General features: G+C 56.0%; 52 protein-coding genes (1 of these 52 running past the window's edge). 19 read left to right on the top strand and 33 right to left on the bottom strand.

The features are described from left to right. From ACOI7D_RS25185 to dnaA, 6 genes are all read right to left on the bottom strand, one after another. Nucleotides 1–916, bottom strand: the 5' portion of a protein-coding gene (locus ACOI7D_RS25185) for a hypothetical protein (RefSeq protein ID WP_281166502.1). 167 nt of this gene lie to the left of the window's left edge; 916 of the gene's 1,083 nt are visible here — the first part of the coding sequence; the start codon lies at nucleotides 914–916; the stop codon falls past the left edge of the window. 150 nt (nucleotides 917–1,066) lie between these two features. Continuing rightward, nucleotides 1,067–1,879: a sugar-phosphatase gene (gene yidA, locus ACOI7D_RS25180; RefSeq protein ID WP_023291455.1), complete on the bottom strand. Its 813-nt coding sequence runs from the start codon at nucleotides 1,877–1,879 to the stop codon at nucleotides 1,067–1,069. A 201-nt stretch (nucleotides 1,880–2,080) separates the two neighbouring features. Then, on the bottom strand, nucleotides 2,081–4,495 hold the full coding sequence (gyrB, locus tag ACOI7D_RS25175) for a DNA topoisomerase (ATP-hydrolyzing) subunit B (RefSeq protein ID WP_004202281.1): 2,415 nt from the start codon (nucleotides 4,493–4,495) through the stop codon (nucleotides 2,081–2,083). A gap of 28 nt (nucleotides 4,496–4,523) precedes the next feature. Then, complete coding sequence (recF, locus tag ACOI7D_RS25170) at nucleotides 4,524–5,597, bottom strand: DNA replication/repair protein RecF (protein WP_032454434.1); 1,074 nt, start codon at nucleotides 5,595–5,597, stop codon at nucleotides 4,524–4,526. A gap of 147 nt (nucleotides 5,598–5,744) precedes the next feature. Further along, entirely contained in the window at nucleotides 5,745–6,845 is a 1,101-nt protein-coding gene (gene dnaN / locus ACOI7D_RS25165) for a DNA polymerase III subunit beta (protein WP_004145090.1), read from the bottom strand. A 4-nt stretch (nucleotides 6,846–6,849) separates the two neighbouring features. Continuing rightward, nucleotides 6,850–8,253 carry a chromosomal replication initiator protein DnaA gene (gene dnaA / locus ACOI7D_RS25160; protein ID WP_017899658.1) on the bottom strand — a complete coding sequence of 468 codons (1,404 nt, stop codon included), beginning with the start codon at nucleotides 8,251–8,253 and terminating at the stop codon, nucleotides 6,850–6,852. 621 nt (nucleotides 8,254–8,874) lie between these two features. Between dnaA and rpmH the strand changes: the two genes are divergently transcribed. From rpmH to ACOI7D_RS25110, 10 genes are all read left to right on the top strand, one after another. Beyond that, nucleotides 8,875–9,015 (top strand): 50S ribosomal protein L34, encoded by a 141-nt coding sequence (rpmH, locus tag ACOI7D_RS25155; RefSeq protein WP_000831330.1) that lies wholly within the window; start codon nucleotides 8,875–8,877, stop codon nucleotides 9,013–9,015. Nucleotides 9,016–9,030: 15 nt separating this feature from the next. Beyond that, a complete protein-coding gene (gene rnpA, locus ACOI7D_RS25150) occupies nucleotides 9,031–9,390 on the top strand; it encodes a ribonuclease P protein component (protein ID WP_004151535.1) in 360 nt (119 codons plus the stop codon). Continuing rightward, a complete protein-coding gene (gene yidD, locus ACOI7D_RS25145; RefSeq protein WP_004151536.1) occupies nucleotides 9,354–9,611 on the top strand; it encodes a membrane protein insertion efficiency factor YidD in 258 nt (85 codons plus the stop codon). Before rnpA ends, yidD begins: the two co-directional genes overlap by 37 nt. 2 nt (nucleotides 9,612–9,613) lie before the next feature. Beyond that, on the top strand, nucleotides 9,614–11,260 hold the full coding sequence (gene yidC, locus ACOI7D_RS25140) for a membrane protein insertase YidC (RefSeq protein ID WP_023291460.1): 1,647 nt from the start codon (nucleotides 9,614–9,616) through the stop codon (nucleotides 11,258–11,260). A gap of 122 nt (nucleotides 11,261–11,382) precedes the next feature. Further along, nucleotides 11,383–12,747 (top strand): tRNA uridine-5-carboxymethylaminomethyl(34) synthesis GTPase MnmE, encoded by a 1,365-nt coding sequence (gene mnmE, locus ACOI7D_RS25135; protein WP_109546791.1) that lies wholly within the window; start codon nucleotides 11,383–11,385, stop codon nucleotides 12,745–12,747. A 118-nt stretch (nucleotides 12,748–12,865) separates the two neighbouring features. Beyond that, a complete protein-coding gene (locus tag ACOI7D_RS25130) occupies nucleotides 12,866–13,285 on the top strand; it encodes a GNAT family N-acetyltransferase (RefSeq protein ID WP_023291462.1) in 420 nt (139 codons plus the stop codon). Nucleotides 13,286–13,384: 99 nt separating this feature from the next. Continuing rightward, a complete protein-coding gene (locus tag ACOI7D_RS25125) occupies nucleotides 13,385–14,569 on the top strand; it encodes an MFS transporter (protein WP_050534289.1) in 1,185 nt (394 codons plus the stop codon). Continuing rightward, a complete protein-coding gene (gene yidZ / locus ACOI7D_RS25120) occupies nucleotides 14,538–15,497 on the top strand; it encodes an HTH-type transcriptional regulator YidZ (protein ID WP_004202291.1) in 960 nt (319 codons plus the stop codon). The genes ACOI7D_RS25125 and yidZ overlap by 32 nt, the downstream gene beginning before the upstream one ends. 310 nt (nucleotides 15,498–15,807) lie before the next feature. Beyond that, nucleotides 15,808–16,383 (top strand): 4'-phosphopantetheinyl transferase family protein, encoded by a 576-nt coding sequence (locus ACOI7D_RS25115; RefSeq protein WP_072140520.1) that lies wholly within the window; start codon nucleotides 15,808–15,810, stop codon nucleotides 16,381–16,383. Between the two features lie 36 nt (nucleotides 16,384–16,419). Beyond that, complete coding sequence (locus ACOI7D_RS25110; protein WP_023291465.1) at nucleotides 16,420–16,986, top strand: NADPH-dependent FMN reductase; 567 nt, start codon at nucleotides 16,420–16,422, stop codon at nucleotides 16,984–16,986. A 45-nt stretch (nucleotides 16,987–17,031) separates the two neighbouring features. Here ACOI7D_RS25110 and ACOI7D_RS25105 read toward each other — a convergent pair whose 3' ends face one another. Next, nucleotides 17,032–18,369, bottom strand: coding sequence for an NCS2 family permease (locus ACOI7D_RS25105; protein ID WP_023291466.1), 1,338 nt, complete (start codon nucleotides 18,367–18,369; stop codon nucleotides 17,032–17,034). A gap of 169 nt (nucleotides 18,370–18,538) precedes the next feature. On the opposite strand from ACOI7D_RS25105, the gene yieH reads away from it, so the two are divergent. Continuing rightward, a complete protein-coding gene (gene yieH / locus ACOI7D_RS25100) occupies nucleotides 18,539–19,204 on the top strand; it encodes a 6-phosphogluconate phosphatase (RefSeq protein WP_023291467.1) in 666 nt (221 codons plus the stop codon). A gap of 163 nt (nucleotides 19,205–19,367) precedes the next feature. On the opposite strand, the gene ACOI7D_RS25095 is transcribed toward yieH, so the two are convergent. From ACOI7D_RS25095 to asnC, 22 genes are all read right to left on the bottom strand, one after another. Beyond that, nucleotides 19,368–20,534, bottom strand: a complete 1,167-nt coding sequence (locus ACOI7D_RS25095) for an esterase (RefSeq protein ID WP_109546790.1) — start codon at nucleotides 20,532–20,534, stop codon at nucleotides 19,368–19,370. Nucleotides 20,535–20,572: 38 nt separating this feature from the next. Further along, on the bottom strand, nucleotides 20,573–22,204 hold the full coding sequence (locus tag ACOI7D_RS25090) for a carbohydrate porin (RefSeq protein WP_109546789.1): 1,632 nt from the start codon (nucleotides 22,202–22,204) through the stop codon (nucleotides 20,573–20,575). Nucleotides 22,205–22,680: 476 nt separating this feature from the next. Beyond that, nucleotides 22,681–23,406, bottom strand: coding sequence for a phosphate signaling complex protein PhoU (gene phoU, locus ACOI7D_RS25085; protein WP_004145007.1), 726 nt, complete (start codon nucleotides 23,404–23,406; stop codon nucleotides 22,681–22,683). A 50-nt stretch (nucleotides 23,407–23,456) separates the two neighbouring features. Beyond that, nucleotides 23,457–24,230 (bottom strand): phosphate ABC transporter ATP-binding protein PstB, encoded by a 774-nt coding sequence (gene pstB, locus ACOI7D_RS25080; protein WP_004145006.1) that lies wholly within the window; start codon nucleotides 24,228–24,230, stop codon nucleotides 23,457–23,459. A 45-nt stretch (nucleotides 24,231–24,275) separates the two neighbouring features. Further along, nucleotides 24,276–25,166 (bottom strand): phosphate ABC transporter permease PstA, encoded by an 891-nt coding sequence (pstA, locus tag ACOI7D_RS25075; RefSeq protein WP_023291470.1) that lies wholly within the window; start codon nucleotides 25,164–25,166, stop codon nucleotides 24,276–24,278. Continuing rightward, nucleotides 25,166–26,125 (bottom strand): phosphate ABC transporter permease PstC, encoded by a 960-nt coding sequence (pstC, locus tag ACOI7D_RS25070; protein ID WP_004145004.1) that lies wholly within the window; start codon nucleotides 26,123–26,125, stop codon nucleotides 25,166–25,168. Before pstC ends, pstA begins: the two co-directional genes overlap by 1 nt. 127 nt (nucleotides 26,126–26,252) lie before the next feature. Next, on the bottom strand, nucleotides 26,253–27,293 hold the full coding sequence (pstS, locus tag ACOI7D_RS25065) for a phosphate ABC transporter substrate-binding protein PstS (RefSeq protein WP_023291471.1): 1,041 nt from the start codon (nucleotides 27,291–27,293) through the stop codon (nucleotides 26,253–26,255). 339 nt (nucleotides 27,294–27,632) lie between these two features. Then, nucleotides 27,633–29,462 (bottom strand): glutamine--fructose-6-phosphate transaminase (isomerizing), encoded by a 1,830-nt coding sequence (gene glmS, locus ACOI7D_RS25060; protein WP_023291472.1) that lies wholly within the window; start codon nucleotides 29,460–29,462, stop codon nucleotides 27,633–27,635. A gap of 186 nt (nucleotides 29,463–29,648) precedes the next feature. Further along, on the bottom strand, nucleotides 29,649–31,019 hold the full coding sequence (gene glmU, locus ACOI7D_RS25055; protein ID WP_109546788.1) for a bifunctional UDP-N-acetylglucosamine diphosphorylase/glucosamine-1-phosphate N-acetyltransferase GlmU: 1,371 nt from the start codon (nucleotides 31,017–31,019) through the stop codon (nucleotides 29,649–29,651). Nucleotides 31,020–31,715: 696 nt separating this feature from the next. Further along, a complete protein-coding gene (locus ACOI7D_RS25050; protein ID WP_004107274.1) occupies nucleotides 31,716–32,135 on the bottom strand; it encodes a F0F1 ATP synthase subunit epsilon in 420 nt (139 codons plus the stop codon). A gap of 20 nt (nucleotides 32,136–32,155) precedes the next feature. Continuing rightward, nucleotides 32,156–33,538, bottom strand: coding sequence for a F0F1 ATP synthase subunit beta (gene atpD, locus ACOI7D_RS25045; RefSeq protein ID WP_023291474.1), 1,383 nt, complete (start codon nucleotides 33,536–33,538; stop codon nucleotides 32,156–32,158). Between the two features lie 26 nt (nucleotides 33,539–33,564). Further along, the gene (gene atpG / locus ACOI7D_RS25040) at nucleotides 33,565–34,428 is read right to left on the bottom strand and encodes a F0F1 ATP synthase subunit gamma (protein ID WP_004144996.1); all 864 of its coding nucleotides are present in this window, start codon (nucleotides 34,426–34,428) and stop codon (nucleotides 33,565–33,567) included. Between the two features lie 50 nt (nucleotides 34,429–34,478). Further along, nucleotides 34,479–36,020, bottom strand: coding sequence for a F0F1 ATP synthase subunit alpha (gene atpA / locus ACOI7D_RS25035; protein ID WP_004144995.1), 1,542 nt, complete (start codon nucleotides 36,018–36,020; stop codon nucleotides 34,479–34,481). Between the two features lie 12 nt (nucleotides 36,021–36,032). Continuing rightward, on the bottom strand, nucleotides 36,033–36,566 hold the full coding sequence (gene atpH / locus ACOI7D_RS25030; RefSeq protein WP_004202307.1) for a F0F1 ATP synthase subunit delta: 534 nt from the start codon (nucleotides 36,564–36,566) through the stop codon (nucleotides 36,033–36,035). A 14-nt stretch (nucleotides 36,567–36,580) separates the two neighbouring features. Beyond that, on the bottom strand, nucleotides 36,581–37,051 hold the full coding sequence (atpF, locus tag ACOI7D_RS25025; RefSeq protein WP_004107293.1) for a F0F1 ATP synthase subunit B: 471 nt from the start codon (nucleotides 37,049–37,051) through the stop codon (nucleotides 36,581–36,583). A gap of 50 nt (nucleotides 37,052–37,101) precedes the next feature. Next, nucleotides 37,102–37,341, bottom strand: a complete 240-nt coding sequence (gene atpE, locus ACOI7D_RS25020) for a F0F1 ATP synthase subunit C (protein WP_000429386.1) — start codon at nucleotides 37,339–37,341, stop codon at nucleotides 37,102–37,104. Between the two features lie 48 nt (nucleotides 37,342–37,389). Next, nucleotides 37,390–38,205: a F0F1 ATP synthase subunit A gene (gene atpB / locus ACOI7D_RS25015; protein WP_023291475.1), complete on the bottom strand. Its 816-nt coding sequence runs from the start codon at nucleotides 38,203–38,205 to the stop codon at nucleotides 37,390–37,392. An 8-nt stretch (nucleotides 38,206–38,213) separates the two neighbouring features. Then, nucleotides 38,214–38,594, bottom strand: coding sequence for a F0F1 ATP synthase subunit I (atpI, locus tag ACOI7D_RS25010; protein WP_004202310.1), 381 nt, complete (start codon nucleotides 38,592–38,594; stop codon nucleotides 38,214–38,216). Nucleotides 38,595–39,210: 616 nt separating this feature from the next. Continuing rightward, entirely contained in the window at nucleotides 39,211–39,834 is a 624-nt protein-coding gene (rsmG, locus tag ACOI7D_RS25005) for a 16S rRNA (guanine(527)-N(7))-methyltransferase RsmG (RefSeq protein ID WP_044525110.1), read from the bottom strand. A 115-nt stretch (nucleotides 39,835–39,949) separates the two neighbouring features. After that, the gene (mnmG, locus tag ACOI7D_RS25000) at nucleotides 39,950–41,839 is read right to left on the bottom strand and encodes a tRNA uridine-5-carboxymethylaminomethyl(34) synthesis enzyme MnmG (RefSeq protein WP_044525111.1); all 1,890 of its coding nucleotides are present in this window, start codon (nucleotides 41,837–41,839) and stop codon (nucleotides 39,950–39,952) included. 381 nt (nucleotides 41,840–42,220) lie between these two features. Beyond that, entirely contained in the window at nucleotides 42,221–42,661 is a 441-nt protein-coding gene (gene mioC, locus ACOI7D_RS24995) for an FMN-binding protein MioC (RefSeq protein ID WP_109546786.1), read from the bottom strand. A gap of 99 nt (nucleotides 42,662–42,760) precedes the next feature. Continuing rightward, the gene (gene asnC, locus ACOI7D_RS24990) at nucleotides 42,761–43,219 is read right to left on the bottom strand and encodes a transcriptional regulator AsnC (protein WP_002882510.1); all 459 of its coding nucleotides are present in this window, start codon (nucleotides 43,217–43,219) and stop codon (nucleotides 42,761–42,763) included. A 151-nt stretch (nucleotides 43,220–43,370) separates the two neighbouring features. Here asnC and asnA point away from each other — a divergent pair, with 151 nt between their 5' ends. Continuing rightward, entirely contained in the window at nucleotides 43,371–44,363 is a 993-nt protein-coding gene (gene asnA, locus ACOI7D_RS24985) for an aspartate--ammonia ligase (RefSeq protein WP_023291478.1), read from the top strand. A gap of 3 nt (nucleotides 44,364–44,366) precedes the next feature. On the opposite strand, the gene viaA is transcribed toward asnA, so the two are convergent. Continuing rightward, nucleotides 44,367–45,815, bottom strand: coding sequence for an ATPase RavA stimulator ViaA (viaA, locus tag ACOI7D_RS24980; protein ID WP_109546785.1), 1,449 nt, complete (start codon nucleotides 45,813–45,815; stop codon nucleotides 44,367–44,369). Beyond that, entirely contained in the window at nucleotides 45,812–47,311 is a 1,500-nt protein-coding gene (gene ravA / locus ACOI7D_RS24975; RefSeq protein WP_060590682.1) for an ATPase RavA, read from the bottom strand. The genes viaA and ravA overlap by 4 nt, the downstream gene beginning before the upstream one ends. 217 nt (nucleotides 47,312–47,528) lie before the next feature. Between ravA and kup the strand changes: the two genes are divergently transcribed. The 7 genes from kup (at nucleotide 47,529) to rbsR (ending at nucleotide 55,436) form a co-directional block, all read left to right on the top strand. Next, on the top strand, nucleotides 47,529–49,397 hold the full coding sequence (gene kup, locus ACOI7D_RS24970) for a low affinity potassium transporter Kup (RefSeq protein ID WP_004202319.1): 1,869 nt from the start codon (nucleotides 47,529–47,531) through the stop codon (nucleotides 49,395–49,397). Between the two features lie 185 nt (nucleotides 49,398–49,582). Continuing rightward, the gene (rbsD, locus tag ACOI7D_RS24965; protein ID WP_004202320.1) at nucleotides 49,583–50,002 is read left to right on the top strand and encodes a D-ribose pyranase; all 420 of its coding nucleotides are present in this window, start codon (nucleotides 49,583–49,585) and stop codon (nucleotides 50,000–50,002) included. A 10-nt stretch (nucleotides 50,003–50,012) separates the two neighbouring features. Further along, nucleotides 50,013–51,518: a ribose ABC transporter ATP-binding protein RbsA gene (gene rbsA, locus ACOI7D_RS24960; protein WP_023291483.1), complete on the top strand. Its 1,506-nt coding sequence runs from the start codon at nucleotides 50,013–50,015 to the stop codon at nucleotides 51,516–51,518. Between the two features lie 5 nt (nucleotides 51,519–51,523). Further along, on the top strand, nucleotides 51,524–52,489 hold the full coding sequence (rbsC, locus tag ACOI7D_RS24955) for a ribose ABC transporter permease (protein ID WP_004202322.1): 966 nt from the start codon (nucleotides 51,524–51,526) through the stop codon (nucleotides 52,487–52,489). A 27-nt stretch (nucleotides 52,490–52,516) separates the two neighbouring features. Further along, nucleotides 52,517–53,407, top strand: coding sequence for a ribose ABC transporter substrate-binding protein RbsB (rbsB, locus tag ACOI7D_RS24950; protein ID WP_004202323.1), 891 nt, complete (start codon nucleotides 52,517–52,519; stop codon nucleotides 53,405–53,407). Between the two features lie 103 nt (nucleotides 53,408–53,510). Further along, nucleotides 53,511–54,440 carry a ribokinase gene (rbsK, locus tag ACOI7D_RS24945; RefSeq protein ID WP_023291484.1) on the top strand — a complete coding sequence of 310 codons (930 nt, stop codon included), beginning with the start codon at nucleotides 53,511–53,513 and terminating at the stop codon, nucleotides 54,438–54,440. 3 nt (nucleotides 54,441–54,443) lie between these two features. Next, a complete protein-coding gene (gene rbsR / locus ACOI7D_RS24940; protein WP_109546784.1) occupies nucleotides 54,444–55,436 on the top strand; it encodes a ribose operon transcriptional repressor RbsR in 993 nt (330 codons plus the stop codon). On the opposite strand, the gene mdtD is transcribed toward rbsR, so the two are convergent. Then, nucleotides 55,433–56,830, bottom strand: coding sequence for a multidrug transporter subunit MdtD (gene mdtD, locus ACOI7D_RS24935; protein ID WP_023291486.1), 1,398 nt, complete (start codon nucleotides 56,828–56,830; stop codon nucleotides 55,433–55,435). The genes rbsR and mdtD overlap by 4 nt on opposite strands. Nucleotides 56,831–56,842: 12 nt before the next feature. Beyond that, on the bottom strand, nucleotides 56,843–57,544 hold the full coding sequence (locus ACOI7D_RS24930; protein WP_023291487.1) for a FadR/GntR family transcriptional regulator: 702 nt from the start codon (nucleotides 57,542–57,544) through the stop codon (nucleotides 56,843–56,845). Between the last annotated feature and the right edge of the window lie 127 nt (nucleotides 57,545–57,671).

The raw sequence follows: 57,671 nt of genomic DNA, 5'->3' as shown, positions 1-57,671 counted from the left end.
CCAGGTTGACCATGTTTTGCAGCATCGGCGACGGCATCGAGAGATCGTTAAGGCTACCCTTAAACTCTTGCTGCACGTCCTGATACATGCTGCCGACCCATAGATTCAGCTTTCCGGCCGGGAGATGTAGCGCATCGACCGATGGCGTATTGAAACGATAGCCTACGCGCGGCGAAAAGGTAAACGCATCGATGCTGCCGTCGAGGATATCAAAGCGCGTCTGGGTGTAGTTAGCGTCCAGTACGGTAAACCAGTTGCCGATGCCGCCCACCAGCGTGGTGCCCATCCCATAGGTGGTGCCTTTAAAATCGAGGCGAAAGTCGAGGTCCTGCATCCCCGGCATCGGCACCACTTTGCCGTTCGGCCCCTTCAGCCCGACGGCAATCTGCGAAATGGAGTGCCCCTCGGTGTGTCCGACGAGACCATAAACATTCATAAACGGCAGCAGCCAGGCATCCAGCTTGAGCGTCTCGGTTTTGCTGCTTTCCCGCGTATTACCGACGCCAATCTGGAAGGCGTTGTCCAGCGAGACCGGCCCATTTCCGAAAATGTGCTTCACGGCGCGTTTGCAAACAGGATCCTTACCGCAATCGATATTGCGGCCGTCCAGCGACAGGCCGGTGAAGCTAATGCTGTCGACATTAATATTCTGCCGCATATCCATATAGTTAATGCTGACGCCAAACGGCAGCGGCAGGACGTAGCCACGCTTTCTGGCCTCGTCGCCTAGCAAAGGGAGTAGCGAGGACGATGCTGTCGCCGCAGGCTGGCGACTTTCTGGCGCCGGCAGATCCGCGGGCTCGGCGCCGTGATAGGCATACGCTGGTTCGAGCGGCGTCGTTGGTTCCGCGGCCGCGCAAATCTGAACAGAGGCGAATGGCAGCGTAACCAACATCAAATAATGGCGTTTATTCATGAAAAATCTGATGTTAGTTCTGAATTGCAAAAAAAGAGGGCGGGTAGCTTATAGAATCCCCTGTGCGGAATAAGGGATTTAAATGCGGATTAACATCTGTTCATGAAAAAAGAGAAGACAGGCCCGACGAACGCCGGACCTGAAGGAAGCTTACGCTAAAACGTATTTTTCAATAGCGAAGGCGACGCCATCATCGAGGTTCGATTTGGTAATGAAGTTCGCCGCTTCTTTGACCGCCGGAATGGCGTTATCCATCGCCACGCCGACGCCGGCAAATTCAATCATCGCGATATCATTTTCCTGATCCCCTATCGCCATAATCTCTTCCGGTTTGATACCCAGCGCATCGGCCAGCGACTTCACGCCGGTGCCTTTATTGACGCGTTTATCCAGTATTTCGAGGAAGTAAGGCGCGCTTTTCAGCACGGTGTACTTTTCTTTCACTTCCGCCGGGATACGGGCGATGGCCTTGTCGAGGATCGCCGGCTCATCGATCATCATTACCTTCAGCAGCTGGATCTCAGGGTCCATCTTTTCCGCTTCGCAGAACACCAGCGGGATGGTCGCCACATAGGATTCATGCACGGTGTAGTAGCTGATATCGCGATTCGCGGTATACAGCGTATTGCGATCGAGCGCGTGGAAGTGGGAGCCGACTTCGCGGGAGAGCTGTTCGAGGAAGCGATAGTCGTCATAGCTCAGCGCGGTTTGTGCGACGGTGCTGCCGTCCCCGGCTTTCTGCACCAGCGCGCCATTGTAGGTGATGCAGTAATCACCCGGCTGCTCCATATGCAGCTCTTTCAGATAGCTGTGGACACCCGCGTAAGGGCGGCCGGTGGTCAGCACCACGTTCACCCCTTTTTCACGGGCGGCGGCAATGGCGTTTTTAACGGCGGGAGAGATAGTGTGATCGGGCAGCAGCAGCGTGCCGTCCATATCAATTGCAATCAGTTTAATAGCCATAGGATCCCCGGGTAAGATGAGTCTTCCCTCATGCTAACGCGATTCCGCTCAAAAAACAGTAAAAGTGTCGGCCAGAAAGGGGGATGGAACCGCAGCAGAGGATTCCCCTTTTACTGGCAAAGAAAAGCCCGGTCGCGCTATGCGACCGGGCTCAGACATTCCGTTACCCCGGTCAAACTCGCGCCGGGGGGAACACACGGCTTAGATATCGATATTCGCCGCTTTCAGGGCGTTCTCTTCGATAAACGCGCGACGCGGTTCAACGGCATCACCCATCAGGGTAGTGAACAGCTGGTCGGCGGCAATCGCGTCCTTGACGGTCACGCGCAGCATACGGCGGCTGTCCGGATCCATGGTGGTTTCCCACAGCTGATCCGGGTTCATCTCGCCCAGACCTTTATAGCGCTGGATAGAGAGGCCGCGACGGGACTCTTTCACCAGCCAGTCCAGAGCCTGCTCAAAGCTGGCTACCGGCTGACGGCGTTCGCCGCGCTCGATGTAAGCATCTTCTTCCATCAGGCCGCGCAGTTTCTCGCCCAGGGTACAGATACGGCGATATTCCGGCCCCATAATGAACTCATTATCCAGCGGATAGTCGGTATCCACGCCATGGGTACGAACGCGAATAACCGGTTCAAAATGCTGCAGCTCTTTGTTCTCATGGAGATCAAATTTCCACTGGCTGCCGTGCTGCTCTTTCTCATTCAGCTCGGAGACCAGAGTGTTCACCCAGCGGGTCACCTTCTGTTCGTCCGCCAGATCGGCCTCGGTCAGGGTCGGCTGATAGATAAGCTCTTTCAGCAGCGCTTTCGGGAAGCGGCGCTCCATGCGGCCAATCATTTTCTGAGTGGCGTTAAACTCAGCAACCAGTTTTTCCAGCGGTTCGCCCGCCAGCGCTGGCGCATTGGCGTTGGTATGCAGGGTGGCGCCGTCGAGGGCGATGGCAATCTGATACTGATCCATCGCTTCGTCGTCTTTAATATACTGTTCCTGCTTGCCTTTCTTCACTTTGTACAGCGGCGGCTGAGCAATATAGACATGGCCGCGCTCGACGATCTCCGGCATCTGACGATAGAAGAAGGTCAACAGCAGGGTACGAATGTGCGAGCCGTCGACGTCCGCATCGGTCATGATGATGATGCTGTGATAGCGCAGTTTGTCCGGGTTGTACTCATCGCGGCCGATGCCGCAGCCCAGAGCGGTGATCAGCGTGGCCACTTCCTGGGAAGAGAGCATCTTGTCGAAGCGGGCTTTCTCAACGTTGAGGATTTTGCCCTTCAGCGGCAGGATCGCCTGATTCTTGCGGTTACGCCCCTGCTTCGCAGAGCCGCCCGCGGAGTCCCCTTCCACCAGGTACAGTTCGGAGAGCGCCGGGTCGCGTTCCTGGCAGTCCGCCAGTTTGCCCGGCAGGCCAGCCAGATCCAGCGCGCCTTTACGGCGGGTCATCTCACGGGCACGACGCGCGGCTTCGCGCGCGCGCGCGGCGTCAATAATTTTGCCGACCACGATTTTCGCATCGGACGGATTTTCCAGCAGGTATTCGCTCAGCAGTTCGTTCATCTGCTGCTCAACCGCCGATTTCACCTCGGAGGAGACCAGCTTGTCTTTGGTCTGCGAGGAGAACTTCGGATCCGGCACTTTCACCGATACCACGGCAATCAGGCCTTCACGGGCGTCGTCGCCGGTGGCGCTGACTTTCGCTTTTTTGCTGTAGCCCTCTTTGTCCATGTAGGCGTTGAGGGTACGGGTCATCGCCGCGCGGAAGCCGGCAAGGTGAGTCCCCCCGTCACGCTGCGGAATGTTGTTGGTAAAGCAGTAAATGTTTTCCTGGAAGCCGTCGTTCCACTGCAGGGCCACTTCCACGCCGATACCGTCTTTTTCAGTAGAGAAATAGAAGATATTCGGGTGGATCGGCGTTTTGTTCTTGTTGAGATACTCAACGAACGCCTTGATGCCGCCTTCGTAGTGGAAATGATCTTCTTTGCCGTCGCGCTTATCGCGCAGGCGGATAGAGACTCCGGAGTTCAGGAACGACAGTTCGCGCAGGCGTTTCGCCAGGATATCGTATTCAAACTCGGTGACGTTGGTGAAGGTTTCCAGGCTCGGCCAGAAACGCACCATGGTGCCGGTTTTGTCGGTCTCGCCGGTCACGGCCAGCGGCGCCTGCGGCACACCGTGCTCATACATCTGCTTGTGCACTTTGTTATCACGCTGGATAACCAGCTCCAGCTTCTGCGACAGGGCGTTAACCACCGAGACGCCCACGCCGTGCAGACCGCCGGAGACTTTATAGGAGTTATCATCGAATTTACCGCCAGCGTGCAGGACGGTCATGATAACTTCCGCTGCGGAGACGCCCTCTTCCGGGTGAATGCCGGTCGGGATGCCGCGGCCGTCATCCTGGACGGAGACGGAGTTATCGCTGTGGATGGTCACCACGATATCTTTGCAGTAACCCGCGAGCGCTTCGTCGATAGCGTTATCCACAACCTCGAATACCATGTGGTGCAGACCGGTGCCGTCATCCGTGTCGCCGATATACATACCCGGGCGCTTACGCACCGCATCCAGCCCTTTCAGGACTTTGATACTGGAGGAGTCATAAGAATTCGACATCAACGTTTCTCGCTCATTTAATCTTGGGTTAATCCGTTATTTTACCTTTTTCCACGCGGAACATCTTCGAATTTTTGTCCGACATGTCCATAACGTGCTCAGCGCTGATGGCGCTGACGAAAACCTGCGACTGCGTCGCTTTCAGGCGACTGGATAACAGACCGCGGCGGGCATCATCGAGTTCCGAGGCAAAATCATCTATCAGGTACAGGCAGCGCCGCCCGCTGACGCGGGTGAGGAACTCGCCCTGCGCCAGACGCAGGGCGCACATCAGCAGCTTAAGCTGCCCGCGCGACAAGGTATCTTCCACCGGCGCCCCGTCGGCGCGAATACGGAAATCCGCTTTATGCGGGCCGTGGGCGGTATAGGTTAACATTCTGTCACGCTCGAAATTCCGCTCCAGCACTTCAGCGTAGTCGGTCTCTTTTTCCCAGCCGCGCTGGAAGGAGAAAGAGAGCGAGAATTCCGGTAAAAATTGCTGACAGGTATCCGCCATGTCTTCGACGATAGCGGCGCTGTATTCGGCACGCCAGCGGCTGATCTGCTCCGCCAGGGGGATTAATTCCAGATCCCATGGGCGCAGCTGGGCATAACGGCTGACCTGACGCAGCGCGGCGTTGCGCTGCTTGACCAGGCGCTTCAGGTTGCTCCAGGCGGTGAAGAATCCGGCTTCGTTATGAAAGCATCCCCAGTCAAGAAATGCTCTTCTGTATTTGGGGCCGCCGTTGAGTAAAGTAAACCCCTCCGGTGTAATCAGCTGCATCGGCATCAGGTGCGCCAGCTCCGCCACTTTGTGGCCGTCGGTGCCGTCGATACGCACCTTGCTGTCGCCCTGTTTGTCTTTGGTCAGGCCGATGGCGGTTTCCCGCTCTTCGCCCTGCAGACGGCCATGCAGAACAAAGGCCTCCTGCTCGTGGCGGATCACCCGGCCAATTTGCAAACTGCGAAACGCCCGGCCATGGCCAAGCGTGTAGATGGCTTCCAGCACGCTGGTTTTGCCGCTGCCGTTCGCGCCAACCAGGAAGTTAAAGCCGGGAGATAAAGCGAGATCCGCATGTTCAATATTGCGGAAGTCTTTGATTAGCAGTCGGGATAGCGACATATCAGCTCATCATCATTCAAGGGGCGTGGGTGTCGCAGCCAGTTCGTCTACCGCCAGCGCGCAGAAAGCGGAGCGTACACGAAGTACGTGAGCATTTCGAGCTCTGCCGGAAGACGAAATGGCAAGTAAACCAGCCCCTTTACGATTCTACAGCCGCATTGGCATAACGACATAGGCTGCGGATTGAGAAGCCGCATCCTCAATCTGCACGCTCGACACCGAATCCGTCAGCAGAATGCGCACATTCTCGCACTTCAGCGCGTTCAGCACATCCAGCACGTAGCTAACGTTGAAGCCAATCTCCATCTCCGTGCCGGCGTAGGTCACGTCCAGAATCTCTTCCGCTTCTTCCTGCTCCGGGTTATTGGCGGTGATTTTCAGCTGATTTTCGCTAACGTACAGCCGCACGCCGCGGAATTTCTCATTGGAGAGAATCGCCGCGCGGGCAAAAGCCTGCTTCAGAATATCGCAGCCCGCTTCGAGGTGTTTATCCGGATTTTTCGGCAATACGCGGCGATAATCCGGGAAACGGCCATCAACCAGCTTCGAAGTGAAGATAAAATCGCCGACATGGGCGCGGATATTATTGCTGCCGATCTGCACGCGCAGCGGCGTATCACCGCCGTCGAGCATCCGCATCAGCTCAATCACCCCTTTACGCGGCACGATCACCGAATGGTTCGGCAGCGACGCTTCCAGCGGCATCGAACAGACCGCCAGACGGTGGCCGTCGGTTGCGACGGTGCGCAGTTCGCTGCCTTCGGTTTCGAACAGCATACCGTTTAAGTAGTAACGAACATCCTGGTGCGCCATCGAGAACTGGGTCGCTTCGATCAGACGCTTCATGGTCGCCTGCGGCAGGGTAAATTCCACCTCGCTCTGCCAGTCGTCAAGATTCGGGAAGTCGGCAGCGGGCAGGGTCGACAGCGAGAAGCGGCTGCGGCCGGAACGCACCAGCATGCGATCGCCTTCCAGCTGCACCGCGATCTCCGCGCCTTCCGGCAGGCCGCGGCAGATATCAAAGAATTTACGCGCCGGAACGGTGGTGGCGCCCGCTTCGTGCGGCTGAACCAGCGCCACGCGCGCCACCATCTCCATTTCAAGATCGGTACCGGTCAGCGACAGCGCGCCGTCCGCGACCTGAAGCAGCAGGTTACCGAGAATGGGCAGCGTCGGACGACCACCTAACGGACCGCTCACCTGTTGCAGCGGTTTTAATAAATGTTCACGTTCTACGGTAAATTTCATAGCGTCACGAGGATAATGTTCTGATTAAATTGGAAAAATCTTCTTTAATGTCGTGGCTTTCTTCACGCAGCTGCTCAATCTTGCGGCAGGCGTGCAGCACGGTGGTATGGTCGCGGCCGCCAAACGCATCGCCGATTTCCGGCAGGCTGTGGTTGGTCAGCTCTTTGGCCAGCGCCATCGCCATCTGGCGAGGACGCGCCACCGAACGGGAGCGGCGTTTGGACAGCAGGTCCGCTACCTTAATCTTGTAGTACTCCGCCACCGTCTTTTGAATATTGTCGATGGTGACCAGTTTTTCCTGCAGCGCCAGCAGATCGCGCAGCGCTTCGCGCACGAAATCGATAGTGATCGCCCGGCCGGTGAAATTGGCGTTGGCGATAACGCGGTTCAGCGCCCCCTCCAGTTCACGCACGTTTGAGCGCAGGCGCTTGGCAATAAAGAACGCCACTTCGCCCGGCAGGCGGATGTCGTTCTCATCGGCTTTTTTCATCAGGATCGCGACGCGGGTTTCCAGCTCCGGCGGCTCGATCGCCACCGTCAGCCCCCAGCCGAAGCGGGATTTCAGACGATCTTCAACGCCGTTGATCTCTTTGGGATAACGATCCGAAGTCAAAATGATCTGCTGATTACCTTCCAGCAAGGCATTGAAGGTGTGGAAAAACTCTTCCTGGGATCGCTCTTTATTAGCGAAGAACTGAATGTCATCGATCAGCAGGGCGTCAACGGATCGGTAGTAGCGCTTAAACTCTTCGATGGCGTTGTTCTGCAGCGCTTTAACCATGTCCTGAACGAAACGCTCCGAGTGCATATAGACCACTTTGGCGTTCGGTTTACGCGCCACGATACCGTTCCCCACCGCGTGCAGCAGGTGGGTTTTACCCAGGCCCGTTCCGCCGTAGAGGAACAGGGGGTTATAGGCGCCGCCCGGGTTATCCGCCACCTGACGCGCCGCCGCGCGGGCCAGCTGGTTAGATTTACCTTCGACGAAGTTATCAAACGTGTGTTTCACGTTAACGTTAGAACGGTAGGTCGGCTCCGCCGGCGCCGGGACATTATCCCAGCCAGGGCGCACGATCGTCGGCGCCACGCGCGCGGTCTGCACCTGCGCCGCCGGGATAGTCGCTGCGGCCGGGCTTACCGCCCCTTTCTGCAGCGAGCTGGCGGGCTTAGCTCCCACCTCAAAACGCAGCTGCGGGGCGTCCGCACCGCAAAAATCATTGAGGAGTCCATTGATATTATTGAGGTATTTGTCCCTTACCCAGTCGAGCACAAAACGGTTTGGCGCATACAGTGCCAGCGTGTTATCGCTCAGTTCCGCCTGCAATGGGCGGATCCACATGCTGAATTCTGTGGCTGGTAACTCATCCTGCAATCGGGCAAGACACTGCTGCCAAAGCGAAAGTGACACGGCGGACTCCACTCGAACATAAAATCGATATCAAAGAAAAACTGAAACAATCGTGATTGTTGGCACACGTCGACAAGACCCTGCATTAGCCGAAAAGCCCCTGCACAAAAGGGGTGACGTGCGAACCGCTATCTGCGGTTATTTCCCGCTGCGGATCCGGGGATCGCGATCGGGACCGGGGATCATAGCCTAAACTGAGAAAGAGATCTTGTGTTTCTCAACAGATTCTTCCCGATTTATCCACAGGAAGGATCGAAACCGGGTAAGTGTAATCGATCCTGGGAAGAGTGAAGCACGATTTCCGCCGCATATTGGAAAAATTAATGAGCTATGCCGCTTTTGGGCGGAAACGATCTAACAAAGATCCTTCAGGATCCTTGCGCTTTACTGGCCAGGCCGTATAATCCCCCACCCGGCGCGTAATGCCCGTTTTCGTCACGCGTCTCAGCTTATTTTTTGTGCGACGAGGTGCGAGAAATAAGGAAAGAGAATTGACTCCGGAGTGTACAATTATTACAATCCGGCCTCTTTAATCACCCACGCTGAGGCGTAAGTCGTTCGAAGTTCGTTCGGGTCTACGCAAAAGTCAGTGAATTTATTCAAGTTTAGGTAGAAATCGCCATGAAACGCACTTTTCAACCGTCTGTACTGAAGCGCAACCGTTCTCACGGCTTCCGTGCTCGTATGGCTACTAAAAATGGTCGTCAGGTTCTGGCACGTCGTCGTGCTAAAGGCCGCGCTCGTCTGACCGTTTCCAAGTAATAAAGCTAACCCTGCGTGGTTAAGCTCGCATTTCCCAGGGAGTTACGCTTGTTAACTCCCAGTCATTTCACTTTCGTCTTCCAGCAGCCACAACGGGCTGGCACGCCGCAAATCACCATCCTCGGCCGCCTGAATTCGCTGGGGCATCCCCGCATCGGTCTCACCGTCGCCAAGAAAAACGTGAAACGCGCACATGAACGCAATCGGATTAAACGTCTGACGCGTGAAAGTTTTCGTTTGCGTCAACATGAACTCCCGCCAATGGATTTCGTGGTGGTGGCGAAAAGAGGGGTTGCCGACCTCGATAACCGTGCTCTCTCGGAAGCGTTGGAAAAATTATGGCGCCGCCATTGTCGCCTGGCTCGCGGGTCCTGATCGGCCTGATTCGAGTTTATCAGCGCCTGATTAGTCCGCTACTCGGGCCGCATTGCCGTTTCACCCCAACCTGTTCTCAATACGGAATTGAGGCCTTACGCAGGTTTGGAGTGATAAAAGGCAGTTGGTTGACGATGAAACGCGTATTAAAATGCCACCCTTTACACCCTGGTGGTGACGATCCCGTCCCGCCTGGACCATTTGATACCAGAGAACACTAACGATGGATTCGCAACGCAATCTTCTTATCATCGCTTTGTTGTTCGTGTCTTTCATGATCTGGCAAGCCTGGGAGCAGGACAAAAATCCGCAACCCCAGCAGCAGACCACGCAGACTACGACCACAGCAGCGGGTAGCGCCGCCGACCAGGGCGTACCGGCCAGTGGCCAGGGGAAACTGATTACGGTTAAAACTGATGTGCTTGATCTGACCATCAACACCCGCGGTGGTGATGTTGAGCAAGCGCTGCTTCCGGCTTACCCGAAAGCGCTGAAATCGACTGAACCGTTCCAGTTACTGGAAACTACGCCACAGTTTATCTACCAGGCGCAGAGCGGCTTAACCGGTCGTGACGGCCCGGATAACCCGGCTAACGGCCCGCGTCCGCTGTATAACGCTGATAAAGATGCGTATGTACTGGCTGATGGCCAGAACGAAATCGTTATTCCGCTGACCTATACCGACAAAGCCGGCAACGTCTTCACCAAGACCTTCACCCTGAAACGCGGTGATTATGCGGTGAACGTGGGTTATAGCGTGCAGAACGCCAGCGAGAAACCGCTGGAAGTCTCGACCTTCGGTCAGCTGAAGCAGACCGCCGCGCTGCCGTCCAGTCGCGATACGCAGACCGGCGGCCTGTCCACGATGCATACTTTCCGTGGCGCAGCGTTCTCCACCGCGGATTCGAAATACGAAAAATACAAATTCGATACCATCCTGGACAATGAAAACCTGAACGTCAGCACCAAAAACGGTTGGGTTGCCATGCTGCAGCAGTACTTCACCACCGCGTGGGTGCCGCAGAATAACGGGACGAATAACTTCTACACCGCCAACCTCGGCAACGGCATTGTCGCTATCGGCTATAAATCTCAGCCGGTACTGGTGCAGCCTGGTCAAACCGACAAACTGCAGAGCACGCTGTGGGTCGGCCCGGCGATTCAGGACAAAATGGCTGCCGTCGCGCCGCACCTGGATCTGACCGTCGACTACGGCTGGCTGTGGTTCATCTCCCAACCGCTGTTCAAGCTGCTGAAATTCATCCACGGCTTCCTCGGCAACTGGGGCTTCTCGATTATCGTCATCACCTTTATCGTTCGTGGCATCATGTACCCGCTGACCAAAGCGCAGTACACCTCCATGGCGAAGATGCGTATGCTGCAGCCGAAAATTCAGGCCATGCGCGAGCGTCTGGGCGACGATAAACAACGTCAAAGCCAGGAGATGATGGCGCTGTATAAAGCGGAAAAAGTGAACCCGCTGGGCGGCTGCTTCCCGCTGATTATCCAGATGCCGATCTTCCTTGCGCTGTACTACATGCTGAGCGCCTCGGTAGAACTGCGTCATGCGCCGTTTATCCTGTGGATCCACGATCTGTCTGCGCAAGACCCGTACTACATCCTGCCGATCATCATGGGCGCGACGATGTTCTTCATCCAGAAGATGTCGCCGACCACCGTGACCGACCCGATGCAGCAGAAGATCATGACCTTTATGCCGGTCATCTTCACGGTGTTCTTCCTGTGGTTCCCGTCTGGCCTGGTGGTGTACTACATCGTCAGCAACCTGGTGACCATTATCCAGCAGCAGCTGATTTACCGTGGTCTGGAGAAGCGTGGCCTGCATAGCCGCGAGAAGAAGAAATCCTGATACTCTTCATTCTTCAAGCCAACGCATCTGCGACCTGGATAATTTAGAGTAGTTACGGTAACGTTAATGCCAGAGAAGGCGGTCAATGGACCGCCTTTTTTACATCTACATAGAGAGTCACCATGAGCCATAACGACACTATCGTCGCCCAGGCAACCCCACCGGGACGCGGGGGTGTGGGCATCCTGCGTATCTCCGGCCTCAAAGCGCGCGACGTCGCGCAGGCGGTACTCGGCAAGCTGCCGAAGCCGCGCTATGCCGACTACCTGCCGTTCAACGACGTTGACGGTACGCCGCTGGATCAGGGGATTGCGCTGTGGTTCCCCGGGCCGAACTCCTTTACCGGGGAAGATGTGCTTGAGCTGCAGGGCCACGGCGGCCCGGTCATTCTCGACCTGCTGCTCAAACGTATTCTGACCCTGCCGGACCTGCGCATCGCCAGACCGGGCGAATTCTCCGAGCGCGCGTTCCTTAACGACAAGCTCGACCTGGCGCAGGCAGAGGCCATCGCCGATCTTATCGACGCCAGCTCAGAACAGGCGGCGCGCTCGGCGCTGAACTCGCTGCAGGGGGCGTTCTCCGCGCGGGTGAACCACCTTGTGGAAGCGCTCACTCACCTGCGCATCTACGTGGAAGCGGCGATTGATTTTCCGGATGAAGAAATTGATTTCCTCTCCGACGGCAAAATTGAAGCCCAGCTGAACGAGGTGATGGTCGACCTCGACGCCGTCCGCGCCGAAGCCCGTCAGGGCAGTCTGCTGCGCGAAGGGATGAAAGTGGTGATCGCCGGGCGGCCAAATGCCGGTAAATCAAGCCTGCTGAACGCCCTGGCGGGCCGCGAAGCGGCGATCGTCACCGACATTGCGGGCACCACCCGCGATGTGCTGCGCGAGCATATCCATATCGACGGCATGCCCCTGCATATCATTGATACCGCGGGACTGCGCGACGCCAATGACGAAGTGGAGCGTATCGGCATCGAGCGCGCCTGGCAGGAGATTGCGCAGGCTGACCGGGTGCTGTTTATGGTCGATGGCACCACCACCAGCGCCGTTGACCCGGCGGAGATCTGGCCAGATTTTATCGAGCGTCTGCCCGCTAAACTGCCGATTACCGTGGTGCGCAATAAAGCCGATGTTACCGGCGAAGCGCTGGGTATCAGCGAAGTAAATGGCCACTCACTGATCCGCCTGTCGGCACGCACCGGCGAAGGCGTCGAGGTGCTGCGTAATCACCTCAAGCAGAGCATGGGCTTCGATACCAATATGGAAGGCGGCTTCCTCGCCCGCCGTCGCCATCTGCAGGCGCTGGAAGAGGCGGCGAACCATCTGCAGCAGGGCAAAGCCCAGCTGCTGGGCGCCTGGGCCGGCGAGCTGCTGGCGGAAGAGCTGCGTCTCGCGCAGCAGGCGCTGAGCGAGATCACCGGGGAGTTCACCTCCGACGACCTGCTGGGCCGCATCTTCTCCAGCTTCTGTATCGGCAAATAACGTTTAGTCCGTAAACGTTCACTCACCCGCATTAGCGCCGCGTTAATGCGGGTTTTTTCTTGCCCTTTGCGGCGCAACGTTCTCTACTTTTATCTCCCCCTAACCACGAGACTAAAGCATGACCGTTGAATATACCGTGATCGAGAAGGTGCCCTCCGCCGAAGCGTTTTGCCACCTGCGGGTGGTAGCGGGCATGTCGCCGCGCCCCGTAGAAGGCGCCAGAGCCGGGCTGCCGCAAAGCTGTTATGGCGTACATATCCTCTGGCAGGAGACGCCGATCGCCATGGGGCGCATCGTCGGCGACGGCGCGATTAATTTCGACATTGTCGACGTCGCCGTCGATCCGGCTCACCAGGGGAAGGGCCTTGGCCGGCTGGTGATGGAGAAACTGGTCGCCTGGCTGGATGCGAACGCCTTTGACGGCGCCTACGTTACGCTGGTGGCGGATGTTCCGGAGCTGTACGCGAAGTTTGGCTTCGAAAGCGTTCGGCCGGAAAGCGAAGGGATGGCCCGCGTCTGGCGACGCCGGGGCCGCTAGTTCGCGTTTCCTGCCAGGAAAATAGCGTTGTCCAAATGGCAACTCGTCTTGCGGAGCGTATCTCACTATGCTGAACGCCATTCACATCGCGAGGATCTCATGACACGCTTTCTTCTCTGCAGCTTTGCCCTGGTTCTGCTCTATCCCTCCGGCATCGATATGTATCTCGTCGGCCTGCCGCGTATTGCTCAGGATCTGGGAGCCAGCGAGGCGCAATTACATATCGCCTTCTCGGTCTATCTGGCCGGAATGGCCTCCGCGATGCTGTTTGCTGGCCGTATCGCCGACCGCTCGGGGCGCAAGCCTGTCGCCATTGTGGGCGCGGCGATCTTTGTTATCGCCTCCCTGCTCTGCGCGCAGGCGCACACCAGCAGCCACTTCCTTACCGGACGCTTTATCCAGGGGATCGGCGCCGGCTGCTGCTACGTGGTGGCTTTCGCTATTCTACGCGATACGCTGGACGACCGTCGGCGGGCCAAAGTGCTGTCGTTGCTCAACGGCATTACCTGCATCATCCCCGTTCTGGCGCCGGTGCTCGGCCACCTGATCATGCTGAAATTCCCGTGGCAGAGTCTGTTCTACACCATGATCGGCATGGGGGTAACGGTGGGTTTACTGGCGGTATTTATCCTGCGCGAGACGCGTCCGACGGCGCCTCCGCAGACGGCTATGCCGCAGCATGGCGCGGACGAATCGCTGTTGAATCGCTTTTTCCTCAGCCGCATTCTCATCACCACCCTCAGCGTAACGGCGATCCTCACCTACGTGAACGTCTCGCCGGTACTGATGATGGAGGAGATGGGGTTCGATCGCGGCACCTATTCCATGACGATGGCGCTGATGGCGATGGTCAGCATGGCGGTCTCCTTCTCGACGCCGTTCGCCCTGTCGCTGTTTAAACCGCGCACCCTGATGATAACCTCGCAGCTGCTGTTTCTGGCGGCTGGCGTGGCGCTGAGCATCGCCACCCACCAGGCCGTCACCCTGGTCGGGCTGGGCATGATTTGCGCCGGCTTCTCCGTCGGCTTCGGCGTCGCGATGAGCCAGGCCCTGGGGCCATTCACGCTGCGCGCCGGTGTCGCCAGCTCGGTCCTCGGCATCGCGCAGGTGTGCGGTTCGTCGCTGTGGATATGGCTCGCCGCTATCATCGGACTCAGCGCAATGAATATGCTGATCGGGATACTCATTGCCTGTAGCATAGTGAGTCTTGTTCTGCTACTGGTCGCCACCCCGCCGCGGGTTGCGCAACACGATGAAGAAGCCGCTTTCGAGTCTCGATCTTAATTTACTCCTCTGCCTGCAGCTCCTGACCCAGGAGCTCAGCGTTACCCGTACGGCGAAGCGGATGAACGTTTCGCCCTCGGCGGTGAGCAAGTCGCTGGCCAAACTGCGCGCCTGGTTTGACGATCCGCTGTTTGTCAAAACGCCGCTGGGCCTGGCGCCCACGCCGCTGGTCAGCAGCATGGAGCAGGATCTGGCGGACTGGATGCAGATGGGCAACCAGATCCTCGATAAACCGCACCACACCATGCCGAGCGGCCTCAAGTTCGAGCTGGCGGCGGAAACGCCGCTGCTGATGATCCTGTTTAACACCCTCTCCCAGCGCATCTATCAGCGCTATCCGCAGGCATTGATTCGTTTGCGCAACTGGGACTACGACTCCCTGGACGCCATCATTCGCGGCGAGGTGGATATCGGCTTCTGCGGGCGCGAAAGCCATCCGCAGTCGCGAGAGCTGCTAAGCCTGCTGCCGTGGTATATCGATTTTGATGTGCTGTTCACCGACCTGCCGCAGGTCTGGCTGCGCGCCGATCATCCGGCGCTCAGGGAGGAGTGGGATCTGGCGGCATTCTTACGCTATCCGCATATCACCATCTGCTGGGAACAACGCGATACCTGGGCGCTGGACGACGTGCTGCAGGAGCTGGGGCATAAACGTAACGTGGCGCTGACCGTGCCGGGGTTTGAGCAATCCCTCTTTATGGCGGCCCAGCCGCAGCACACCATGCTGGCCACCGCGCCGCGCTACTGCCAGCACTATAATCAGCAGCACCAGCTACCGCTGGTCTCCCGACCGCTGCCGCTGGAGCCGCAGCATCTGGAAAAGCTTCGCGTCCCCTTCACCTTGCTATGGCATAAACGCAACAGCTACAACCCGAAGCTTGTCTGGCTTAGAGATACGTTGAAAGCGCTCTATTCCGGTACGCTGTAAGCTTTGTTTCGTGTCCGTAGCACCTTATTTGCGCAATAATTTGTAAAATCCAAACAAATTCCCTTTTCAAGGGGGGATTTCGGCATTAAAACCTGTTAATACCAGGCGATAATAGCGCCCGCAGTTTTCATTCAGACCATTACTCACGGAGCGACGTATGGCAACGCATTTTGCACGAGGGATACTCAGTACCGGGGAGCCGCTATCGACACGTTTGTCAGCGGCCTGTCATCAATCCGCACGTCGGCTCCCTGAATACCGGCAAGCCCGCTTTCGCGCTTCGCGGTCGCTGCTCGCCGAACTGCTGTTTATGCTTTACGGCATCGGCGAGCTGCCTGAAATCGTTAACGAAGCCAATGGCCGACCGGTTTTTAGCGATCGTCACCTTCCCCGCTTCTCTATCTCTTATACTGGCAATATCGTTGGCGTAGCGCTGACCACCGAAGGGGATTGTGGCCTCGATATGGAGCTTCAGCGCACTGTCCGCAGCCACGACGCCGACCGGCAAAATTTCAGTAACAATGAGAATCTGTGGGTTAACATTCAGCATGACCCGGACGAAGCGCGCAGCCAACTGGTGGCGCTGCGCCGCAGCGTGCTGAAGCTGACCGGTGAGACATCAACGCAGCTGCAGCTGCTGCCTGGCTCCGGCCGCCTGCGTACCGCCGGCAGCCTGCCGATCGAAGCCGTCTGTGACGCCGAATCGCTGCTGGTGTGGTCGATTGCCGCTACCCCGAATATCGGCCCGCTGAAGGTCTGGGAGTATGATGCTAAGGGAGGCGACTGGCACAGCCTGGCGGACGCTCAGCGCCGCGCACGCGAACCCTCAGCCCGCCTGATGCGCTTTACCAGTCTGCCCACGGAAAAAACCTTATCCCTCAATTGACCGGTCTTGCCGGCATCATGATCCAAAGGAGCAATCATGTCAGATACCTTGAAAGTGGTTACGTTACTCGGCAGCCTGCGTAAAGGGTCGTTTAATGGAATGGTCGCGCGTACCCTGCCCGGCATCGCGCCGGCGGGCATGCACATCTCCGCGCTGCCGTCGATCGGCGATATTCCGCTGTACGATGCTGATATTCAGGAGGAAGAGGGATTCCCGCAGAGCGTGCAGGAGATTGCGCAGCAGATCCGCGAGGCGGATGGCGTGGTGATTGTCACCCCCGAGTATAACTATTCCGTGCCTGGCGGCCTGAAAAACGCCATCGACTGGCTTTCACGCCTGCCCGAGCAGCCGCTGTCCGGCAAGCCGGTGCTGATTCAAACCAGCTCAATGGGCGCCATCGGCGGCGCGCGCTGCCAGTATCATCTGCGGCAGATTCTGGTGTTCCTCGATGCGATGGTGATGAATAAACCGGAATTTATGGGCGGCGTGATCCAGAACAAAGTGGATCCGCAGTCGGGTGAAGTGGTCGATCAGAGCACCCTCGACCATCTGCGCGGCCAGCTGACTGCCTTTGGCGACTATATTCAGCGGGTTAAAGCATAAAAAAAGCCCGGCAGCGATGCCGGGCTTTTTCATCATACGTGCGGATTAATGTGCATCGATAAAGACAATCTTCAGCACGAACAGCAGCGAGACGATAATGACGCAAGGGCTGAGGTCGCGCAGACGGCCGGTGCCAATTTTCATCACGCAGTAGGAGATAAAGCCCAGGGCAATGCCTTCGGTGATCGAGAAGCTAAACGGCATCATCACCGCGGTGATAAACGCCGGTACCGCTTCCGTCAGGTCATCCCACTTCACGCGCGCCAGGCTTGAGGTCATCAGCACGCCGACGTAAATCAGCGCGCCAGCGGCCGCATAGGCCGGAACCATCCCCGCCAGCGGAGAGAGGAAGATAACCAGCAGGAACAGGATACCGACGACCACGGCGGTCAGGCCGGTGCGCCCGCCCACGGAAACGCCGGAGGAGGATTCGATATACGCTGTTACCGACGAGGTGCCGATGAAGGAGCCTGCCACCGACGAGACGCTATCGACAAACAGCGCCTGCTTCATGCGCGGGAATTTACCGTTGGCGTCCGCCAGACCCGCTTTATCCGTCACGCCGATCAGCGTCCCGGAGGAGTCAAACAGGTTGACCAGCATAAAGGAGAAGATCACCCCGGCCAGGCCCAGATTCAGGGAGCCCGCCAGATCGACATGACCGATCACCGAAGTCACGCTCGGCGGCGCCGAGACGATTCCGGTGTAGTGTACATCACCCAGCATCCAGCCCAGCAGGGTGGTCACCACGATAGAGACCAGAACCGCGGCATGAATGTTGCGCGACGCCAGAATCGCGATGATAAAGAAACCCAGCACGCCCAGCAGCACGCTGTGGGAGGTCAGATGACCAATGCTGACCAGCGTTTCCGGGTTTGCGACGATAACCCCGGCGTTCTTCAGGCCCATCATACCGATAAACAGACCGATACCGCTGGTGATGCCCACGCGCAGGCTCAGCGGAATATTGGCGATCATCCAGTAGCGTACGCGGAAGATCGTCAGCAGCAGCAGGCCGACGGCGCCCCAGAAAATCGCGCCCATCCCGACCTGCCACGGCAGACCCATCGCCTGCACCACCACAAAGGCGAAAAAGGCATTCAGGCCCATCGCTGGCGCCAGGGCGACCGGCAGGTTCGCGAACAGCCCCATCAGGATACTGCCGAAAGCGGCAATCAGACAGGTGGTCACAAACACGGCGCTGGTATCCATGCCCGCTACGCCAAGAATTTGTGGGTTAACAAAAACGATATACACCATCGTCAGGAACGTGGTGAAACCGGCGATGGCTTCCGTGCGCACCGTGGTGCCGTGCTCGCGCAGTTTAAATACGCGCTCCAGCAGACCCTGGCCAGAAGACTGGCTGGTTTGTTGTTGACTCATTATCGGTTTCCGAACGTAAGGAGGGAAAATTCGACGCTATCCTATACCAAATTACAGCACCAGGCGCGGTTGTATGGTAATTTTTTTCATTTATTTTGCTTATACGGCAACGATTGCGTCGCGGCATTGGACATGACGAAAACGTTAAACTTGTTAATATGGAATGGCTATGACTCAACCAGAAGCAGTATTTTTTGACTGTGACGGCACGCTGGTCGACAGCGAGGTGATTTGCTCCCGCGCCTACGTGCACATGTTCCAGGAATTTGGCATTACGCTGGAGCTGGCAGAGATTTTTAAGCGCTTCAAAGGCGTAAAACTGTACGAAATAATCGACACCATCAACGCCGAGCATGGCGTTAACCTGCAAAAGGCCACTCTGGAGCCGATTTACCGTGCGGAAGTCGCCCGCCTGTTTGATAGCGAACTGGAGGTGATTGCCGGAGCCCAGGCGCTGCTGGATGCGGTAAGCGTCCCGATGTGCGTGGTTTCCAATGGCCCGGTCAGTAAGATGCAACACTCTCTCGGCCGCACCGGCCTGCTGCACCATTTCGCTGACCGGTTGTACAGCGGCTACGATATTCAGCGCTGGAAACCCGATCCGGCGCTGATGTTCCATGCCGCAAAGGCGATGAGCGTTAACGTTGAGAACTGTATTCTGGTTGATGATTCCAGGGCAGGTGCACAATCGGGAATAGCCGCCGGCATGGAGGTGTTCTACTTCTGCGCCGATCCGCACAACCCGCCCATCGATCATCCCAACGTGACGACCTTTACCGATCTGGCTGCGCTGCCGGCATTGTGGAAAGCGCGCGGTTGGGATATCACTCGCTAGCCCCCGGCGTCGCCCAACCGGGCGACGGTTGGCAGGTAGCGCTATGATCTAGCCCAGAACAGGACGGCTGGCGACCGGCTATCTCTTCATCATCTTCGGACACAATTACTTTCATCTTGTCTTTCTTCACTCGCGGAAAGCGGGGGCTAAACGCCCCCACCGGCTATTTAAACAGTTTTTGCACAAGCTCCGCGTAGGCCGGGCGCCAGACGTCCATTTCATGGTTCAGGCCGGGATAGGCGTGATAGTCAAAGTTGATCTTCTGTTTTTCCAGCTCGCTTTTCAGACCCGCGATATCTTTGCCGGTCACGGAATCTTTTTCCCCGACGACCACGGTAAAGTTACGCAGCTGTTGATTGATCGCCTCAGGATGTTTCAGTTGCGCTGCCACACCGGCATTCGGCACCGTGGTGGTCGTGACGCCGCTAAACGTGGCGAGCCAGCCAAAGCTTTCCAGATGATTCATCCCGGAAACCAGCGCCTGATACCCGCCCTGAGAGAGGCCAGCCAGCGCCCGACCGTCGGCATCTTTACGCACGTTAAACCGGGCATCGATCAGCGGAATGATGTCCTGCATCAGCTCCTTATCCGCCGCCTGCGCATTCAGCGGATAGAAGGTTTTGCGTCGCTCCTGCGGCGGGAAGTTTTCCGCGATGGCTTCCGGGGTATCGGTTTCGGTATCCGGGACCACCACCAGCATAGGCTTGATCTTGCCCTCCGCCAGCAGGTTATCCATGATTTGCGGAATACGCCCCTGATCGATGGCCGACAGCCCGCTGTCGCCAAAGCCATGATAGAAATAGAGCACCGGCAGCGGCTCGCCGCTGCCGCTATAGTCCGGCGGCGTCCAGACATAGAGCCGCCGTTCCGCATTCAGCGCCTTCGAGTGATAGGTAAGGGTGCGCAGATCGCCGTGCGCGACCGGGCGATCGTCAAGAATACTGCCGGGAACCAGAATCAGGCTGGTGTTCACCTGACGCTGCGGCTTCTGATAGCGGCTGCCGGTATCCACCGAGCGGAAGCCGTCCACATCAAAATAGTATTCATAGAGATTGGGTTTCATTGGCTCGCTTTTCCATGTCCAGACCCCGTGGTCCGCTTTGGTCATGTCGTGCGAGACAAAGGTGTCCGGCGTGGCGCCTGTCACCACCGAAACCCGCCGGGCATCAGGGGCAAACAGGCGGTAAGTGATACTCTTATCCGCGTTAACCTGAGTGATAAAGTGGCTCACCGGCAGGGAGGGCTCGGGCACCGCTGGCAACGGTGCCGCCTGAATGGTGAACGCCGCGCCCGCCAGCGCGAGGGCGAAATAAATGGCATGTCGTTTCATCGTTATTCCTCTTACGTTGTGTCCGTTCTGTTATCGTCTCACCACCAGATTTCCGCCTGCGCCCCTACGGCAAACTGATCGTTTTTACCGTCTTCAAAAATGTGGGTGGTGTTATTCGCGGCCTTATCCAGGTCGATATCCTTCGCTTTAATATAGGTGGCATAGAAGCGAATTTCCGGGCGCGAGGTCAGCATACTGGTATTAACTTTGAAGGTATGGAACAGCGTGGTCTTATAGCCGGACTCGTTATATTTCTTGCCGGTCACATCTTTGTTTTGCTGCCTGAAGTACCCCAGTTCGACGCCGGTCTGGTTATATTTATTCCAGATATAGGCCGGCCGCAGGACCGTTCGGATGGATTCAAAATCGGAGTGGGCCCCGGTCTCGTAGCTGTAAACGTCGTTGCCAAAGGAGTAAACGATGGCATTCGCCATAATAATGTCATCGCGTAAATAGGTTTCCCCTTGCGAGGTTAAGCGCAAGGCAGTGCCATTGGTATGGTCGCCATAATAGCGGCCGTTAAAGGTGGTATAGGGGCTGGATCCGGCATAGCGCGAGAAGCTGCTGGCAATGGAGTTATTCGCCAGCAACAAAGAAAATTCGTTAAAGCCGCCGTGAGCAAATTTTTGCGTTAACGAGGTGCCGGCCATCCAGGCATCTTTCCATGGATAATAGCCTTCATTGCCCTCTTTATATTTCTCAGAAGAACTTTGGTTGGCGGCGACATAGCGTCCGCTGACCATCAGACTGGCTTTATCCCACAACGGGATCTCTTTGTAACGGATATCGAGGGTATTGGTGTTAATTTGCTGCTTATTGCTTAAAGAACGATCGTAGTCATCCACATCTTCCCGGACCAGCGCAATATCGAATTTCCCGGCGCCTACCTGCCAGTTTTCCAGCCCCACGCCAGCCGCCGCATCGGTTCTCTGCGTTTTCCAGTCCAGCATCTGGATCTCGATTTTTGGCGCACCGTGTTTGCCGACCCAGAAATCGGCTTCCGGGGCAAACGGCAGGAATCCTTTGGTGTTGACGTACATATCCGAGAACTGGATGTAGTTTTCGCCGCCGGCATTGTCACCAAACCAGCCAGTGGAATACTGCTGGCCAACGTTCCCGTCGAGCATCACGATGGCGTCGACGCGTTTATCGCCTTCCTGAAACACCCGCTGCTTCAGCTGCAGATCGAACCAGCCGGAATATTCATTGCCCAGACGGCCAAGCGAGCCAATGGCCCACGACTTTGGCGAGCCATGCGAGGCGGTTCCCCAGCCCGAGCGGAAGTAGCCGTTATAGCTAAAGCCAATTTCATCTTTGACGAACTTGCTAAAGTCTTTCAGCGTCATCGCGCTGTAGGCTGGCGCGCCGTCTGTGGCAGGTTGTTGATTTTTGACCAGTACCGCATCCGGTTTCACTGCTGCTTTCGGTCCTGCCGCCGCCGCGACGGTGCGCTTCTGGCTCTCTGCAGGCGAAGACCATGTGGCCCAAATCTGGTCTCTTTTTCTCTCCTGGTCCTGATATTTTTTGAGCTCTTTTTGCGTATCGCTAAGCGCTTTTTCCAGCAACTCAAGCCGTTGCTCTACCGTCAACTGGCTCGCGAACAGCGTGGTTGAATAACAAAGCGGCGCCAGCAATACCATCGCCGAAGCGATCCTGGTTTTTCTAAACATAATATTCCCTTATATAAGTGTTGGCATAAATAAATACGACAGCGACAAGCATCGCGCGGGTTCTAATAGCTGTATCCATACCGCTTAAGGGCGCGAGGGCTGTTATTTTTGCAGTGAGAAAAAAGCAAAAAAACCCGAAGAAGACGATCTGCCTAAACAGATAATCCTCTTCAGGTTTTGCCCGCGCATCGCGGTAGCAACCCTTATTAAGTCATTCTTAGCGCGCATAAAAAAACCTGATATCGCCGCCGTGGGGGGGGCAATATCAGGTTTTGCCTGCTGTCGCAGTAACAATCCGTTTAAAACATTCTGAGCTTGCGCGCTCAGTCAGTGGATACTGATTGTTACGCGATAAAATGAAGAACTCAAACGGGCAGCCTGTTAATTGTGACGATAATCGCAGCAATATCGCTGCCGCTGGAGGAAGCATATCTAATTCTGATAAATCCATTTATCAGAATTAGACAAAATGATTATTACTCTTTCGGATCTTTTCCGGCGAGCAGTTTATCCAGTTCATCGCCGCCCACATGACGGAAATCCTGGCCTTTGACGAAGTAGAAAATATATTCGCAAATATTCTGGCAGCGGTCGCCGATACGTTCGATGGAGCGCGCGCAGAACAGCGCCGTCAGAACGCTGGGGATAGTGCGCGAGTCTTCCATCATGTAGGTCATCAGCTGACGCACGATGCCTTCATACTCCTGGTCGACTTTCTTGTCTTCGCGATAGATACGTACCGCCTCGTCGAGATCCATACGCGCGAAGGCATCCAGCACGTCATGCAGCATCTGCACCGTATGGCGGCCCAGCGATTCGAGGCTCACCAGCAGCGGCTGGTGCTGCTGGGAAAACTTCTCCAGCGCGGTACGGCAGATTTTATCCGCCACGTCGCCAATGCGTTCCAGCTCAGCGATGGTCTTGATGATCGCCATCACCAGGCGCAGGTCGCTGGCGGTCGGCTGGCGCTTGGCGATGATGCGCACGCAGGCTTCATCGATCGCCACTTCCATCATGTTGACCTGCTTGTCGCCGTCAATCACGCGTTTCGCCAGATCGCTGTCCTGGTTATGCATGGCGGTGATCGCATCAGAAAGCTGTTGCTCCACCAGCCCACCCATGGTCATCACCTGGGTGCGGATATACTCCAGTTCAGCGTTGAACTGGCCGGAAATATGTTTGTTAAGATTTAGGTTGTCCATGGTGTCTCCTGATTGCCCAACTGGTGAGAGCCTGAAAGCACAAGGGCAAATCAACCGTAGCGGCCAGTAATATAATCTTCAGTTTGTTTCTTCGCGGGCTTGGTGAACAGGTCATCCGTGTTACTGAACTCAATCAGCTCGCCAAGATACATAAATGCCGTATGGTCGGAGCAACGCGCAGCCTGCTGCATGTTGTGAGTCACGATAACGACGGTGTAATCCTGCTTCAGCTCGGTGATCAGCTCCTCGATACGCCCGGTAGAGATCGGGTCCAGCGCTGAGCAAGGTTCATCAAGCAGCAGGACTTCCGGGCGGATCGCGATACCGCGGGCGATGCACAGGCGCTGCTGCTGACCGCCGGAGAGAGAATACCCGCTCTGGTGCAGTTTATCTTTGGTTTCATTCCATAATGCGGCTTTGGTCAACGCCCACTGCACGCGCTCATCCATATCGGCACGGGACAGCTTTTCAAACAGGCGCACGCCGAAAGCGATGTTGTCGTAAATGGACATCGGGAACGGCGTTGGCTTCTGGAATACCATGCCAACCTTGGCACGCAGCAGGGCGATATCCTGGGTGTTGGTCAGAATGTTGTCGCCATCCAGCAGGATCTCGCCTTCCGCGCGCTGCTCCGGATACAGTTCAAACATTTTGTTGAACGTACGCAGCAGAGTGGATTTACCACAGCCTGACGGACCGATAAACGCCGTCACCTGGTTTTTGGTGATATCCAGGTTGATGTTCTTCAGGGCATGGAATTTACCGTAGTAGAAGTTCAGGTTGCGAACTGAAATCTTACCCGGGGCTGTATTCACCATACTCATCTCAATCTCTTCCTCATTCAGCGCAGCTGTCGCTGCGCCGCAAAATTAACCGTGTTTCTTCTTGGCGAAGATAACGCGCGCCAGGATGTTCAGCAGCAAGACGCACAGGGTGATAATCAATACCCCGGCCCATGCCAGTTGCTGCCACTCCGCAAACGGACTCATGGCAAATTTGAAAATGGTCACCGGCAGGTTGGCAATCGGCTGCATCATGTCGGTGCTCCAGAACTGGTTGGACAGCGCGGTAAACAGCAGGGGCGCCGTTTCCCCGGCGATACGGGCGATAGCCAGCAGGATCCCGGTCATAATCCCCGAGACGGACGCTTTCAGGGTGATCGCCGAGATCATCTTCCACTTCGGCGTACCCAGCGCATAGGCCGCTTCACGCAGGCTATCCGGCACCAGTTTCAGCATGTTTTCGGTGGTACGAATAACGATAGGCACCTGCAGCAGCGCCAGGGCGATCACCCCCGCCCAGCCGGAGAAGTGCTGCATCTGCGCCACCACGATGGTGTAGACGAACAGACCAACCACGATAGACGGCGCGGAAAGCAGAATATCGTTAATAAAACGGATAATTTCCGCCAGCACCGACTTGCGGCCATACTCCGCCAGATAAATTCCAGCGAGGATACCCAGCGGCGTACCAAAGATAGTTGCCCACAGGATCAGCAGGCCGCTGCCGGCGAGGGCGTTGGCCAGACCGCCGCCCGCGGTATTCGGCGGCGGCGTCATTTCGGTAAACAGCGCCAGGCTCATGCCGTCGAAGCCGCGGGTTATCGTCGCCATCAGGATCCAGATAAGCCAGAACAAACCAAACGCCATGGTGGCCATCGACAGCGCCAGGGCGATACGGTTCTTCATGCGGCGTTTAGCCTGCATCTTGCGGCGAGACTCCGCCAGCTCGGCGGTGCTTTGCATTTCAATGGTCGCCATTAGCGTGCCCCCTCATTCTTCGCGAGGCGCATAATCATAAACTTCGACGCCGCCAGAACGATAAAGGTGATAACGAACAGGATCAGACCCAGTTCCATCAGCGCCGCCACGTGCAGACCGGTTTCGGCTTCGGCGAATTCGTTGGCCAGCGCGGAGGTAATGCTGTTCCCCGGCATATACAGCGATATGCTGTCGAGCTGGTAGGTGTTACCGATGATAAAGGTGACCGCCATGGTTTCACCCAGCGCGCGGCCCAGACCGAGCATCACGCCGCCGATCACCCCGTTCTTGGTGAACGGTAATACGATGCGCCAGATCACTTCCCAGGTGGTGCAGCCGATGCCATAGGCCGACTCTTTCATCATCACCGGCGTCTGTTCGAAAACATCACGCATTACCGCGGCGATATAAGGGATGATCATGATGGCCAGAATAACGCCAGCGGCGAGAATACCGATACCAAACGCCGGGCCAGCAAACAGCGCGCCGACGAACGGAATAGTCGACAGGACGTTACCGACAGGCTCCTGGAAGTAAGTCGCAAACAGCGGGGCGAAAATAAACAGGCCCCACATGCCGTACACGATACTCGGGATCGCGGCCAGCAGCTCAATCGCAATGCCCAGCGGACGCTTGAGCCAGGCGGGGGACAGTTCCGTCAGAAACAGCGCGATGCCGAAGCTCACCGGTACGGCGATCAGCAGCGCGATAAAAGAAGTCACCAGGGTCCCGTAAATCGGCACCAGCGCGCCGAAGATTTCGTTGGGCGCATCCCACTCTTTGGTCCACAAAAAGGCAAAGCCAAACTTTTGAATGCTCGGCCAGGAAGAGATGATCAGGGAAACGATGATGCCGCCCAGCATCAATAGCACAATCAGCGCAGCCAGTTTTACCAGCGCACTGAAAATCATGTCACCCTTTTTCCCCGGAGGGGTAAATGCAGGCTTGGTTGCAGCCATAGATTACTCTTTACGTATTAAAGCTTGTTCGAATAAATGCCCGGTGGCGTTCGCTTCCGGGCCTACAGTCTGAACCGTAGGGCGGGCAGCGCTGAACGCCCCCGCCATCTTCGTCAAAAATCTACTGTTAGTACAGCGCTTTACCGCTGCTGTCTTTGACGTTGGTTTTCCATGCCGCACGAACCTGCTCAACCACGCTTTCCGGCAGCGATGCGTAATCCAGCGCATTCGCTTCTTTCCCGCCGTTTTTATACGCCCAGTCGAAGAACTTCAGCACTTCAGCGGTCTGCTCAGGCTTGTTAGTCGCCTTATGCACCAGGATGAAGGTGGTTGAGGTGATCGGCCATGCATTTTCACCCTTCTGGTTAGTCAGGTCCTGAGCGAAAGACTTGCTCCAGTCAACGCCTTTTGCGGCGTTAGCGAAGTTGTCTTCAGTCGGGCTAACCGGTTTGCCATCGGCAGAGACCAGTTTGGTGTACGCCAGATTGTTTTGTTTGGCGTAAGCGTATTCGACGTAACCAATCGAGCCCGGCAGACGCTGAACAAAGGCGGCGATACCGTCGTTGCCTTTACCGCCAAGACCGGTTGGCCAGTTAACGGTAGAGCCTGCGCCGATTTTCGATTTCCACTCTTCATTCACTTTGGACAGGTAGCTGGTGAAGACGAAGGAGGTACCGGAACCATCGGCGCGGCGAACCACGGCGATATTCTGCGACGGCAGCTTCAGACCCGGGTTGAGTTTAGCGATCGCTTCGTCATCCCATTTTTTAATTTTACCCAGATAGATATCGCCGAGGGTTTTGCCATCCAGCACCAGCTCGCCGGATTTCACGCCAGGCAGGTTAACCGCCAGCACCACGCCGCCGATCACGGTCGGGAACTGGAACAGACCTTCCTGGGTCAGTTTGTCATCAGCCAGCGGAGCATCAGAAGCACCGAAATCAACGGTGTTGGCAATAATCTGCTTAACGCCACCAGAGGAACCAATACCCTGGTAGTTCACTTTATTGCCGGTTTCTTTCTGATAGGTGTCAGCCCATTTGGCATACACCGGCGCAGGAAAAGTTGCACCTGCGCCAGTCAGGCTTGCTGCTGCGAAAGCAGAGAAAGCGCTCATCGATAAGGTCGCGGCGACAACTGTTGCGACGGTGGTACGCATAACGTTCATAATGTCTCCTGCTGGGATTCGTAAATCATTGTTTCGAGGCTATGGTGAGCAAAATAGGTCAAAGAGGTGACAGTAAAATGTACGAATTATGACAGTTTTATGACAGGCCGGGCGAAGGGATTTTTCGTCAAATAATACGCTTATAACTCAAATGGTTATCTGCAAGCATGACCATACAATGACGGAATAATTTTCTTTTTATGACAGCCAAATCGCAGTGCAAAACGATCGTTTGTCGTCTATCGCCATCCCACATATTGCGCACAAGATCGGCGAAAAACAGCAGGTGAAAATAAAAAAGGGCCACCGCCGGCAGCCCTTTGCAAAAGAGGTAATACGTTACTCAACCGTGACCGATTTCGCCAGGTTACGCGGCTGATCAACGTCTGTGCCTTTGATCAGCGCAACGTGATAAGCCAGCAGCTGCAGCGGCACGGTGTAGAAGATGGGGGCGATGGTCTCTTCGACATGCGGCATCTCAATGATGTGCATATTGTCGCTGCCGTTGAAGCCGGCGTCACCGTCGGCGAAGACGTACAGTTCACCGCCGCGGGCGCGAACTTCTTCGATGTTGGATTTCAGTTTTTCCAGCAGCTCGTTGTTCGGCGCCACCACGATCACCGGCATTTCCGCATCAATCAGCGCCAGCGGGCCGTGTTTCAGCTCGCCCGCCGCGTAGGCTTCCGCGTGAATGTAGGAGATCTCTTTCAGCTTCAGCGCCCCTTCCATGGCTATCGGATACTGATCGCCGCGGCCGAGGAACAGCGCATGGTGCTTATCAGAGAAACGCTCTGCCAGCTGCTCAATACGCTTGTCCTGAGAGAGCATCTGCTCGATACGACTCGGCAGCGCCTGCAGGCCGTGGACGATATCATGCTCAATGGACGCATCCTGACCTTTCAATCGCGCCAGTTTCGCCACCAGCATCAGCAGCACCGTCAGCTGAGTGGTAAAGGCCTTGGTCGAGGCCACGCCAATTTCCGTTCCGGCTTTGGTCATCAGCGCCAGATCGGATTCGCGCACCAGCGACGAGCCCGGCACGTTGCAGATGGCCAGCGAGCCGAGATAGCCCAGCTCTTTCGACAATCGCAGCGCCGCCAGCGTATCGGCAGTTTCACCGGACTGGGAAAGGGTGATCATCAGGCTGTTACGACGCACCGCGGACTTGCGATAGCGGAATTCGGAGGCGATTTCCACATCGCACGGCACGCCGGCTAACGCTTCAAACCAGTAGCGGGAGACCATCCCGGAGTTATAGGAGGTCCCGCAGGCAACAATCTGAATATGTTCGACCTGAGCCAGCATTTCATTGGCGTTCGGCCCCAGCTCGCTGAGATCGACTTCGCCGTGGCTGATACGCCCGGTCAGGGTGTTCTTAATCGCGTTCGGCTGTTCGAAAATCTCTTTCTGCATATAGTGGCGATAGATACCTTTATCGCCGGCGTCATACTGCAGATTGGATTCGATCTCCTGGCGCTTCACTTGCGCAGCGGATTTATCGAAAATCACCACCGAGCGACGAGTCACTTCCGCAATATCGCCCTCTTCGAGGAAGATGAAGCGGCGGGTAACCGGCAGCAGCGCCAGCTGGTCGGAGGCGATAAAGTTTTCACCCATGCCCAGACCGATAACCAGTGGGCTACCGGAGCGGGCCGCCAGCAGAGTTCCCGGGTCGCGGGTATCCATGATGACGGTGCCGTAGGCGCCGCGCAGCTGCGGGATGGCGCGCAGCACGGCTTCACGCAAGGTACCACCTTGTTCCAGCTCCCAGTGCACCAGATGGGCGATAACTTCGGTATCGGTCTCAGTGACGAAGACATAGCCGCGAGACTGCAGCAGTGCGCGCAGCGGCTCGTGGTTTTCGATGATCCCGTTATGGACCACCACAATGTGTTCAGAAACATGCGGATGCGCATTGCTCTCAGACGGTTCGCCGTGCGTCGCCCAACGAGTATGGGCGATCCCGGTACCACCGTGTAACGGTTGCTCTTCGACCGCCTGAGCCAGCATCTGTACCTTACCCAGGCGACGCACGCGGGTCATATGACCTTCGCTGTCGACTACCGCCAGACCGGCAGAGTCATAGCCACGGTATTCCAGACGACGTAAACCTTCGAGAAGGATTTCAGCAATATCACGCTGCGCGACTGCGCCAACAATTCCACACATAGTTAAATTTCCTGATAATGGCGATATGCCATGCGTTGTCGCTGACCTGTATTTGCCCGTTTTCCGGGCGCCCCGAGCCTTGTAGAGAGTGGGGTTATTGTTATGGTACTGCCTGCGGACGGGGATCTATATTGACCCTCTCATCCTGGTTCGCCGGGCGTTTTTCACCCCCGGCGACAATCCTGTTTATTTTTTCTTCACCGGACGCTGCCAGCCCTGTTTGTGGACCTGCGGTACGCGGCTCAACACCAGTTCGTTATCGGCGATATTGCGTGTGACGGTGGTGCCGGCGGCGATCGTGACGCCGTTGCCTACCGTGACCGGGGCCACCAGCTGGGTATCCGAGCCGACAAAGACATCATCGCCAATAATCGTTTTATGTTTATTCGCGCCATCATAGTTGCAGGTGATGGTGCCCGCGCCGATATTGACGTTATCACCGATCTCCGCATCGCCCAGATAGGTCAGATGACCCGCCTTGGAGCCTTTGCCAAGACGCGCCTTTTTCATTTCCACGAAGTTGCCAACGTGGGCGCCTTCCAGCAGTTCGGCGCCCGGGCGCAGACGAGCAAATGGGCCGATGGTGCAGGCCGCCTGCAGCTGGGCATCTTCCACCACGCTGTAGGGGCTGATTTCGCAATCATCGCCGATAGTGCTGTTTTTAATCACGCAGCCGGCGCCGATTTTCACGCGATCGCCCAGCACGACGCAGCCTTGCAGAATAACGTTAGTATCGATCTCCACATCGCGCCCGTGCTGCAGCGTACCGCGCAGATCGAAACGCGCCGGATCGCGCAACATCACCCCCGCCAGCAGCAGCTTTTCCGCTTGCTCAGCCTGGTAGACGCGCTCCAGGCGCGCAAGCTGCAGGCGATTGTTGACGCCTTCGACTTCGCTCAGGCGCTGGGGATGCACGGCAACGATCTCGTGACCTTCCTGATGCGCCATGGCGATGACATCGGTGATGTAGTATTCGCCCTGGGCGTTGTTATTGGTGAGCTTCGCCAGCCAGCGCTTGAGATCTGCTCCGCCGGCGATCAGGATCCCGGTGTTAATTTCCTGAATCTGGCGCTGCGCCTCGCTGGCATCTTTGTGCTCAACGATGCCTGTCACCTGGCCATTCTCACGGGTAATGCGGCCATAGCCGGTTGGATCATCCAGCTTCACCGTCAGCAGACCAATCCCGCCCAGCGGTTTCGCGGCGCGCAGGCGCTGTAGCGTCTCGACGGAGATCAGCGGCACGTCGCCGTAGAGCATCAGGATGTCTTCATCATCATTGAAGAACGGCGCCGCCTGCTGCATGGCGTGCCCGGTTCCTAGCTGCTCGGCCTGCAGCACCCAGTTCAGGTTGTCTTCATGCAGCGTCTGACGCAGCAGATCGCCGCCGTGGCCGTACACCAGGTGTACCGCACATGCGCCTAAATCGTTAGCGGCATCAATGACATGCTGCACCATTGGCTTCCCGGCCAGGGTATGCAGCACCTTAGGAAGATCGGAATACATGCGGGTCCCTTTGCCTGCGGCAAGGATAACCACGCTCATCGCACTATTTGACATACTCATCCTGACGGTAGTTAGAACGAAAAGTAAAAGCCTTTCACGTTGAAATTTCTACATATTTTTCATCATAAAACGAGACGTGGAGAAAACGTCCAGGCTCACGGCTATACACCATTTTATGACGCTATTTTTAACCACTGCAAATCAGTTTAACGCTGAAAAAGGAGGGTAGGGAGGATAATCATTGACTATCTCACTGCTTTTGCTGTTTTTTCGTCACCTGAATAAAGCCGCTGCGGAAAGCGGTTTTCAGCACCCATAGCGGGAAGAACCAGGATAATCGTCGCCAGTCGCTGGCGGGGGGAGGGCGGCAAAGTGATTGATGTAGTGATTAAAAACGAAAGGCCACCGTCAGGTGACCTTCTTTGCCCGGTTTCACATCGCCAGTGTTGTCGTTTTGATGGGCGATACGTCGTGTCAGCGGGGGAGATAGCGCGGAGCTTAGAAGCTCAGGACGCTAAATTTAGCGATGATTTTATGGAACAGTTTCATGATGAATTCCTGACGCAGGTGCAATTTGATAACGCTATTTTATGTGACACACATCACATAAAACAGAGTCTACGCTTCATCATTTAACTAATCAATAACAATTAAGGGTGAATTCTGTTTTCACTTCATCCGCTCGTCAGCAGCTGGCCATAAAAAAAGCCAGCCTGGAAACCAGACTGGCTTTTTACGTTCAAGCCGGTGTTACATCGCTTTTTTGGTCAACTCGATAACGCGCAGTTTAGCGATCGCTTTGGCCAGTTCCGCGGACGCCTGAGCGTAATCCACGTCACCATGAGAGCTCTTAATGTGCTCTTCAGCCTTACGTTTCGCTTCCAGGGCTCGCGCTTCGTCGAGATCCTGGCCACGAATTGCGGTATCCGCCAGGACGGTCGTGCTACCCGGCTGCACTTCAAGAATGCCGCCTGACAGGTAGATAAATTCTTCGTGACCGTGCTGCTTAACGATGCGAATCATACCAGGCTTAATGGCGGTGAGCAGCGGCGCGTGCCCCGGGTAAATACCCAGTTCACCTTCGCTACCCGTTACCTGGATTTTCTCGACCAGACCAGAGAACATTTGTTTCTCTGCGCTGACGACGTCCAGGTGGTAAGTCATTGCCATATCACCCTCCGATTAAGGCGTTAAAGTTTTTTGGCTTTTTCCACGGCTTCGTCGATAGAACCGACCATGTAGAACGCCTGCTCCGGCAGGTGATCGTATTCGCCTTCCATGATGCCTTTAAAGCCACGGATGGTGTCTTTCAGGGAGACGTATTTGCCCGGAGAACCGGTAAATACTTCTGCCACGAAGAACGGCTGGGACAGGAAGCGCTGGATCTTACGCGCGCGAGCTACCACCAGTTTATCTTCTTCAGACAGTTCATCCATACCCAGGATGGCGATAATGTCTTTCAGTTCCTGATAACGCTGCAGAATGGACTGAACGCCACGAGCGGTGTCGTAGTGCTCCTGACCAACAACCAGCGGATCCAGCTGACGGCTGGTGGAGTCCAGCGGGTCAACGGCCGGGTAGATACCCAGGGATGCGATCTGACGGCTCAGTACTACGGTTGCATCTAAGTGAGCAAAGGTAGTGGCTGGGGATGGGTCAGTTAAGTCATCCGCCGGTACGTATACCGCCTGTACGGAAGTGATAGAGCCGGTTTTGGTGGAGGTGATACGTTCCTGCAGAACGCCCATCTCTTCCGCCAGTGTCGGCTGGTAACCTACCGCTGAAGGCATACGACCCAGCAGTGCGGATACTTCAGTACCGGCCAGGGTGTAACGATAGATGTTATCGACGAACAGCAGAACGTCACGACCTTCGTCACGGAACTTCTCAGCCATGGTCAGGCCGGTCAGCGCAACGCGCAGACGGTTTCCCGGCGGCTCGTTCATCTGGCCATACACCAGGGATACTTTGTCGATAACGTTGGAGTCGGTCATTTCGTGGTAGAAGTCGTTACCCTCACGAGTACGTTCACCTACGCCCGCAAACACGGAGTAACCGGAGTGCTCGATCGCGATGTTACGGATCAGCTCCATCATGTTTACGGTTTTACCTACACCCGCGCCACCGAACAGACCGACTTTACCGCCCTTCGCGAACGGACACATCAGGTCGATAACTTTGATGCCGGTTTCCAGCAGTTCCTGAGAGCTGGACAGCTCTTCATAAGACGGTGCTGCGCGGTGGATAGCCCAACGCTCTTCTTCGCCGATGTCGCCTTTCATGTCGACCGGTTGACCCAGTACGTTCATGATACGACCCAGCGTAGCTTTACCAACCGGGACTTCGATCGGGTGCTCGAGGTCTTTTACATCCAGACCGCGGCGCAGACCATCGGAAGAACCCATGGCGATGGTACGCACGATACCGCCGCCCAGCTGCTGCTGAACTTCCAGCACCAGAACTTCATTACCATTCTGTACCTCAAGGGCTTCGTACACGCGTGGTACGGCATCCTGAGGGAACTCGACGTCGACCACGGCGCCGATTACCTGGACAATCTTTCCAGTAGCCATCTTAAATCCTCTACGAAATAACCTGGTTAAACCGCGGCGGCCCCCGAGACGATCTCGGTGAGTTCCTGAGTAATGCTGGCCTGACGAGCTTTGTTGTATACCAACTGCAGCTCTTTAATCAGGCTGCCGCCATTATCGGTCGCGGCTTTCATCGCCACCATACGGGCGGCTTGCTCGCTGGCCAGGTTTTCAACCACGCCCTGATAAACCTGAGACTCGACGTAGCGGCGCAGGAGGGTATCCAGCAGCGCTTTCGGATCGGGCTCATACAGGTAATCCCAGGATTTACGTTTTAGATCAGCGTCTTCTGATGCCGGTAACGGCAGCAGCTGAGTGATCGTCGGAACCTGAGACATGGTGTTAATAAATTTGTTGCTGACAACGTACAGCTTGTCCAGACGGCCTTCATCATAGGCCTGCAACATCACTTTTACCGGGCCGATCAGTTCGGACAGGGATGGGTTATCCCCCATACCGGTCACCTGTGCAACGACGTTGCCGCCAACGGAGTTAAAGAAAGAGACGCCCTTAGAGCCGATCATTGCGAGGTCGCACTGAACGCCTTTATCGGACCATGCTTTCATTTCCGCCAGCAGTTTCTTGAACAGGTTAATGTTCAAGCCGCCGCACAAACCACGGTCGGTCGACACCACCAGGTAGCCCACGCGCTTAACGTCGCGTTCTTCCAGGTAAGGGTGCTTATATTCCAGATTACCGTTCGCAAGGTGACCAATCACTTTGCGCATAGTATCTGCGTAAGGACGGCTGGCCGCCATGCGCTCCTGCGATTTACGCATTTTGGAAGCGGCGACCATCTCCATCGCTTTAGTGATCTTTTGCGTGTTCTGGACGCTTGCGATCTTACTACGTATCTCTTTTGCGCCGGCCATGAGCTTCTCCTCAATGCCTTGCGGCCTGCCCTAAGACAGACCGCCAGACGTTACCAGGACTGGGTTGCTTTGAAGGAATCGAGGATGCCTTTCAGCTTGCCTTCGATTTCGTCGTTATAGCCACCGGACTGGTTAATCTCTTGCATCAGCGGAGCGTGATCACGGTCGACGTAAGCCAGCAGAGCGGCTTCGAAGCTACCGATTTTCGCCAGTTCTACATCAGCCAGATAACCACGTTCTGCTGCGAACAGAACCAGAGACTGCTGCGCGACGGACATCGGCGCATACTGTTTCTGTTTCAGCAGTTCGGTCACTTTCTGACCGTGGTCCAGCTGTTTGCGGGTTGCATCGTCAAGGTCGGATGCAAACTGGGAGAACGCCGCCAGTTCACGATACTGCGCCAGCGCGGTACGGATACCACCGGACAGTTTCTTCATGATCTTGGTCTGCGCTGCACCACCCACACGGGATACCGAGATACCCGGGTTAACCGCAGGACGAATACCGGCGTTGAACAGGTTGGTTTCCAGGAAGATCTGACCATCGGTAATGGAGATTACGTTGGTCGGAACGAACGCGGAAACGTCACCCGCCTGGGTTTCGATAATCGGCAGCGCGGTCAGAGAACCGGTTTTCCCTTTCACTTCACCTTTGGTGAAGGCTTCAACGTATTCGGCGTTAACACGCGCAGCACGCTCCAGCAGACGAGAGTGGAGGTAGAATACGTCGCCCGGGAACGCTTCACGTCCTGGCGGACGACGGAGCAGCAGGGAGATCTGACGATAAGCAACAGCCTGTTTAGACAGGTCATCGTAAACGATCAGCGCATCTTCACCGCGGTCGCGGAAGTATTCGCCCATTGCGCAACCCGCGTATGGCGCCAGGTATTGCAGTGCAGCAGATTCGGATGCAGTCGCTACCACCACGATGGTGTTAGCCAGCGCGCCGTGCTCTTCCAGTTTACGCACCACGTTAGAGATGGTGGACGCTTTCTGGCCGATAGCAACATAGACGCACTTGATGCCGGAATCACGCTGGTTGATGATGGCATCGATAGCCAGCGCAGTTTTACCGGTCTGACGGTCGCCGATGATCAGTTCACGCTGACCACGACCGATTGGGATCATGGCGTCAACGGATTTATAACCGGTCTGTACCGGCTGATCGACGGACTGACGTTCGATTACGCCCGGCGCGATCGCTTCAACGGCGGAGAAACCGTCGTTTTCCAGCGGACCTTTACCATCAATTGGCGCGCCCAGGGTGTTAACCACGCGGCCCAGCAGGCCACGGCCAACCGGAACTTCCAGGATACGGCCAGTACATTTCACCTTCATGCCTTCGGCGAGGTCAGCGTACGGACCCATCACCACCGCACCAACGGAGTCGCGCTCCAGGTTCAGTGCGATAGCGTAACGGTTACCCGGCAGGGAGATCATCTCACCCTGCATACATTCGGCAAGGCCGTGGATGCGGATAACACCGTCACTTACAGAAACAATAGTACCTTCGTTATGAGCTTCGCTCACAACATTGAACTGAGCAATGCGCTGCTTGATCAGTTCGCTGATTTCGGTGGAATTCAGTTGCATGCTCCAGTCCCCTTAAGACTGCAAGACGTCTGCAAGGCGATCAAGACGGCCGCGTACGCTGCCATCAATGACCATATCACCCGCACGGATGATAATACCTGCCATAACAGACTTATCGATTTTGCAATTCAGCTTAACTTTGCGTGACAGACGTTTTTCCATCGCGCTGACGATCCTGGCAAGCTGTTCATCACTCAGTTGGTTGGCAGATATGACTTCTACCTCTGCGATGGCCTCACTGGCCGCGCGCAGGTGAATGAATTGCTCAAGAACGTCCGGGAGCACCTTCAGACGATTATTTTCCGCCATCACCTTAATCAGGTTCTGGCCGTTTTCGTCAAGTTGCTCGCCGCAGATAGCGATAAACGCTTCTGAGAGCGTTTCCGGCGCCAAAGCACCGGAGAGAAGCTCTGCCATTTGGTCGTTTTTGGTCACTTCGGCGGCAAACGCCAGCATATCCTGCCAGCGTTCAACACTGTTGTGTTCGACGGCAAAGTCAAAAGCTGCTTTGGCGTAGGGGCGAGCTACCGTTACAAATTCAGACATCAGCCCCTCCCTCCTTACAGTTCAGCGACAAGTTTATCCACGATGTCGCTGTTAGCAGCTTCATCCACGGAACGTTCGATGATCTTCTCGGCGCCAGCAACAGCCAGGATAGCGACCTGCTTACGCAGCTCCTCGCGTGCACGTTTACGCTCAGCATCAATTTCAGCCTGCGCTTGTGCAACGATTTTGGTGCGTTCCTGTTCTGCTTCAGCTTTAGCTTCGTCCAGAATCTGAGAGCGGCGCTTGTTCGCCTGCTCAATGATTACCTGGGCTTCCGCTTTCGCTTTTTTCAGCTGGTCGGTCGCGTTGGCCTGTGCAAGGTCCAAATCTTTCTTAGCGCGTTCTGCAGAAGCTAAACCGTCAGAAATCTCTTTCTGGCGTTTTTCGATGGCAGCCATTAAAGGCGGCCATACGTACTTCATGCAGAACCATACGAAGATAACAAACGCGATGGCCTGGCCGAGGATTGTTGCGTTCATGTTCACAGCACAATACCTCTTTAATTAACTCTGTGGCTTAGGTTTCTAACAACTTACTACGCGACGGCGAACATCACGTACAGACCCAGACCTACAGCGATCATCGGGATAGCATCCACCAGACCCATAACGATAAAGAACTGAGTACGCAGCAGAGGGATCAGATCCGGCTGACGCGCTGCGCCTTCCAGGAATTTACCTCCGAGGATGCCGATACCGATCGCAGCACCGATTGCCGCCAGACCCATCATCACAGCGGCAGCCATGTACAGCAGATCCATATTCAGGTTTTCCATGACAGTCTCCAGTTTGTTTCAGTTAAAACGTAGTAGTGTTGGTAAAAATCAATGCTCTTCAGACGCCATCGACAGATAGACAATCGTCAGAACCATGAAGATGAAGGCTTGCAGCGTAATAATCAGGATGTGGAAAATGGCCCAAGGCACATTCAGAACCCACTGTGACCACCACGGCAACAGACCAGCAATCAGAATGAAAATCAGCTCACCGGCATACATGTTGCCGAACAGTCGCAGACCGAGAGAGACCGGTTTGGACAGCAGGCTTACCCCTTCAAGGATTAAGTTGACAGGAATGAACGCCCAGTGATTGAACGGCTGCATGGTCAGTTCTTTAACGAACCCACCTACGCCTTTCATTTTGATGCTGTAGAAAATAATCAGGATGAACACGCCAAGCGCCATCGACAGGGTGATGTTCACGTCAGCAGACGGAACCACGCGCAGTGCAGGCAGGCCGAAAATGTGTTCGCCGATATAAGGAAGCAGGTCGATTGGCAGCAGGTCCATCAGGTTCATCAGGAAGACCCAGACGAACACGGTCAGCGCCAGCGGCGCGATAACCTTGCTCTTGCCATGGTACATGTCTTTGACGCTGCCATGGACGAAGCCGATGATCATTTCGATGAAGGTCTGGAATTTCCCTGGTACGCCGCTGGTCGCTTTCTTAGCAACGCTACGGAACATGGCCAGGAACAGCAGACCGAGAACCACCGAGAAGAACATGGAGTCAATGTTGAGCGTCCAGAAGGTGGCCGGGGGGTTGTGCGGATCCACCAGCGAGAAAGTACGCAGATCAATCTGAAGGTTGTTCAGATGGTGACCTATGTATTCCTGCGGCGTCATATTTTCTGAAGCCATGATGCCTTTTACCCTTTGTTGTTGATTACAGCTGGCGCCAGAACTTGTACCACCAGCACCAAAACCCACGTCACGATCAGTGGCAAAAATACCACTTTTAAAACGGCCAGCGCCACCGCCAGGAGGGCGAAGGTCAGCAACACCTTGAAGGCTTCACCGAAGGCGAAGGTCCAGGCCACACGGCCTTTTGCTGGTGTATGCGCCTGATGACGCCAGGCAAAAATCATAAACATCAGGTTTGGCAAAACCACTGCCAAACCGCCGCATACCGCGGAAATGCCCCAGAAGGGGTCTTTGAGGCTAAACAGCAGTCCACTTGCCATTACTGCCAGTAACTGAATAAACAGAAGCTTGCGAGCAACGTTTCGACTCAAGAGCGACACTGACATCACGTTTTTACTCCTGCTCCCTTTGAGGTATGTCGCGTGTCGTATAAAACGTCCTTTAAGACGAAGAGTCAAGCATCAAAAAGCGGACAAATTATACGGTGACGCCCCGTGATTTCAAACAATAAGTAGCAAAATAGTGAATAAATGTTTAATTATTTTCCAACGGACAACTTTCCGTGCATTTCAGCGTTCTGTGAGCGGTCATACAAAACTGCAAATAACGTGGAAACACGGCAATTAAAGCGTGCATTAGATCACATAATAAACATTTCAAGCGCCCTTTAATGAATCAAGGACATAAAACACTATTTTTCATGTTTTTGATATTCAAGATAAAAAGTGAGGACATTATCTAAAACAACCCCACATACAATAAAAACCTTTTATTGACATTTATAATAAAAATTTAACATCACGATGCTGATCATCATTGTCGATTTTTAGCACCCTGATATTTTCAAAGTTGACTATTTTGTCAGTGAATCACTTACGCTAAGTTAACCGCAAGAAAAACCATAGTAAAAACATGGTTAAATGCAGCCCAATAATATCAGGAGGTGACCTTTATTTTTGTAACATTCATGGGCCACATTTTTTCCACATTTTTTGATAAAAATTAACTCGATTTTGGCGTAATCACCACCAGGTGCCGCTCCCCTTCCAGCTGAGGAACATGCAGCTCAATGACCTCGGCTATGGCATACCCTTCCGGCAGGTTTTCCATTTCGTCTTTTTGCGCTAACCCTTTGAGCGCATAGAAGTGACCGTTCGCGGCCGGCAAATGATGGCACCAGCTCACCATATCATTAAGCGACGCGAAGGCGCGGCTTATCACGCCATCAAACGGCGGCTCGGCCGGGAAAGCTTCCACGCGGCTCTGCACCGGCGTGACGTTATCCAGCTTCAGTTCATGCTGCACCTGACGCAGGAAGCGCACGCGTTTGCCAAGGCTGTCCAGCAGGGTGAAATGCGACTCCGGGCGCACGATAGCCAACGGGATCCCCGGCAGCCCCGGTCCCGTACCGACATCGATAAAGCGCGAGCCCTGCAGATAAGGCGCGACGATGATGCTGTCGAGGATATGACGCACCAGCATCTCATTTGGATCGCGAACGGAGGTCAGGTTATAGGCTTTGTTCCACTTATCGAGCAGCCCGACGTAAGCCACCAGCTGATTTTTCTGGTGATCGGTGAGCGAAATACCCGCTTCATCCAGCAGACGAGAAAGTTTGTTGAGCACGGTAAGTACCTTCAAAAAATAATGAGCCCGGAGGCGCTAACGCTTACCGGGCCAGGAATAATAAAGGCGAAAGCTGATTATGCAAGTGGGAAATCAGCGCGGCAGGCTGCCGCAATCAGGCGCTGCGACGCAGCATCCCCTGCTTTTTCAACCAAACCAGCAAAATAGAGATCGCCGCCGGGGTGATCCCGGAAATACGTGACGCCTGCCCTATCGACGACGGTTTATGGTCGTTTAGTTTAGCGATCACTTCATTAGACAGTCCGGTGACCTGACGGTAGTCGAGTGTCGCCGGTAACAAGGTATTCTCGTTGCGCTGCTGTTTCTCGATCTCATCCTGCTGGCGCGCGATATAGCCTTCATACTTCACCTGGATCTCAACCTGCTCAGCCGCCTGCCGATCTTCCAGCCCCGGCGCGAACGGCGAGAGCTGAACCAGCTGCTCGTAGGTCATTTCCGGGCGACGCAGCAGATCTTCACCGCTGGCTTCGCGCGACAGCGGCGCGGTCAGGTGAGCGTTCACTTCGGTAGCGCTCTCAGCCTGCGGGTTCACCCAGGTCGATTTCAGGCGCTGGCGTTCGCGCTCAATGCTTTCCAGCTTCTCGTTGTAACGCGCCCAGCGTTCATCATCCACCAGACCCAGCTCACGCCCCTGCTCAGTCAGACGCAGGTCGGCGTTGTCTTCGCGCAGCATCAGACGATATTCAGCACGAGAGGTAAACATGCGGTACGGTTCTTTGGTACCCAGAGTACACAGGTCATCCACCAGCACGCCGAGGTAGGCCTGATCGCGACGCGGCGCCCAGCCCTCTTTTTCCGCCGAGAAGCGAGCAGCGTTAAGACCGGCCAGCAGACCCTGAGCCGCCGCTTCTTCATAACCGGTAGTGCCGTTGATCTGACCGGCGAAGAACAGACCCTGAATGAATTTGCTCTCGAGCGTCGGTTTCAGATCGCGCGGGTCGAAGAAGTCGTACTCAATAGCGTAGCCAGGACGGACGATCCGCGCATTTTCCATCCCCTGCATGGAACGGACGATTTGCATTTGCACATCGAACGGCAGGCTGGTGGAGATGCCGTTCGGATAAATTTCGTTTGAGGTCAGGCCTTCCGGTTCGAGGAAGATCTGATGCTGGTTGCGATCGGCAAAGCGCATGACTTTGTCTTCGATCGACGGGCAGTAGCGTGGACCGATCCCTTCGATCACCCCGGCGTACATGGGGCTGCGATCGAGGTTATTGCGGATCACGTCATGGGTTTTCTCGTTAGTGTGGGTGATGTAGCACGGCACCTGACGCGGATGCTGATCGGCAGATCCCATAAACGAGAAGACCGGCATCGGGTTATCGCCATGCTGTTGAGCCAACACGCTGAAATCGATGGTGCGCGCGTCAATGCGCGGCGGGGTCCCGGTTTTCAGTCGGCTTACGCGCAGCGGCAGTTCACGCAGACGACGAGACAGCGGGATCGACGGCGGATCGCCGGCGCGTCCGCCGCTGTAGTTATCCAGACCAATATGGATTTTGCCGTCAAGGAAGGTTCCGACGGTCAGCACCACCGCTTTGGCACGGAATTTGAGGCCCATCTGGGTGACTGCGCCTACGACGCGATCGTTTTCGACAATCAGATCTTCCACTGCCTGCTGGAAGATCATCAAATTCGGCTGGTTCTCCAGCGCAGTGCGTACCGCCTGACGGTACAGCACGCGGTCAGCCTGGGCGCGAGTGGCGCGCACCGCGGGGCCTTTGCTGGCGTTTAGTATCCTAAACTGGATGCCTGCCTGATCGATCGCTTTGCCCATCAGGCCGCCGAGCGCGTCCACTTCTTTTACCAGGTGTCCTTTCCCAATGCCGCCAATCGCCGGGTTGCAGCTCATCTGCCCCAGCGTGTCGATATTGTGTGTCAAAAGCAGGGTCTGTTGACCCATACGCGCTGCGGCCATTGCGGCCTCAGTGCCTGCGTGACCCCCGCCAATGATAATGACGTCAAAAGGATCCTGATAAAACATGGTGGTCTGCCTCGCATAACGCGGTTTGAAAATGGATTGAAGCCCGGGCCGTGGATTCTACTCGGCTTTGGTCTTTTGAGAAAGACTCCGGGATCCTGAGTATTAAAAAGAAGATCTTTATATAGAGATCTGTTCTATTGTGATCTCTTATTAGGATCGACTCTCTTTGTGGATAAGTCGGATCCGCGAAGTAAGATCAAAAGCTTAAGAAGGATCACTATCTGTGAATGATCGGTGATCCTGGTCCGTATAAGCTGGGATCAGAATGAAGGGTTATACACAGCTCAAAAAGCGCACTGCGGTTATTCTTTGGATAACTACCGGTTGATCCAAGCTTTTAAGCATGGTTATCCACAGAAGAACGGACGATCTTTACAAATCTCAGAGCAAATTTTTCCAGGATCCCAGCCAAATTTCCGCCGGATCCTCGGGAATTTCATGTTCCAGCACGTTGATCTTCAGGGTCTCGCCGATCTGTTTTGCCCCGCAGACCTTCAGCGCCGCTTCTAATTTATCGATCGCGCCGCAAAAAGTGTCGTATTCGCAGCTGCCGATCCCGATGGCGCCAAAGCGCACGGCGGAAAGATCGGCCTGCTGCGCCAGCAGCGCGTCATAGAAGGGAACCAGGTTGTCGGGAATGTCGCCGGCGCCATGGGTGGAAGAGATAACTAACCAGATCCCCTGCGCCTGCAGATCGTCCACCAGCGGGCCGTGCTGGATTTCAGTGCTGTAGCCTGCTTCTTCCAGCTTTTCCGCCAGATGTTCCGCTACGTATTCCGCACTGCCCAGGGTGCTGCCGCTGATAAGTGTAATGTCTGCCATAGATCGCCGATCGCCCGCTCAACTGTTCAGAGTGGCGTATTGTACGCTGTGAGCGAGCTGGGATCTACCTGTGGAAAAATGTGGGATTAAAAAAAACGATCAGGGCTTAATGGTGCGCATGATCGGGTTCTGCAGCACGATCAGGGTCTCGGTGGACTGAATTTCATCAATTGTTTGGATCTTGTTGATAAGTACCTGCTGCAGGGCATCGATGGATTTACACATCACCTTAATAAAGATGCTGTAGTGGCCGGTGGTATAGTAAGCCTCGGTGACCTCCTCCAGGCTTTCCAGGCGGGCGAGGGCGGAGGGATAGTCTTTGGCGCTCTTGAGAATAATGCCGATGAAGCAGCCGACGTCGTAGCCCAGCTGTTTGGGGCTGACGTCAATGCGCGCGCCGGTAATGATGCCCGCCTGTTTCATCTTTTCGACGCGTACATGAATAGTGCCGGGGCTGACGCTGAACTGTTTGGCCAGTTCGGCATAGGCGGTACGGGCGTTGGCCATTAGCGCATCGAGAATGCCGCGGTCCAGATTGTCGATCTGATAATTTTCCATATCTTTTTCTTATGAAGTTTGAGGGTTCTTACTATTTTAGCGCCATATTTTGATGAATTAAAAGTTGATGAGCCTTTTTATTGATTGATTATTGTATTGGTGGCCTGTTTTGTTGCTTAATCAATGGCAACAGGACGCAGGAGTCATAAAAATGAAAACCGCATATATCGCAAAACAACGCCAGATCAGTTTCGTTAAATCCCACTTTTCCCGTCAGCTGGAAGAGAAGCTTGGCCTGATTGAAGTCCAGGCGCCAATCTTAAGCCGCGTGGGCGATGGGACGCAGGATAACTTGTCCGGCTGCGAGAAAGCGGTTCAGGTGAAAGTGAAAACACTGCCCGACGCCCAGTTCGAAGTGGTTCATTCGCTGGCGAAGTGGAAGCGTCAAACCCTGGGACAACACGACTTCAGCGCGGGCGAAGGGCTGTACACGCACATGAAGGCCCTTCGCCCCGATGAAGACCGTCTGACGCCGATCCATTCCGTCTATGTCGACCAGTGGGACTGGGAGCGGGTGATGGGGGATGAAGAGCGCCACGTCGGCACGCTGAAGGCGACCGTCGAAGCGATTTACGCCGGGATCAAAGCCACCGAGCTGGCGGTCAGCCAGGAATTTGGCCTGACGCCGTTCCTGCCGGAACAGATCCACTTTGTTCACAGCCAGGCGCTGCTGAGTCGCTATCCGGATCTTGATGCCAAGGGCCGCGAGCGAGCGATTGCCAAAGAGCTGGGCGCCGTCTTCTTAATCGGCATCGGCGGCAAACTCTCTGATGGCAAGCGCCATGATGTACGTGCGCCGGACTATGATGACTGGAGCACTGAGGTTTCTGAAGGCTTTGCCGGACTGAACGGCGATATCCTGGTGTGGAACCCCGTGCTGGAAGATGCTTTCGAGATCTCCTCAATGGGGATCCGCGTTGACGCCGCGGCGCTGAAACGCCAGCTGGCGCTGACCGGCGATGAAGATCGCCTGAAACTGGAGTGGCACCAGGCGCTGCTGCGCGGCGAGATGCCGCAGACTATCGGCGGCGGCATTGGCCAGTCTCGGCTGACGATGCTGTTGCTGCAGCTCGACCATATCGGCCAGGTGCAGTGCGGCGTATGGCCGGCACAGGTTCGCGAAAGCGTTTCCGCGCTGCTGTAACGATTAGCGCCGCCAGCGTCGCAGCAGGCGGCTACGCAACCCGGTATCAAAGCGCCAGATATGATCGAAGATGCGCATGATGCCGGGTTTGCCGTGTACCGACATCGCCACCGCGTGAAAACGGTGCTGATGCTTTCGCTGTAACTCCCCCACCTGAGCAATCACCTCATCCGGCAACCGCTGGGCAATAAAGTCGGAGATCACCACGGCATCCGCATCCACCCACTGCGGGTTTTGCAGACGTTCAATAATGGCGCGAAAACAGCTGGCCAGATCGGTGCCGCCGCGAAAGCGCTGGCTCAGAAAGCGGATCGCCTGCTCCAGGCCGCCCTCGCAGGTCAGTTCGTAGTGCACCACTTCGCTGGAGAACAGCATAACAAAGCAGCGGCGGTTATCCGCCAGCGCGACGCGCATCAGGGCCAGACAAAAGGCTTTGGCGCACTGCTCGTTAAAACCGCCCATCGATCCTGACGTATCGACGCAGACAATAAAGGGCCCGCGCGGCTGTTCATCAAAATCCTGCCGCGTCACCGGGCGTTCGGTGATTTTTTCGCGCCAGGCGTCGCCGTGCAGCCGGTAGGTCAGGAGCTGTTTCTCCACCAGCTTGCGATAAAATTCAAACTCCAGCTCCGTGATGCCGAGCGTCGCCAGCTCCGGCGGCAGCAGGCGCAGAATGTCATCGCTCTGCTGGAGGCCGTCGACCTGTTCCGGCACCGTCGCTGGCTCGCGCACCAGGCTACGGAAGGTCTCCATCGGCGCGTCTTTCTTCGGCACGGATTTCGCTTCCCGTGAGCGCCCCAGCTGTTCCGCCAGCTGCAGTAGCTCCGGCTGCTGGTTAAGAAAATCGCCATAGCGCACGATCAGCTGATAGTCGCCACGTTTGAGTTCGCCGGCGCTCATATCCCACAGGCGTCCGGCGGCGGTGTCATTCTCAGCCAGCACCGGATCGAGCTGACCGCTGAGCGTCATTCGTTCCTGGACCTCGCTGAGCAACTGATCGCGCTCCTCATCCAGCAGCTGCTGGTTAAGGCTGGTGGCTTGCACCACCAGGCTCAGGCGCCAGCGCTGTAAAAACAGCGTATGCAGCGCCGGGGTAAAGGTCGCATTGTCGTCCACCAGCTTCTGCGCCTGGGCGGCAAAAGGGGACTGGAGCTGGTGCAGCTTGCCGAGGATCTGCGGCAGCTGGACGATAAACTGCGAGGTAGAGAGCAGCTGAGCCTGCTGATAGGTTTGCACCTCGGCGTCCAGATCCGGCGGGACGTTAACCTCTTTTAAGCGGGCGCGAACGGCTTCCCGCCAGCGCGGAATATCCGCCGCGATGATGTTTTTCAGGCGGGGAAATTTCTCAAAGAAAACCGCCAGCTGCGGAGAGGCCAGCAGCGCCAGCAGCATCTCCTCGATCATTCCCTCTTCGCTGACTGCCAGCATGACATTCAGCATATCGAGCGTCATGGCTGCTTCGCCTGTTTAATCTGCGCGCCGACGTCCTGCAGGCTGGCTTCGATTCTTCCCAGCCACTCGACCGGGATAAACAGGCACTTCTGCTGCTCGCTGAAGCGGTTATGTTGCTGGTGCCACTCATCGTCCAGCGCCTCCAGCTGCTGGCGAATTTCCGCCGGCATGTTTTCCTGCGACGCGCTGCCGGGCAGCGAGAGGCGTGAGCCCTGCAGGCTGACGTCGCGAACAACCAGATGCTGGCTGGTGTCGACATCCATATTGAGCAGTTGGGCAAAGCCGATCCCGTTGAGCTTGCCGCGGATCTCGCCGCCCTTTTCCAGCCAGCTGGCTAACGCCTCGCGCTCAAAAGTAATGTGGATCACTTCCATATCGTGGAGTTTGAGCGGCTGCTGCAGCAGCAGGGTCAGGGTGGTCCCCTGGATCTCCGCCGGCAGCTCATAGTGCGGCTTGCGGCTAAACATGCCGCCAAGGCGGGTGACCTTTAGCGCCGTTTTGTCACTTTGCTGCTGTTGGATCTGAATGCGTCGCTGCACAATCGCCCCGAGCCGCGTCAGCATCGCCTGCTGCTGCCAGGCGTGGCAGGTCATCAGCGTTTCCAGCTGCTGCGACATCAGGTTCATGCTCTCGACGTTGTGCCACAGACAATCTTTCAGCAGGATAAGATCTATCGGCGCGATGCTGTCGCGGCCGCTGAAGAAGGCGCTGGCCTGCAGCAAGCGAATAGCCTTTTTCCAGCGGCGATCCGAAACGTATGGCGCGTTTGGCAGGGCATCCAGCTGCTGGCGCAGCTGGAATATCAGCTCAAACACCGCGTCCGGCAGTTTGATATTGCCGATCTGCTGCTGCCATTGCGTAAACTCTTCATCGCTAACCTGCAGCGCGCTGGGCACCGGATTGCTGTTTTCATCCTGCTGGCTGACCAGCATCGAACGGAAATTACCTTTATCCTGTACTTTATCGAGCCACAGACGGATCAGCATTCGGTCATACAGCGCTTCCAGGCTGCTGTCGGCTTCGGGCAGTTCGTTCGAGGCGGCCACCAGCAGGCGCATCGGGATTTTCTCTTCGTGAGCGCCGTTGCGGAAGTGACGTTCGTTAATCGCCGTCAGCAGGGTGTTGAGGATAGCCGGACCCGCTTTCCATATTTCATCGAGGAACACGATTTCTGCTTCCGGCAGGTAACCGGCGGTTAAACGCTCGTAGCGGCCTTCATCTTTCAGCGCCTGAATGGACAGCGGGCCAAAAACCTCTTCCGGGGTGGAAAAGCGGGTCATCAGGTATTCAAAAGCGCGCGCCTGCTGGAAGGCGAACTTGAGGCGGCGGGCAATCAGGCTTTTGGCGATCCCCGGCGGACCGAGCAAAAATACGCTCTCGCCGCTGAGCGCCGCCAGCAGGCACAGGCGTATCGCGTGGCTGCGTTCAAAGAGTCCTTTTTCGAGTGCCGCGCTGAGTCGGGAAATTCTTTCAGCCAGTAAATGTGTTTGAGCCATAATTGAGTTGCGTGCTTTGTCATGTATCGTTATTGGGACGAGTATAGATGTTAGAGCAGGGGCGGTAATAGCCTGAAGAATCGATTTATTTTTTTTGAGCCAGGTTAATATGGTGTCTGTTAGGGGTACGATTTCACAAATAATCGTGCATACTGTGCGCTTTTTGTGGGCCAAGGGACTAGGCACACATTTGTTTTATAAACGAAAAGACTAGTCTATGAGCACTGATAATAAACAATCGTTGCCGGCGTTAACGCTGGCGGCCATCGGCGTGGTGTACGGTGATATCGGTACCAGTCCACTGTATACCCTGCGTGAATGCCTGTCAGGTCAGTTTGGCTTTGGCGTTGAGCGCGATGCCGTTTTTGGCTTTTTGTCGCTGATTTTCTGGCTGTTAATCTTTACCGTATCGATTAAATACATCACCTTCGTGATGCGGGCGGATAACGCCGGGGAAGGCGGGATCTTAACGCTGATGTCACTGGCCGGACGCAATACCTCGGCGCGGATGACCTCTGTGCTGGTGATCCTCGGCCTGATCGGCGGCAGTTTCTTCTATGGCGAAGTGGTGATAACCCCGGCGATTTCGGTCATGTCGGCGATAGAGGGGTTAGAAATTATCGCCCCGCAGCTCGATAGCTGGATTGTGCCGATCTCCATTATCGTGCTTACCCTGCTGTTTATGATCCAGAAGCACGGGACCGGGATGGTCGGCAAGCTGTTTGCGCCGATTATGCTGATCTGGTTCCTGTTGCTGGCGGTGCTTGGCGCGCGAAGCATTTACGCTAACCCGGAAGTTCTGCAGGCGCTGAACCCCTACTGGGCGGTGCACTTCTTCCTACAGTACAAGACCGTTTCCTTTATTGCGCTTGGCGCGGTGGTGCTGTCGATTACCGGGGTGGAAGCGCTGTACGCCGATATGGGGCACTTCGGCAAACTGCCGATCCGCGTCGCCTGGTTCTCCGTCGTACTGCCTTCGCTGGTGCTGAACTATTTTGGCCAGGGGGCATTGCTGCTTAAGCATCCGGAAGCGATTAAAAACCCGTTCTTCCTGCTGGCGCCGGAGTGGGCGCTGATCCCGATGCTGATTATCGCCACGCTGGCGACGGTTATCGCCTCGCAGGCGGTGATCTCCGGGGTCTTCTCCTTAACCCGTCAGGCGGTGCGTCTGGGCTATCTGTCGCCGATGCGCATCATCCACACCTCGGAAATGGAGTCCGGGCAGATCTATATCCCGTTTATTAACTGGCTGCTGTATGTCTCGGTAGTGATCGTCATCGTCAGCTTCGAGCACTCCTCTAACCTGGCGGCGGCGTACGGTATCGCGGTAACGGGCACCATGGTGCTGACCTCCATCCTTTCGGCAACGGTGGCGCGCAAAAACTGGCACTGGAATAAGCTGTTCGTTGGGCTGATGCTGGTGGCCTTCCTGTGCATTGATGTTCCGCTGTTCTCGGCGAACCTCGATAAGATTGTCTCCGGCGGCTGGCTGCCGTTATCCCTGGGTCTGGTGATGTTTACGGTGATGACCACCTGGAAGAGCGAGCGCTTCCGCCTGCTGCGTCGGATGCACGAGCACGGCAACTCGCTGGAAGCGATGATCTCTTCACTGGAGAAATCGCCGCCGGTACGCGTCCCGGGTACCGCGGTGTATATGTCCCGCGCCCTGAACGTGATCCCGTTTGCCCTGCTGCATAACCTGAAGCACAACAAGGTGCTGCATGAGCGAGTGATCCTCCTGACCCTGCGCACCGAGGACGCGCCTTACGTGCATAACGTTCGCCGGGTGCAGATTGAGCAGCTGTCGCCCTCGTTCTGGCGGGTGGTGGCCAGCTACGGCTGGCGGGAAACGCCAAATGTCGAAGAGGTGTTCCATCGCTGTGGCCTGGAAGGACTCAGCTGCCGGATGATGGAGACCTCGTTCTTTATGTCCCATGAGTCGTTGATTATCGGCAAACGGCCGTGGTATCTGCGTCTGCGCGGCAAGCTTTATCTGCTGTTGCAGCGTAACGCCCTGCGCGCGCCGGATCAGTTTGAAATCCCGCCAAACCGGGTTATCGAGCTCGGTACTCAGGTCGAAATCTGATGTCAAAAAAGCCCTTCCGTTGCGAAGGGCTTTTTGTTTCTCACTCCGTTTGTCATGTCCTGTCGCTGTCTCGCGAAACGTTTCGATAGCGATCACATTTCTCTCTTCTGGTGATGGTTTTCTGCTCACGCATTGATAATAATTATTTTAGCGAAACGTTTCGCTAGTGGAGCAAAAGAGAAAAAATGAAAAAAGGCACCGTACTTAACGCTGATATTTCCGCGGTTATCTCCCGCCTGGGCCACACCGATACGCTGGTGGTCTGCGATGCCGGATTACCGGTCCCCCGCAGCAGCGCGCGCATCGATATGGCGTTGACCCAGGGCGTACCTTCATTTATGCAGGTTCTGGAAGTGGTGACGACGGAAATGCAGGTTGAAGCGGCTGTCATCGCGGAGGAAATTAAGACGCATAATCCGCAGCTCCACGCGACGTTGCTCAACCATCTTGAGCAGCTGCAGCAGCACCAGGGAAACACCATTGAAATTCGTTACACCAGTCATGAGCAGTTCAAAAAACAAACCGCAGACAGTCAGGCGGTAATTCGCAGCGGGGAGTGTTCCCCGTTTGCGAATATCATTCTCTGTGCCGGCGTCACCTTCTGAGATCGCCGTCATGGAAGCCTTATTGCAACTGAAAGGGATCGATAAAGCGTTCCCTGGCGTCAAGGCGCTCTCCGGCGCCTCGTTGAATGTCTACCCTGGCCGGGTGATGGCGCTGGTGGGTGAGAACGGCGCCGGTAAATCCACCATGATGAAAGTGCTGACCGGGATCTATACCCGTGACGCTGGCGCTTTATTGTGGTTGGGCAAAGAGACCACCTTTAGCGGCCCAAAATCTTCCCAGGAAGCCGGGATCGGCATTATCCATCAGGAGCTGAACCTGATCCCGCAGTTGACGATCGCCGAGAACATCTTCCTCGGCCGCGAATTCGTTAACCGCTTTGGCAAAATCGACTGGAAGCGGATGTATGCCGAAGCCGACAAGCTGCTGGCGAAGCTGAATCTCCGTTTTACCAGCCAGAAGCTGGTAGGCGATCTGTCGATTGGCGATCAGCAAATGGTGGAGATCGCCAAAGTGCTGAGCTTCGAGTCGAAGGTCATCATTATGGATGAACCGACCGACGCGCTGACCGATACCGAAACCGAATCGCTGTTCCGTGTGATCCGCGAACTGAAATCGCAGGGGCGCGGCATCGTCTACATCTCCCACCGCATGAAAGAGATCTTCGAGATTTGCGACGACGTGACCGTGTTCCGCGACGGGCAGTTTATTGCCGAACGCGAGGTCTCCTCGCTGGATGAAGACCGTCTGATTGAAATGATGGTTGGCCGGAAGCTGGAAGATCAGTATCCGCATCTGGCTAAGGCGCCGGGCGCGGTGCGCCTGAAAGTCGATAATCTCTGCGGCCCGGGCGTGGAAAACGTGACCTTTACCCTGCGCCAGGGGGAAATCCTCGGCGTCGCCGGGCTGATGGGCGCCGGGCGGACCGAGCTGATGAAAGTGTTGTATGGCGCGCTGCCGCGCAGCAGCGGCTCCGTGACGCTCGACGGTCACGAAGTGGTGACCCGTTCGCCGCAGGATGGTCTGGCGAACGGCATTGTCTATATCTCCGAAGACCGTAAGCGTGACGGCTTAGTGCTCGGGATGTCGGTAAAAGAAAACATGTCCCTGACCGCCCTGCGCTACTTCAGCCGGACGGGGGGGAGTCTCAAGCATAAAGATGAACAGCAGGCGGTCAGTGATTTCATCCGGCTGTTTAACGTGAAAACGCCGTCCATGGAGCAGGCGATCGGCCTGCTCTCCGGCGGCAACCAGCAAAAGGTCGCCATCGCCCGCGGGCTGATGACCCGGCCGAAGGTCCTGATCCTCGATGAGCCGACCCGTGGCGTCGACGTTGGGGCGAAGAAAGAGATCTACCAGCTTATCAATCAGTTCAAAGCCGATGGCCTGAGCATCATTCTGGTCTCCTCCGAGATGCCGGAAGTGTTGGGCATGAGCGATCGCATCATAGTGATGCATGAAGGGCATCTCGGCGGTGAATTCACACGCGAGCAGGCCACCCAGGAAGTATTGATGGCTGCCGCTGTGGGCAAGCTTAACCGTGTGAATCAGGAGTAAGAAAGATGACAACCCAGGCTGTTTCTGGTCGCCGTTATTTCACGAAAGCGTGGCTGATGGAGCAAAAATCGCTGATTGCCCTGCTGGTGCTGATCGCGGTGGTATCGACCATGAGCCCCAACTTTTTTACCGTCAATAACCTGTTCAATATTCTGCAGCAGACCTCCGTTAACGCCATTATGGCGGTAGGGATGACGCTGGTCATACTGACCTCGGGGATCGACCTGTCCGTCGGTTCCCTGCTGGCGCTCACCGGCGCGGTGGCGGCGTCGATCGTTGGCATTGAAGTGAATGCGCTGGTGGCGGTCGCTGCTGCCCTCGCATTAGGTGCGGCGATCGGCGCAGTCACCGGGGTGATTGTGGCGAAAGGCCGCGTGCAGGCTTTCATCGCCACCCTGGTGATGATGCTGCTGCTGCGCGGTGTGACCATGGTGTACACCAACGGCAGCCCGATCAATACCGGCTTTAGCGATAATGCCGATCTGTTCGGCTGGTTTGGTATCGGGCGTCCGCTGGGGATCCCGACGCCGGTATGGATCATGGCGATTGTCTTCCTGGCGGCCTGGTACATGCTGCACCATACTCGCCTGGGTCGTTATATCTACGCCCTTGGCGGTAATGAGGCGGCGACGCGCCTGTCCGGGATTAGCGTCAATAAAGTCAAAATTATCGTCTACGCGTTGTGCGGGATGCTGGCGTCGCTGGCCGGGATTATCGAAGTGGCGCGCCTCTCCTCCGCGCAGCCGACGGCCGGGACAGGCTATGAGCTGGACGCCATTGCGGCAGTCGTGCTCGGCGGCACCAGCCTGGCTGGCGGCAAAGGACGCATTGTCGGCACGCTGATTGGCGCGCTGATCCTTGGCTTCCTGAATAATGGTTTGAACCTTTTAGGCGTTTCTTCCTATTACCAGATGATCGTTAAAGCGGTGGTGATTTTGCTGGCGGTACTGGTAGATAACAAAAAGCAGTAACTGAGAACTCTACAGGACATCTTAACTATGAATATGAAAAAACTGGCGACCCTGGTCTCTGCTGTTGCGCTAAGTGCGACCGTTAGCGCGAACGCGATGGCCAAAGACACCATCGCTCTGGTTATCTCTACTCTCAACAATCCCTTCTTCGTGTCGCTGAAAGACGGCGCGCAAAAAGAAGCTGACAAACTGGGCTACAACCTGGTGGTGCTCGATTCCCAGAACAACCCGGCGAAAGAGCTGGCTAACGTTCAGGATTTAACGGTGCGCGGCGCGAAGCTGTTGCTGATCAACCCAACCGACTCTGATGCCGTCGGCAATGCCGTGAAGATGGCGAACCAGGCGAAAATCCCGGTCATCACCCTCGACCGTCAGGCGACAAAAGGCGATGTCGTGAGCCACATCGCCTCTGACAACGTGCAGGGCGGAAAAATGGCGGGCGATTACATTGCGAAAAAGCTGGGTGAAAGTGCGAAAGTCATTGAGCTGCAGGGCATTGCCGGGACTTCCGCGGCGCGCGAGCGCGGTGAAGGCTTCAAACAGGCCGTGGCGGCGCACAAGTTCAACGTTCTGGCCAGCCAGCCGGCCGATTTCGACCGTACCAAAGGGCTGAACGTGATGCAGAACCTGCTGACCGCCCATCCTGACGTCCAGGCGGTGTTCGCGCAGAATGATGAAATGGCGCTCGGCGCTCTGCGCGCGCTGCAGACCGCAGGCAAGTCCGATGTGATGGTGGTTGGATTTGACGGCACTCCGGATGGCGAAAAAGCAGTAAACAGTGGCAAACTGGCGGCGACCGTCGCACAGTTGCCGGAGCAGATCGGCGCGAAAGGCGTTGAGACTGCTGATAAGGTACTGAAGGGCGAAAAAGTGGAAGCTAACTACCCGGTTGAGCTGAAGCTGGTCGTTAAGCAGTAATATGCGATTCGGACTGGCAACGGTCCGAGGGACAATATAAAAAAAGAAAAGCAGGGCATGCGCCACCGGATCCCGGTGGCGCGCTTTCCCGGGAACAGAAACGATGAAAACTGCAGGCAAACTTGTCGTCCTTGGCAGCATCAATGCCGATCACATTCTCAACCTTGACGCTTTCCCGACGCCGGGTGAAACCGTCACCGGCAACCACTACCAGCTGGCGTTCGGTGGTAAAGGGGCCAACCAGGCGGTGGCCGCCGGGCGCAGCGGGGCGGATATCGCGTTTATCGCCTGCACCGGCGATGACGACATCGGTGAACGCATCCGTCGCCAGCTGGCGAGCGATAAAATCGATGTGGCGCCTGTGCGCGCGGTCGCCGGGGAAGCAACCGGCGTGGCGTTAATCTTCGTTAACGCCGAAGGTGAGAATGTCATCGGTATTCATGCCGGCGCCAATGCGGCCTTATCCGTCGCTCAGGTAGAGGCGGAAAAAGAGCGGATCGCCAGCGCGCAGGCGTTGTTGATGCAGCTCGAGTCGCCGCTGGAGAGCGTGCTGGCGGCGGCGAAAATCGCCCATCACCATCAGACCACCGTGGTGCTTAATCCCGCGCCAGCGCGTGAACTGTCCGATGAACTGCTGGCGCTGGTGGATATCATTACCCCCAACGAAACCGAAGCGGAAAAGCTGACGGGGATTCGCGTTGAGAGTGACGAGGATGCGGCAAAAGCCGCCGACGTGCTGCATGCCAAAGGCATTGGTACGGTAATGATCACCCTCGGCAGTCGCGGCGTCTGGCTCAGTGCCGAAGGCGAAAGCCGCCGGATCCCAGGGTTTCGCGTGCAGGCTATTGATACTATCGCGGCCGGCGACACTTTCAACGGCGCGCTGGTGACCGCGCTGCTGGAAGGGACCGCCCTGCCGGAGGCGATCCGCTTTGCGCATGCCGCGGCGGCGATTGCCGTGACTCGCAAAGGCGCGCAGCCTTCCGTGCCGTGGCGCACAGAGATTGATGAATTTTTAGCGCAACAGGGGTAATGCTTGGCTACGATGAAAGATGTGGCCCGCGTCGCGGGCGTTTCCACATCGACGGTGTCACACGTCATCAATAAGGACCGCTTTGTCAGCGAGGCGATTACCGCCAAAGTCGACGCCGCGATCAAAAGCCTCAACTACGCCCCCTCAGCGCTGGCGCGTAGCCTCAAGCTTAATCAAACCCGCACCATCGGCATGCTGATCACCGCCAGTACCAATCCGTTTTATTCCGAGCTGGTGCGGGGCGTGGAGCGCAGCTGCTTTGAGCGGGGTTATAGTCTCGTACTCTGTAATACGGAAGGTGATGAGCAGCGAATGAATCGTAATCTGGAGACGTTAATGCAAAAACGCGTCGATGGATTACTGCTGCTGTGCACTGAGACCCACCAACCCTCCCCGGAAATTATGCAGCGCTATCCGTCGGTTCCGACGGTCATGATGGACTGGGCCCCGTTTGATGGCGATAGCGATCTGATTCAGGATAACTCGCTGCTCGGTGGCGATATGGCGACCCAGTATCTGATCGATCAAGGGTATTCACACATTGCCTGCATTGCCGGCCCGCTGGATAAAACCCCGGCGCGTCTGCGCCTTGAAGGTTACCATGCCGCGATGGCGCGCTGCGGTCTGCCCGTAGCCGAGGGATACGTGGTGACCAGTGATTTTGAGTTTGGCGGCGGATTTAGCGCGATGCAGCAGCTGCTGGTGTTGCCGCAGCGGCCGCAGGCGGTGTTTGTCGGTAACGATGCCATGGCGGTTGGCGCTTATCAGGCGTTATACCAGGCGGGGTTGCAGATCCCGCAGGATATGGCGCTGGTGGGTTACGATGATATTGAACTGGCTCGCTATATGACGCCGCCGTTAACCACCATTCACCAGCCGAAAGATGAGCTGGGGGAACTGGCCATCGACGTGCTGATCCATCGCATGGCCGACCCGCAGCAAAAACAGCAGCGCGTACAGTTAACCCCGGAGCTGGTGGTCCGCGGTTCCGCTTAGCGTTTGTGCCGCTCGCTAATCAGGTTGCGGCCATCCTTCGCTCTCAACAGCATAAACATCAGCGCCGACACGATGGTTATCACGCCCATGGTAATAAAGGTGTAGTGAAACTGCTCTACGGTGCTGGCGCTGTCAAAACCTTCATAGAAGCGCAGCACCGCAGCGCTGATGGCCACTCCGAGACTGATGGAAAGCTGCTGGGTGACTGCCAGCAGGCTATTGCCGCTGCTGGCATTGTCATCCGTCAGATCGGCCAGGGTAATGGTATTCATGGCGGTAAACTGCGTGGACATCGCCATCCCCAGCACGAACAGCGGCAGAAGCAGCATCCACAGCGGCATTTCTGGCGACTGCAGCGAGAACTGGGCAATCATAAGGCCAATAAACACGGTGATCCCCACCAGGGTCTTACGATAGCCAAACCAGCGCAGCACCTGGGTAACGGTAGATTTCGCAATAATCGAGCCGATAGCGGTGGGGGCGATCATACAGCCGGCGATAATGGCCGGATAGCCAAAGCCAACCTGCAGCATGAGCGGCATCAGAAAAGGTACGCAGCCGGTACCCAACCGCGTGGCAAGGTTGCCGGCAATACCGACCGAGAACGTATGGGTCTTAAATAAAGAGAGCGAGATCAGCGGCGCAGGATGGCGGCGCGCGTGACGGACATAGGCCAGGAGCAGTATCAGACTGACGGCGATCACCGCCAGCGCCAGCCATGTCGCCACGATTTTTTCGCCAAACAGTTCAATACCGCTGGAAAATAACACCAGGCTTAAGCCAAATAACAGAAAACCGGTTATATCGAAGCGTCGGCGCGGCGTTGTGAAATTTGGCATATATTTACGGGCATACAGAATGCCGATCACGCCGATGGGAATGTTTATCAGGAAAATCCAATGCCAGCTGGCCCAGGTCACAAATACCCCGCCGAGAACCGGGCCCAGAATCGGTCCTACCAGTCCCGGCATGGTGACAAAGTTCAGTACCGGCAGCAGTTCGCTGCGCGGATAGGCGCGCAGGAGGGCTAGCCTCGCCACCGGCATCATCATCGCCCCGCCGACCCCCTGAATAACGCGAAAAATGACCAGCTCCGTTAATGAACTCGAGAGCGCGCAGGCGAGGGAGCCGAGAGTAAACAGGCTAACGGCGATGATAAAGACCCGGCGCGTGCCGAAGCGATCGGCCAGCCAGCCGCTGACCGGGATCAACATCGCCACCGTCAGCGTATAGCTGATGATGGCCGACTGCATCGCTAAGGGAGAACGATTAAGACTGTGGGCGATAGCCGGGAGGGCGGTGTTAAGAATGGTGGCATCCAGCGCCTGCATAAAGAAGGCCATCGCCGCGATCCACGGCAGGCCAGCCATGCTGCGCCCTTTTTTTCCGCTCATGCCAAATCCTTGTTATTGATTTACGTGGTGTGGGGCGTTCAGCAGCGCCTGGCAGGCGAGCAAGGCACCTGGCGCATCGCTATTGAGAATGGCATCGACGATCGCCTGGTGGAGATCGAGCTTCACGACTTCATTTTGCGTAATCGACGTGAAGTAGGTGTGGTAGACGGAATGAAATAAAGAAGCGAATGAGCTGAGGAAAGGATTGCCGCTCATTTCATAGATATGTTCATGCCAGGCCATATCGACGTCTATCCAGCGATCGCGCTGAAAATGACGTTTCAGGGCAATCATCTCTTCCATTAGGGTATTGAGTTGCGCTTTCTGCTCTGCGGTGCCGTGGGCGGCGGCGAGGAAACAGGCCTGTGGCTCCAGGCTGCTGCGCATGACGAGAAAGTGGCTCACCACCTCTTCGAAGTTATCTTCCGTGAGCCACCAGGAGAGCAGTTCCTTATCCAGGAAGTTCCAGCTGCTGCGCGGCATTACCCGGGTGCCAATGCGAGGGCGGGGCAGCAGCATGCCTTTTGCAGTCAGCGTCTTCACCGCTTCGCGGACGGCGGTACGACTCACGCCGAACTGCTCCCCTAACTCCATTTCGCCGGGAAGAATGCTTTCCGGCTGATATTCGCCAGTCAGTATTTTTTGGGCGAGCTTCTCGGCCAGTACCCAGGAGATGTTCTTTTGTGCCGCCAGTTGCTGTGCGCTTAAAGACATAAATGCCGTTCCTTTCTTTTCTCTACACTAACAGTATGCCACCAGGCGCCCCGTTTCGTCGGTTAAAACAGCAAAACGGCGGTTTTTTGCGACATTCCTCGCCGCATTGTTGAAAAAAGAGACGGTT

The sequence above is a fragment of the Klebsiella sp. C360 genome (genome assembly GCF_048822415.1).
Taxonomy (GTDB): domain Bacteria; phylum Pseudomonadota; class Gammaproteobacteria; order Enterobacterales; family Enterobacteriaceae; genus Klebsiella; species Klebsiella quasipneumoniae.
Note: the sequence above shows the minus strand (reverse complement) of the source record. Positions and strands in the feature narration are given on the sequence as shown.

Bases quoted from the DNA above. Each gene is read 5' to 3' on its own strand.
- mnmE (WP_109546791.1), top strand. From the start codon at position 11,383: ATGAGCCATAACGACACTATCGTCGCCCAGGCAACCCCACCGGGACGC.
- ACOI7D_RS25125 (WP_050534289.1), top strand. From the start codon at position 13,385: ATGACACGCTTTCTTCTCTGCAGCTTTGCCCTGGTTCTGCTCTATCCC.
- viaA (WP_109546785.1), bottom strand. From the start codon at position 45,815: ATGACGCTCGATATGCTGAATGTCATGCTGGCAGTCAGCGAAGAGGGA.
- glmS (WP_023291472.1), bottom strand. From the start codon at position 29,462: ATGTGTGGAATTGTTGGCGCAGTCGCGCAGCGTGATATTGCTGAAATC.
- yieH (WP_023291467.1), top strand. From the start codon at position 18,539: ATGACTCAACCAGAAGCAGTATTTTTTGACTGTGACGGCACGCTGGTC.
- atpH (WP_004202307.1), bottom strand. From the start codon at position 36,566: ATGTCTGAATTTGTAACGGTAGCTCGCCCCTACGCCAAAGCAGCTTTT.
- asnC (WP_002882510.1), bottom strand. From the start codon at position 43,219: ATGGAAAATTATCAGATCGACAATCTGGACCGCGGCATTCTCGATGCG.
- yidC (WP_023291460.1), top strand. From the start codon at position 9,614: ATGGATTCGCAACGCAATCTTCTTATCATCGCTTTGTTGTTCGTGTCT.
- yidZ (WP_004202291.1), top strand. From the start codon at position 14,538: ATGAAGAAGCCGCTTTCGAGTCTCGATCTTAATTTACTCCTCTGCCTG.
- ACOI7D_RS25110 (WP_023291465.1), top strand. From the start codon at position 16,420: ATGTCAGATACCTTGAAAGTGGTTACGTTACTCGGCAGCCTGCGTAAA.
- gyrB (WP_004202281.1), bottom strand. From the start codon at position 4,495: ATGTCGAATTCTTATGACTCCTCCAGTATCAAAGTCCTGAAAGGGCTG.
- ravA (WP_060590682.1), bottom strand. From the start codon at position 47,311: ATGGCTCAAACACATTTACTGGCTGAAAGAATTTCCCGACTCAGCGCG.
- glmU (WP_109546788.1), bottom strand. From the start codon at position 31,019: ATGTCAAATAGTGCGATGAGCGTGGTTATCCTTGCCGCAGGCAAAGGG.
- ACOI7D_RS25095 (WP_109546790.1), bottom strand. From the start codon at position 20,534: ATGAAACGACATGCCATTTATTTCGCCCTCGCGCTGGCGGGCGCGGCG.
- rbsK (WP_023291484.1), top strand. From the start codon at position 53,511: ATGAAAACTGCAGGCAAACTTGTCGTCCTTGGCAGCATCAATGCCGAT.
- atpD (WP_023291474.1), bottom strand. From the start codon at position 33,538: ATGGCTACTGGAAAGATTGTCCAGGTAATCGGCGCCGTGGTCGACGTC.
- mioC (WP_109546786.1), bottom strand. From the start codon at position 42,661: ATGGCAGACATTACACTTATCAGCGGCAGCACCCTGGGCAGTGCGGAA.
- atpB (WP_023291475.1), bottom strand. From the start codon at position 38,205: ATGGCTTCAGAAAATATGACGCCGCAGGAATACATAGGTCACCATCTG.
- asnA (WP_023291478.1), top strand. From the start codon at position 43,371: ATGAAAACCGCATATATCGCAAAACAACGCCAGATCAGTTTCGTTAAA.
- rbsD (WP_004202320.1), top strand. From the start codon at position 49,583: ATGAAAAAAGGCACCGTACTTAACGCTGATATTTCCGCGGTTATCTCC.
- ACOI7D_RS25050 (WP_004107274.1), bottom strand. From the start codon at position 32,135: ATGGCAATGACTTACCACCTGGACGTCGTCAGCGCAGAGAAACAAATG.
- atpI (WP_004202310.1), bottom strand. From the start codon at position 38,594: ATGTCAGTGTCGCTCTTGAGTCGAAACGTTGCTCGCAAGCTTCTGTTT.
- yidA (WP_023291455.1), bottom strand. From the start codon at position 1,879: ATGGCTATTAAACTGATTGCAATTGATATGGACGGCACGCTGCTGCTG.
- kup (WP_004202319.1), top strand. From the start codon at position 47,529: ATGAGCACTGATAATAAACAATCGTTGCCGGCGTTAACGCTGGCGGCC.
- atpE (WP_000429386.1), bottom strand. From the start codon at position 37,341: ATGGAAAACCTGAATATGGATCTGCTGTACATGGCTGCCGCTGTGATG.
- atpA (WP_004144995.1), bottom strand. From the start codon at position 36,020: ATGCAACTGAATTCCACCGAAATCAGCGAACTGATCAAGCAGCGCATT.
- ACOI7D_RS25105 (WP_023291466.1), bottom strand. From the start codon at position 18,369: ATGAGTCAACAACAAACCAGCCAGTCTTCTGGCCAGGGTCTGCTGGAG.
- recF (WP_032454434.1), bottom strand. From the start codon at position 5,597: ATGTCGCTATCCCGACTGCTAATCAAAGACTTCCGCAATATTGAACAT.
- rbsA (WP_023291483.1), top strand. From the start codon at position 50,013: ATGGAAGCCTTATTGCAACTGAAAGGGATCGATAAAGCGTTCCCTGGC.
- pstC (WP_004145004.1), bottom strand. From the start codon at position 26,125: ATGGCTGCAACCAAGCCTGCATTTACCCCTCCGGGGAAAAAGGGTGAC.
- pstS (WP_023291471.1), bottom strand. From the start codon at position 27,293: ATGAACGTTATGCGTACCACCGTCGCAACAGTTGTCGCCGCGACCTTA.
- ACOI7D_RS24930 (WP_023291487.1), bottom strand. From the start codon at position 57,544: ATGTCTTTAAGCGCACAGCAACTGGCGGCACAAAAGAACATCTCCTGG.
- pstA (WP_023291470.1), bottom strand. From the start codon at position 25,166: ATGGCGACCATTGAAATGCAAAGCACCGCCGAGCTGGCGGAGTCTCGC.
- mnmG (WP_044525111.1), bottom strand. From the start codon at position 41,839: ATGTTTTATCAGGATCCTTTTGACGTCATTATCATTGGCGGGGGTCAC.
- ACOI7D_RS25090 (WP_109546789.1), bottom strand. From the start codon at position 22,204: ATGTTTAGAAAAACCAGGATCGCTTCGGCGATGGTATTGCTGGCGCCG.
- dnaN (WP_004145090.1), bottom strand. From the start codon at position 6,845: ATGAAATTTACCGTAGAACGTGAACATTTATTAAAACCGCTGCAACAG.
- pstB (WP_004145006.1), bottom strand. From the start codon at position 24,230: ATGAGTATGGTGAATACAGCCCCGGGTAAGATTTCAGTTCGCAACCTG.
- rbsB (WP_004202323.1), top strand. From the start codon at position 52,517: ATGAATATGAAAAAACTGGCGACCCTGGTCTCTGCTGTTGCGCTAAGT.
- atpG (WP_004144996.1), bottom strand. From the start codon at position 34,428: ATGGCCGGCGCAAAAGAGATACGTAGTAAGATCGCAAGCGTCCAGAAC.
- yidD (WP_004151536.1), top strand. From the start codon at position 9,354: ATGGCGCCGCCATTGTCGCCTGGCTCGCGGGTCCTGATCGGCCTGATT.
- ACOI7D_RS25130 (WP_023291462.1), top strand. From the start codon at position 12,866: ATGACCGTTGAATATACCGTGATCGAGAAGGTGCCCTCCGCCGAAGCG.
- mdtD (WP_023291486.1), bottom strand. From the start codon at position 56,830: ATGAGCGGAAAAAAAGGGCGCAGCATGGCTGGCCTGCCGTGGATCGCG.
- ACOI7D_RS25115 (WP_072140520.1), top strand. From the start codon at position 15,808: ATGCTTTACGGCATCGGCGAGCTGCCTGAAATCGTTAACGAAGCCAAT.
- rbsC (WP_004202322.1), top strand. From the start codon at position 51,524: ATGACAACCCAGGCTGTTTCTGGTCGCCGTTATTTCACGAAAGCGTGG.
- phoU (WP_004145007.1), bottom strand. From the start codon at position 23,406: ATGGACAACCTAAATCTTAACAAACATATTTCCGGCCAGTTCAACGCT.
- rpmH (WP_000831330.1), top strand. From the start codon at position 8,875: ATGAAACGCACTTTTCAACCGTCTGTACTGAAGCGCAACCGTTCTCAC.